Genomic DNA, 49376 nt, shown 5'->3' with positions numbered 1-49376 from the left:
CAACACCAGAACCAACACCAGAACCAACACCAGAACCAACACCAGAACCAACACCAGAACCAACACCAGAACCAACACCAGAACCAACACCAGAACCAACACCAGAACCAACACCAGAACCAACACCAGAACCAACACCAGAACCAACACCAGAACCAACACCTTCCTCTGCAATAGTGTCAATCCCTGCAGGATCTGCTGTTCCTGGATGTGAAGAAACAAACGAATGTTATTTGCCTTATGAGGTTACCATAACTACAGGTTCTACTGTATCTTGGATTAATGATGATTCTGCAGCACACACAGTAACTAGTGGCACTGTAACTGCAGGAGTGACTGGTGTATTTGATTCTAGTTTATTTATGTCCGGTGATGTTTACGAATTTACATTTGATGAAGCAGGAACTTATGATTATTTTTGCATGGTCCATCCTTGGATGACTGGTATTGTAATTGTAAACTAGAGTGTAGTTACTTTACTTCCTTGCTCTGATGATTCAAACTTGTAAATTTGTTCAACCGTGGAATCCTCAAATATCTCTGCATCATGCGTAATTATGAGAAATTGCATTGGTTTTTCAGAATTTGAAATATTTGATAGTTGAGATAATACTCCTACCAGTGATTTCTTTCTTTCAGCATCCAGATGTGTAGTTGGTTCGTCTAGTATCATCAAATTCAGATTTGATGCTCCTAAAAGACTTGCCATGCCTAATCTCAAAGATAATGCCACACTGACTTTTTCTCCTCCGCTAAGTGACTCTAAATCCAATTCTTCTGTTTTTGAATTACAAATTATTGAAATATCTCTGGCTTTTTCTGTAAGTTGAATTCTCTGAATTTTTGTATTGAGTAGCGCTAAATATTCTGATGCTTTGGCTGAAATTGCATTAAGAGCCCATGATCTCAAGCTTGTAGCTACAGGTCCGTCTCTACTAAAAACATTATTTTGAATCTCTTCAAGATTTGTAACGTACTCTTTTACTATTTTTAATTCTGTTATTGCATTTTCAATAGTCTTGATTTGCTCTCTTCCTTTGGATATTTTTTCCAAAATGGCTCCAATCTGTTGATCAATCTGTGAAAGTTCCATCTGTTTTTGATTGACGGTTTGTTTTAGATTCAAAAATTCTTGTTCATCAAATCCCTTGACTTCTAATTCCAATTCAGAAATGTTCTCAAAAATGATTTTTGCATGTGAGTCAATATGTGAAATTTCAATTAAATTTGTACTCCCAGTTGCTGGAATTTTTTGAATATTTTGTTTTTTTGTTTTTACTTCTTCTTGAATTTTATCTAATTCTTCTTTGGAATTAATTGAATGTGCTTTGAGTGTTGCTTCAGCATCTCTTGCAGATTGTAATTTCTCTAAGAATTCTTTTCTTTTTTGATTATACATTTGATGTTCTTTTTCTTTGGAAATAATTTGCTCTTGTAGGGATTCTAATTCTTGGTGCAGGTGTTCTTCTTGAAAAAGTGGGTTTAGTTTTTCTACCTTTGAATCACAAACTGGGCATTTATGATCTTTTAATTGTAATTTTGATGCAAGTAATTGTTTTTCTTTAAGAGATGCTGTTTGGTTTTTCATATTTTGAATTTTATTTAATGTGTCTTCTAATGCCTGTTCCACTTTTTCAATTTTAGATTCAAAATCTTCTTTTAGTTTTGCAGGCTCAAAACATCCTTCACAATCGCGTATTTTACGCTCATTTTCGTTAATTTCTTGCTGAATTTCATGAATTGCATCTTTTGCATATTCTATGAGTTCTTTTTTTCTGGATTCTAGTTGGTTAATTTTTTCAGTTTTTGGAGCTTCTTCTTCTACTTTTTTTCTTAAATCTTCAACTTCTTCTTGCAATTTTCTTTGTTGTTCTTGCAATTGATTTTTCTTTGGTGTTGCATCTTCAATTTCTTTATGATGTTTTTCTAAATCTCTTGATAAAATATCTATATGTGTATCATCATATCCTACTTTTTCTTTGACATTTTGACGAAATTCTTTATTTACAGTTTTCATAGATTCTGAAGCTACATCAAGCTTGTCGATTCCTATTATTGCATTAAGTAATTCTTTGAATTCTTTAGGTTTTGCATTAATAATTGCATTCAATTCGCCCTGTTGCACAATTGATGCCACTTTTAATTTCTCAAAGTCAAGACCAATAGCTTTTTCAACTTCTTGCGTCATTGATTCCCCAAATTGCTTTCTTTCCCCTGCTGCTATCTCAATTCTTTCATCTCCTGCAATTTCAGTAAATTTTGCTGAAAGAGTTCCTTTGCTATCTATTTTTCTGACTGCCTCGTAGTTTTTTCCATTAATTGAAAAACTGACTTGTGCAAATCCTTGATTGGAACCTCTCTTGATAAGGCCTTTGTTAGATTTTCTTGTATGTTGTCCAAATAATGCAAATGTAATTGCATCAATGATGCTTGATTTTCCTGCACCATTCTGTCCTACAAAAACTGTTACTCCATTATCAAAATCTAAATTTGTATTAGAATGTGCAAGAAAATCTCCTAACTCAATTGATGTGATCATTTCTTTTTCTCCTTTTTGAATTTTTGAAAATTTTCTATGATGATTTCTGAGGCTTCTTTAATTTCTCCTGATGATAAAACTGGAAGAAGTTCTTTAATTGCAAAACTAGCTGCTTGTTCTGAACCCAAGGCATCCACTGACAATCTATACATTTCTTCATCGATGATATTTGGTCTGTCAAGAAATACAGAAGAATCTGACCCTTGTCTTGTATTGATTCTCCAAAAACATCTCAAAGCAATGGAGTTTAATCTCGAGATTTGTGCCTGAATATTGTCTGTTTCAATATTTTCACCATTGATTTTTATCTCCACAATGGGTTTTTTTGTTAAACCTGTAATCTTTTCAGAAATTTCATCAATGGTTTTTGTTAGTTCTTGATATTCTGTTTTAAATGAAAACTGTGGTCTTGTATCTAACTCAATCCAATTTGGTGTTGCCTCTTTTTCTGAAATGTCTACTTCAAAGAATCCCTTCTTTGTTTCTTTAATCCCCTCACTGGTTGTCAGCTCAATAGATCCTGGATATGCAATTGGTCCGTTTAAGTGATTAAATTGTTTGATGTCTGTATCATGAAGATGTCCCATTGCATAATATGTGAAATTTTTTGGTAAATCGGTTGATTGCAATTCTCCTGCAAATTTGTTAAATTCTGTTATGCCTTGATGCAAAACTAGTATTTTGTGTCCTGAATGTTCCTTTGCAATCTTATCTATTGTTGCAAATTTTTCTTCGTATTGTGAAATTTCTGTTTTTCTTATCTTATCAAACCCTGCTAATAAAATATTCTTATACTCTACTGGCTTTCCTTGGCCTATGTATTTTGAAAATTCTAAATTATGATAAACATATGGGATTGGGGTTGTTCTGATTCTACTAATATCATGTTCACCCAAAATAAAAAATGAATCAATATTGTTTTGTTTTAATCTCTTTAACCCATTGGCCATTTGTATAATTGCGGTTCCGTTAGGATTTGGAACATGAAAAATATCTCCTGCAAAAATTACAAAATCTACATGATCATTAATCGATGTATCTATTGCTTGATTAAACACATTGTATACATCCTGTTCCCGTTCTTCGGAACCGTATTGTACCAGCCCCAAATGTGTGTCTGAAATATGTGAAAATAACATTAGTCTAATAACAAATCTTTTTGTACTAATCCTTGAGTTGATTCAACTGCTACTTCTTTCATTTTATCTGCTTTTGCCCAGGCATTTACCGCACTTTGATCTGCTCCCATAATCTTCTCTTTAACCTCTTCAACATGAACTAGGGATGGAAGGTTAGTCCATTGCCCTACTAACACTGCATCTCCTACGTTTAATGATGTCAATTGAGCGATTAATTCACGACTAGTAGATTCTGTGGCTGAGGCTATTTGTCTTTGATCATCTTCTTGAATAATTTTCATAATTGCAAATGACCCCATCTGACTCAACACATTAAGATCTACGCTTCGTGGTCTCTGTGAAACAACTCCTAGTCCTAAACCAAACTTTCGTCCTTCTCTGGCTATTTTAGCAGCCCAGTATTTTGCACTAGTGTCATGATCTTTTGGAATAAAGACATGAGCTTCTTCAATTATGACAAAAATTGGTGAATTGAATCTGAAGTTTCTCTCTCTCTTTGTTCTTCCATGTCGTGCAATACTTGCATCTTTTCTATCTTTAAGTAATTGTTGAAGATAAAATGCAACTGCAACATTTGCTTGTTTTTCTGATAATTCTGAAATATTTAGAATATTTGTTCTACCTTCTTTGATAAAACTAATTGGATCTCCCATGTCTGGATCTAAAATATCTTCATATCTTCTTTGTGCTTCCTCAATTATGTCTTGAACTCTATATGCTGATGTTCTAATTTCTTTTAATTTTTTATCTTCCGAATTTACAATAAAATCTACTTCGTTTTCTAATTTAGTCCAAAATTCTTTTGATTCTTTAACATGTTTTGTAAACGCCATTCTTAAGACTCTTTGTTGAACATTTGCTCCATCTCTAATCTCAAGTACTTCTGATAGTTGATCTGCATCTAATAGTCTAGGATTAATTTTTGCATCAATGACGTTAATGCGTGGAATGTTTAGACTTGTATAATCATTATGATAATCAAATATTATTACAGTTCCTTTTAGTTTTGAAATTTGTTTTGTAACTAGTGAGACCAAGTTACTTTTACCCATCCCTGTCATTGCCAAAATTCCCAAGTGTCTTGAAACTATTTTGTCCAAATTCACTTTGGCATCAATTGATTTGTTTCGCAAAAGATTTCCTATGCTTACCCATCCTTCTTTTTTGGGACTGAATATTTCTTCAAGATCTTGTTTGCTTGGTAATGCAATTTCTGTGCCTGGAATTGGTGGTATTGCAGGTATTATTGACTGTCCTTTTCTTAGATTTTCCAAAAATCCCAAAATTCCAATATTTGCAGTAAATGTTTTGTCTCTTTTATTCAACTCTGCAATTTCTGTACTCTCTGATGCTTCATCAAAATTTTTGACATCTGTGAATGCTGCACTTGATACTGCTGATCTTTCAACTAATCCTAAAATTTCCCCTTCATCTGAACTGATTTTGATATATTCTCCAACTGATAATGCTCTAGAGGTTATTGCTGTAACAAATGTTGGTTTTGATTCTCCTATGACAAATCCTAAACTCATCCTAGAACCTCCCGTGAACCTATTTCATTACTTAATCCTAACAAACTTACCATCTTTCCAAGCTCTTTATCAGATATTTTACAGTTGTTGTGTGCAAGCTTTAGAGCATATGGGTATCCACCAATACTCGTTTTGTATAATTTATTCATAATTGTTTTAATCTCTGATTCATCGTGTTGTTCTCCCAAAAATTCTAATTTTATTATTGGAGTTGAGTTACTTAATCTAACAAATGTAGATGAGATAATTTTGTCTGAACCATATTTTTTTTCTACAAAAATTTTACTAAATCCTGGATTATTTGTAACATGATTGTAATAGAAAATATCCCCTGCAAGAGATCCAAAATTTTCAAATTGTTTTTTTGTATTTGATGTCTTTGCAATAAAAATTACATTGTTTTTCTTTTTCATTATTCTTACAATTGTTGAACCTAGATTTGCTTGTCTTGTCATTAATTGAGAATGTAATGACCCATCCATTAGTACCATGTCTACCTGGTCTACTGTTTTTTCACATGCTTCTATCTCCATTTTACTGGCAATACTTGAAATATCTTCTGCAGAACCTAATCCTGATTTGTGTAAATCAACTAAGATCTCTCCATCTGATTTTATTGAAACCGCAGTTGTAGCCCAAAGCTCAATTCCTTGAAATTTTGTATTGTTGAAACTACTATCAATTCCTGCAGTTACCACTTCTTCTTTTGTAGGCGTGAATTCAACCCAATTATCACGTGCTTTTTGTAAAATCTGGTCGAATTTTGGCCCTTTTAGGATTGAGAGCATTTTTTCTCTATTGATTATTGCATCTTTGTATACTGTATTGAGCACAACAATACTTTGTAGGTTTGAATAAAATCTTTAGGTTATGTTGAACTTTGACAAAACTGATCCAAAAAATCTTCTATCCGATTCTACCTTTCAAAATAATTTTCTCATTAGTTCCAGATGGTGTACTGGTATCGACGTATCTAATTTCATACGCATCTCCTATGTGGATTGTTTTTCCGTCTAATTGCCTTGGAATTTTAATTTGAACTTCAAACACGTTGGTATTGGGCCCTGTTTCTATTAGAAATGCAGAGTTTGCATCAAATTTTGGGTTGGCCAAAGTGGTTCTTATTCCTCCATCTCCACGATATTCAAATGAACTAAGTGGAATCTTATCTTCGTCTTTAGAATCTCTATTTGCATCAGGTTCATAAATTCTCAAAGTAAATTCATGACCGATTCGAGATCCTCCTCCTGATGATTCAACTTTAGCAAAAGTCTTTGTTAGTGGAACTGATTTTGTAAGAATTCTTTTATCTCCTGAACTATCTGATTCATCCAAATATTTGATTACGACAATATCTTGTTGGCTGAGTGGTTTTCCATCTATTGTTTCAGGTAATTCTAGTTTTACGTAAAATTCTCCTGTGTTTGGACCTGTTTCAATCATTTTTTCAGGTGCATTAATTGAAATGCCATTAATAGTAATTTCAAACAATCCTTGAGTTGATATCACTTCAACACCATTGTGTGCTGTGTTCAAATCTTGATCTGTGATATAGAAATTCACAATTGACATGGATGATGCTGGAACTGTTGTAATTTCTTTATCTGATGCTGGAACAGATTTTAACTCTTTTACTAAATCTGTAAATTTTATTGCAGGTAACAATACGCCTATTTTTTCCATTTTTTCTGCAGTTTCTGGTTTTACACAGGCAGCATTTCCGTTAATTCTGATAACCAATTCTAAACCTGTTTTACATATTACATCTTGAGGCAGAATGCCTTTCTCCATTTGCTTTCTAGGTGAATCTACTTCTGCATTTACTGGAAAGCCCACTGTAAAAACTAAAATTGAAAAAAATAAAACAAAAATCACTTTCTTTTGATTATGATTCACTGATATAGTTTGAATTTTTTTCTTAAAAGTATTAGGGATGAATTAATAGCAAAAATTGATGTGTACATAGTCATGATTGAGAATTTGCATTTTAATTATATTTGAGAAAGCTTACTGTTTGCTTGTGATTAAAACATTATCTGTTTTCTTTATTCTTTTGATTATTCCTATGTCTACTCTTGCTTTTGCTGAACATGTCTTTAATCCTGAAGCACATGCACAATATCTTGATATTTCTCAACTAGAGGCTGAAAAAGCTGAATTTGAATTTGATGATGTTACTTATTCTATTTACTATGGTTATCATGGAAGTATGGATGATTCAATGAGTGATATTTTAGCAGATCCAACAGTTAAAGAACTGACTATCAATCAAGAAAGAAAGTCAATTGAAGTTGTTTTTGAAGATATTCCTAAAAAAACTGATTTTTGGTTAAGGATTCCTTTTGAAGTTCTAGCTGCTGATAAAGAACAATACCAACTTTTCATTGATGGTGTAGATACTGGATATGACTTGATGAAAATGCCTGATGGATATGTAATTGGAATGATTATTTCTGAAGATACAAAGCACATAGAAATTATGGGCACTAATGTTATCCCAGAATTTGGAACATATCCTGTTTTAATTTTAGGACTTTCTATACTTGGTTTGGTCTATTTTATGCGTAAATCTTCATTTGGCGTTAACTGGACTAGAATTAATTAAGTGATATTTCCTATAGTATTTACTTGAAACGGATTGGTTTGTTAGGTTGTGGTGCTATGGGTACTCAAATTGCTCTTGCCATCGATTCAGGAAAAATTCCTGCAATTCTAACACATGTTTTTGATGAATCAAAAGAAAAATCTACATTGTTGGTTGAAAAACTCACCAACAAACCTGAAATTGTTGAGAATTCTCATCTGCTCTCTTCAAATCCTCTAGATATTGTTGTCGAAGCTGCATCCCAAGATGCTGTTAGAGATGTCTCTTTGAGTATTTTACAAAATAAAAAAGATCTAATGATTATGAGTGTGGGTGCATTACTGGATGAATCCATATATGATATCTTGTCTGATGCATGCAAGGATTTTAAAAAAACAATTTATCTTCCATCTGGTGCAATTGCTGGACTTGATGGAATTAAATCAATCAAAGATGAATTGGAATCTTTGTCAATTACAACAACCAAACACCCTCGTTCATTAAAAGGCGCAAAGTTTTTTGAAACATCCAAACAAAACTTAGATGATATCAGTTTGCCTACAGAAATTTTTCAAGGAACTGCAAAAGAAGCTGTATCTCTATTTCCTGCAAATATCAATGTCGCTGCTTTGTTGTCTTTATCTGGAATTGGAAGTGAAAAAACACAAGTAAAAATTATCGCTGATCCTCAAACTGAAAAAAATACTCATCATATTGAAGCAAAAGGAAAATTTGGCAAGATGACTTTTACTATTGAAAATTTCCCTGATCCTGATAATCCAAAAACTAGTCGATTGGCAATTTTATCTGCAATTGAAACCTTGAAAAAATATTGTTCTGATTCTATTCAGATTGGCACCTAATGTGGCAATTATTGCCACATTTGCTAGACTTTTAGAGAATTATAGACCATTTCCCATTCTTTAAATCCCCACTCTATCAATTTTCTATAGTTTATGCTCGTACAACAATCCTCAGAACTCAAAGAAGAGATTTTGAAACTCAAAAAAGAAAAAGATGTGGTAATTTTAGCACATAATTATCAAATTCCTGAGGTTCAAGATGTAGCAGATTTTACTGGAGATTCATTAGGTTTATCCAGACAGGCAGCAACCGTTCCCCAAAAAACAATTCTCTTTTGTGGTGTAAACTTTATGGCTGAAACTGCTGCAATAATTAGTCCTCAAAAAAAAGTACTTTTACCCGATTTGGAAGCTGGATGCTCATTATCTGATTCAATAACTGTAGATGAATTAAAAAATTGGAAAAAACAACACCCAGGTGCCATCGCAGTAGGATATGTTAACACAACTGCTGAAATCAAAGCAGAATTAGATTATTGTTGTACTTCTTCTAATGCTGTTAATGTTGTAAAAGCAATTCCTGAAGACAAAGAAATTCTATTTCTACCTGATATGTTTCTTGGATCCTATGTTGCAAAAATGACTGGAAGAAAAAATATGCATATTTGGGCAGGTGAATGTCATGTACATGCAGGAATCACTCCTGAAGATGTTACACAAAAATTACAATCTATGAAAGATGCTGAATTTGTAATTCATCCTGAATGTAGTTGTACTACTCCTATGATGTATGATGTTGCTGATGGAAGTTATGATGATCAAAAAGTATCTATTCTCTCAACTGAGGGAATGCTAAATCATGTCAACAAATCCAAAGCAAAGAATTTTGTGGTTGCAACGGAAACTGGAATTCTCTATAGGATGAGACAACAAAACCCTGAAAAAACTTTCATTCCAGCTTCGGAAAAAGCAGAATGTCAGTACATGAAAATGATTACTTTGGAGAAAGTTTATGATGCATTGATTAATGAAAAAAATGTTGTTACTGTTCCTAAAGAAATTGCAGATAAAGCTCGTCTGGCAATTGATAGGATGCTTGCAATCAGTTAATCTGTACTAGTATGACTGGGCTATTTTCTAGAGGGCCAAAAGATCCTCAAAAGAAAAAAAATGTTCAAAAATTAAAAGAAATAAAAAAACTAGTTAAAGAAAAAAAATATGCTCAAGCCCTAAAATTAGGCACAGAATATTTACAAAAAGTCCCCAACAATCATGATGTGTTGTTTACTGTAGGAGGAATTTATTATCTCAAAAATAAATACAAAACCGCGATTTCTTATTTTGATAAGGCCCTTGAAATCGGAACTTATGATATTGATGTATTGTTGTTAAAGGCATACTCTCATCAAAAATTAGGAGAAACTAAAAGAGTAATTCAATGCTGTGATAAAATTAAAGAAATTGATCCTAAAAACAAATCTGTATCTAATTTGTTGGAAGAACTAAATCTCTAAACTTACATCAATTCCTTTTACGGAATTTGTTATACTTCCAACAGAAATAATGTCTACTCCTGTTTTGCCGTATTTTGAGATATTTTTAGAATTTATTCCTCCAGATGCTTCTAACAATACTTTGTCTCTCAATTTACTATTTTTCAAAATGTTAATTGTTTTTTTAATCTGAGCAGGTGTAAAGTTGTCTAACATGATTATTGTTGCACCTTCTGTTGCTGCTAGTATTGCATCTTGCGTATTTTCAACTTCTACCTCAAATTTTTTGTATTTCTTCTTTGTTTTTTTAATCAAAGACATGAGGGAGCCTTCAATTGCAATATGATTATCTTTAATCATCACCATTTCATCTAAGGTGAGTCTGTGTTTTTTACCTCCTCCAATTTCTACTGCTTCTTTATCAAAATATCTTAAACCTGGAACTGTTTTTCTTGTAGCATACAATTTTGTGTTTTTTGGAATTTTCTTTACGAGTGAATTTGTCTGAGTAGCAATTCCACTCATTCTTGTTAAAAGATTTAATGCTGTTCTTTCACATGTCAGAATATTTCCTGCATTTCCCGTGATTATCATAATTGCTTGGTTTGGTTTAATTTTTGACCCATCTTTTTTCAATATTCTGGTGTGACATCCTTTAATTTTGAAAATTTCTTTTGCATATTTTGTTCCTGCAACAATGGCATTTTCTCTAGATATGATCTTTGCAACAATTTTTTTCTTTGTTAATAGATTGCTTGTGATGTCTCCTTTACCAATGTCTTCTGCAAGAAACTGTCTTAACTGATTCTTTGAATTAAATGTCAATATAATGATGAAATGTTAATATGATTTTAAAGATTTTATGTTACTTTAATTGCATATTTTCCTTTTTGAGTAATTCCAAGTGTCTTTGAAATTTCTGAATTGGTTGGGTCAACTACCAAAACAATTCCACTCCAGTCTGGTGTCAAGTCTGATGATTTACAAGCTGAACAAACTTTTCCTGTTGTAACAAATTTACACTTACGGCATGCCATTTCACGTGCCATCTTAACTTGCCTCTACTTTAGCTTCTTTTGCAGGTTCTTCAGAACTGCCACCGGCTTTTTTAATTTCTTCTGCAATCCATTCATCTGCCCCAAGGAATGGTTGTCTACATGTAATTCCAATTTTACCCATTGCAGCAGCTTTTCCTAATGACACTGCAGTAATTCTTGCACGAAGTGTAGAACCAACTTTTAGTGTTCTACCACTTTGATTTGCTAATATCATTCCGGATTTAACATCACTCTTTAGATAATCATCCATAACTTGTGACAAGTGAAGTAAAGCATCAGTTGGACCAATTCTTACAAATGCTCCAAAGTCTGTAATGTCTACAATTTCTCCTTGAACAATTTCTTGTAATTTTGGATAAAATGTTAATGCCTCAAATTCAACTTTGTGAAACGTTCCACCGTCTCCGGCAATCATTTTTCCCATCTCGTCTACTTTGGCATCTAAAATCATAATGATATATCCCAAGTCTGCATTAATCATGCTCTCGTACTTTTCTTTGAGGATGTTTACTGCTGCCTTTTTGAGTGTGGTTCCAAACAAGCTTGGAGGAATCCTAACAACATCGACTAGGGTAGATATAGAAAACAAATGTACAGTTTTTTTCGAATTTCAATTTATGAATGTTTAGGTGATTTTAGGCTTGAAAACAGAAAGTTTTTACAAATTTTTCAAATTACTGCCAATTTCTATATCTGTCTAACTTATGTTTAAATAATGTAAAGTGACTTTTTGACGCAATGGTTGGAATCGATCAAGTTCTTGAAAAACTTAGCACTGTAATTGATCCTGATCTAAAAAAAGACATTGTATCTATGGGTATGATTAAAGATTTAGAACTTAATGATGGCAATCTTAAATTTACTTTAGAATTAACCACTCCTGCATGTCCTTTCAATGTAGAAATTGAAGACGATGTAAGAAAAGCAATTGCTGAATTATCTGACTTGAAAAATTTTGATATGAATGTGACTGCAAAAGTCATGGAAGGGCGTTCACTTGATGATGATACTGGAATGGCAACTGTCAAAAATATTATTGGTGTTGCAAGTGGGAAAGGCGGTGTAGGAAAATCTACTGTTTCACTAAATCTAGCTCTTGCATTATCTCAATCTGGAGCTAAAGTTGGTTTGTTGGATGCCGATATCTATGGACCAAGTATTCCTTTGATGCTCGGAATGAAAGATGGTTTCATGGAAGTTGAAGATAACAAACTACAACCTGCAGATTCAAATGGATTAAAAGTTGTATCCTTTGGTTTCTTTGCTGATCAATCCAATCAGGCTGCAATTTACCGTGGCCCAATTATTTCTGGAATTTTAAAACAATTTCTAGTTGATACAAACTGGTCTGAATTAGATTACTTGATTGTAGATCTTCCTCCTGGTACTGGTGATATACCATTAACTCTTGCACAAACAATTCCTATTACGGGTATTCTTGTAGTTACCACCCCTCAAGACGTTGCAAGTGATGTTGCAGTCAAAGCTGTTTCAATGTTTGAAAAACTAAATGTTCCAATTATCGGCGTTGTTGAAAACATGAGTCATTTTGTATGTCCTAACTGTGATGACAAACATTACATCTTTGGTGAAGGTGGTGCAAAGAAAATTAGTGAACGATTCAATATGCCTTTCTTGGGTGAAATTCCATTGAATTCTGGAATAATGGCTGGCTCTGATTTAGGAAAACCAATTATGATAACAAATCCCGATTCTCCAAGTGCAGAAGCATTTAGAGTAAGCGCAAAAAATATTGCAGCACAATGTAGTATTCTTGCGGCAAAGCTTCAAGAGGAAATGGAATCTGAAAGTTCAAACGAAGAACCAACTCCTGAAGCAAGTACAAATTAATTTCGATTCCTGTGAAATTACCTGAATCCCTTAGAGACCAAATGAAAGTTCCTTTAGGTATACTTGTACCTGAAAATCAAACACAAAAAAATCAAATCCAAAAACATTTGTCAGAAAACCAATATCTAATCACAGTTGGTGATAGGACCACTGAGAAAATGATTGATTTTGAATTGATTCCTTCATTGCAAATTGTCGATGGACAAGAAAAACGTAAAAAACGAATCCCTCCAAAATTAGAAAATGCTACTGAATTAACTGTAGACAATCCTCCTGCAGAAATAACTCCTCAGAGCATTGAACTCATCAAAAAAGCATTTACTCTTAATTCGCCTGTACGTATTTTGGTAAATGGTGAGGAAGATCTTTTAGTACTTCCGGTATGTGTGTATGCTCCAGAAAATTCTGTTGTAATGTATGGTCAACCTCACGAGGGATTAGTTATTGTAAATATTACTCCCGAAATTAGAAATAAAGCACAAACACTACTTGATTTAATGGAATAATTGGGGTGTGATGAGACGGTGGCTGTATGATTGATGATTACTCCACTATAACCTCTGACCCTATTAATTCATCATTTACAGAATCAAAATACACCAAATTTCATACAACAATTGACATTTCAAGATAAACATCGATTTCAACACTAAACATTGTGAAATTAGATCCTGATCTTACATTGCAGATATTAGAAAAAGTTGGAATATACTCAAATCGATTCTCAATTTCAGAACCTCAAATTCTTTTGACTTCCAAAGAGGTATTGGATGCGCCAAAAGAAATGACTGAGGGACGGCGAACTTCTGCTTACAAGTATTATGGTGTATCGTATCTTCAACACAATCTTGTTTTCATTAATGTTAGAAAGATTCCTGATGAAAAGACTTTGGAAAATACTATAGTTCACGAATTGATCCATATGAGATTCCCTTACCTTGCTCATGGCAAAAGATTCAACAAGTTGGTAAGGCAAGGACTAAAAGGAAAAACGTTTCCTCCATATAGAAAAAGAAGCAAGATCTCTGCTATTTGATTTATATTTACTATTCTTTGGCAAGCTGAGTATAACATGGAAATAGCTGAAATTCTGCCGTTTATCGCAGGTATTGCATCATTTTTGGTTGCAGGTGGCTTGGTCGCATGGATTACCAAACAACCCTCTGGAACAAAAGAGATGATGGATATTTCCAACGCCGTCAAAGAAGGGGCTTCTGCATTTCTAAAAAGAGAAATGAAAATTATTGTTCCCGTTGCTATCGCATTATCTTTGATTATTGGTATTTTCTTAACTCCATCAAACGGACTTGCATTTGCAGTAGGTGCAGCACTATCTGCCGTAGCAGGAATTATTTCATTAAAAATTACAGTAAAAGCAGCAGTCAGAGCTGCTAATCTTAGTAGTTCTGGTCTTGGACAGACCTTTGCTATGGCCTTTAGAGGTGGCGCAACAGTTGGTTTAGCAGTTCCTGCAATGGCATTGTTGGCAATTACAGGACTTTATTTGATTTATCCAGATCCAATCACTATTGCAGGTGTGGGAATCGGTGCTAGTCTTATTGCATTATTCATAAGAATTGGCGGTGGTATTTTTACAAAGGCTGCAGATATGGGTGCTGATTTAGTAGGAAAAGTTGAAGCAAACATCCCTGAAGATGATCCTAGAAACCCTGCAACTATTGCAGATAATGTAGGAGATAATGTTGGTGATGCAGCAGGTATGGGTTCAGATGTTTACGAATCATACATTGTAACTATTCTTGCAGCTTTGTTAATTGCAGCATTAATTGGTGCACCTAACTTTTTCCTTTATCCAATTTTAATTGGTTCATCTGGAATGATTGCATCTATTATCGGTGTTGTTATTGTTGGCTCTAAAAATATTACAGATGTAATGAAACCCCTTAACCGTTCATTCTATGTTTCTGCTGCAATTGCAATTGGTCTAAACTATGTATTCATTACACAATTTATTGGTGAATCTACTGCAGCATATGCTTTGTTTGGTTCTACTGTGATTGGTGTAATTTTGGTTCCAGTAATTCAAAAAATTACTGATACATACACAAGTTACAAAAAAGGTCCAGTTCAAGAAATTGCAGACTCTGCAAAATGGGGTTATGCATCATTAACATTAATGGGAATTATCAAAGGAATGCAATCTACAGGACCATTTATGATTGCATTAGTTGTCGCTATTATCATTTCATATAGTATTGCATCTGCAGCAGCACCTGAAGGTGCTGACCCTGTTCTCTATGGAATCTTTGGAACTGCTTTGACTGCCATGGCAATGTTGAGTTTAGCAGGAATTGTTCTTAGTATAGATGCATTTGGTCCAATTGCAGATAATGCAGGTGGTATTGTAGAAATGACTGGAATGGGTGAAGAAAATCGTAAAGTCACTGATGAAATTGATGCAGTTGGAAATACAACAAAAGCAGTTACGAAAGGCTTTGCAATTGCAAGTGCCGCATTAGCAGCTTTGGCAATGATTCAAGCCTTCCAATTTGAAGCAGCACATGTCTTTGAAGGTGTCTTAGAATTAGATTATAGTTTAACCAATCCTGCAATTATTGTTGGATTACTAATTGGTGGATTAATTCCATTTATCATAACTGGCCAACTTATCAATGGTGTATCTCGTGCAGCAGGTAAAATGGTTGATGAAGTAAGACGTCAATTCAAAGCAGATGAAGGAATTCTTACTGGAAAATCAAAACCTGACTATGCAAAATGTGTAGATATTGCTACTGTTGCATCAATTAAGGAATTATACAAACCAGCTTTGGTTGCTATCATTGCTCCAATCATTTTGGGAATTTTGTTAGGTCCTACTGCTGTAGCTGGATTATTGATGGGATCAGTTGTAACTGGAATTTTACTTGCATACCACTTGGCTAATACTGGCGGTGCATGGGACAATGCAAAGAAACTAGTTGAAATGAAAGGTGAAAAAGGTTCTGATGTTCACAAAGTTGCAGTAGTTGGTGATATTATTGGTGACCCTTACAAAGATACTGCAGGACCAGCACTTAACACTGTAATCAAACTGTTAAACACAATTGCAATTGTATTCGTATCTGCATTTGTTGCTATCATTGCAATCTAGTCTGTTAAATTTTAATTTCATTATAACCCCCGTCTTTTAGTCTCAAAATTCCTTAGATGTTACTGTCAGAATTTAGGTGTTGAATTGAGAAAGATAGAGATTGATATTAAAGACAAAGACTATCTTGATTTTCTATCTACATGTGTAGATGAGGATCTGTCTGTAGAAGAAAAATTGAAGAATGCTATTCGTTATCATGTGATTATCTACAGAAATAAGAAAAAGGTTCATAATCAAAAATTATTCTAATCTTCAACAATTAACGTCATATCTAACTCGTCAATTTGAGCTTGAATGGCTTTTTGTAATGTTGTATTGTGTGTATCACAGAATTTGAAATAATCGTCGGCTGTTTGGAAACATCCACAAATCCATTTTGTTTTCTTGTCTCCTTCTACTGTCCACTTTGAATATTTGTTTTCAGACATACTATGAATATACAAGTCAATCTAAAAAATATGTTTTTGAATAAAAAGGAAAAATGATTAAGGACAGCCTTCCATCTTTTGGATAAAGTAGCCTTTTTCCTTAATTGCCTGTTCTACAGGCTCTGGTGCTCCTTGTGAATGGCAGAATTGACATTCATTTGTAGTCATCTCTGCTTCTCCTTCACCGACAGATTGTAACCATTCTTTACCATATGTGATGGCTTTATCATGATCTTTTTCACCAGTGATTACATCAAAGTGCATGGTATGACCATCTTTAGCTTTGACATAAGTGTCGTATACGTGAATTTCCATAGTTGTAATTAAAAAAAGGGATATTTAATTCAAAGATCATGATAAATCATGAAATATTCTGTAATTGTGGAAATTCCAAACTCTTCAAATATACAATTAGAATTAGATGATGCTAATTCTCCAAAAACTGTTCATGAATTAATTGAAAAATTACCATTTACTGTTGATCTTAATGTTTGGGGCGATGAGATTTACACTTCAAAATCTCCTGTTTCTCAACCTGAAGAAAATGCAAAGTCTCCTGTAGAGCTAAATGATGTGGCGTATTGGCCTACTGGCAAAGCAATATGTCTGTTTTATGGACCAACACCAATTGGAAAATCTGGAGAAATTACTCCTGCATCTCCAGTAAATATTATTGGGAAGATCATTTCACCTGATAAATCAATTCTTGAAAATGTTCATAGCGAACAAGCAACATTTAGCTTGATATCTTAATCATTTTCAATGGGAATCTCTATGATGTCTGATTCAAGAAAAAATGCTCTAAAGTTTTTGTTGATTCCAGAATAAATTATCCAAACTACCGGATTACTTTGCATGAATTTTTTATCTGTATTTGATGGATATGCTTCTGAATCAGGATGTGAATGAAATATGCCTATTACATCCATTTTTTTCTCTTCTGCAAGATCATACCCTTCAATTAACTGACTGTTTGAAATTGTAAAGTTTACAGGAGATTTTTCTATATTTTCTGCCAAAAAAAGATCCATGATTGTATCTCCTTTACCAAATAACAAAGCACATGCTTCGTTAGGTTTCTGATTTTCTGAATATTCTGAAAGAATTTTTTTATTTGATTCTGAAATCTTGATTTTCTGCAACTCTATTCTACGTTAACAGTTCCTACCATCCATGGATGCAAAATACAATAGTAGTCATAAGTTCCCGCATCTGCAAACGTAAATTCGTATGTGTCTCCTGCAGATAAAATATCTGAATCAAAGACTCCGTCAGCTCCACTGTTTGGTGTACCTGATGTTGCAGTATGCATTGTATTGTCTACATTTTCCCATAGTACTGTAGTTCCAGATGTAATGTCTAGAACAGTTGGGTCATAGTATAGTTGGTCATCTGCTGGAACTGCTGCACCTGCTGGAATTGAAACTTTTGTTGGTTCTGCTGGTGCTTCAATAATTATAGTGGCAATCATCCAAGGATGTACCATACACAAGTATTCGTATTCCCCTGCTTCTAAATCATTTGTATCTAAAGTGAAAACTTCTCCTGCACCAATCATACCGGAATCAAATGTGTCTCCGACATCTGCTGAACTTGTTACAGTGTGTGGAAGTGTATCCGCATTCGTCCATTCTATTATGTGTCCTTGCGGCACTATTGCAACATCTGGTTCATAATCTGGATTTCCTTCTGTGGCTGAACCTTCTAGAATTTCAATTGCAAATATTGGTCCTGAAGGTGTAAGATCTTCAGATGGTTCTTCAACTCCTACTTGTTGTGGAATCATGTATGTGTCTGGAGATGAGAAAATTCCAAACGATACCCACATGATAATACCTGTAGCTGCTGCCATTGAAACAATTGCTCCTACGGGTTTAACTATAGTAGGATGCTTCATAGAAAGATACGCGATTATAATTGCAGGGAATGCAATTGCCATTAAAATTCCTGCAATGGTGATAGTATAGTTTGATGTGTTTAATACCATAGCATACATTCCAAATCCTAAGGCTATGGATAAAATTACCAAAGTCGTAGCTTTGGCTCTATTGCTGGTTGATACTCCTCCGTCTAAGATTCCTGCTGCTAGGAAAATCAACCCTACAAACATGGTAAGACCTGTTAAAGCATGCATACCATCAATGAATGTGTGGGCAATGCCTGCATATGATAATGTAAGACCAGCTAATCCTATAGCTGTAAGTCCCATTCCTGGCATCATGAGGTCCCAATTACTCATTTAAGATAGCTGATAGGACTGAGATACTTATTCCTTGCGAAATCCCTGAGATCACCCAGACGAAGAAATTAAATGGCTTTGGAATAGGATAGAGTGAATTGGGATTTAATGAAATATTGGAGATATCCAAACCCCGTATAGTCGTTCTATTAGTGATTACTGCAGTTACATCGATGTATGCTGCAAGTAAGCTAGTTCCTGGAGCTCCTGAATTAGATTATTGGTTCTATTTGCATATAATTATCGCTGGTGCCTTAGCATCTGCTGGCTCTAGTGCATTAAATCATTATTATGATAAAGATATTGATCCTAAAATGACTAGAACTAGCTCTAGACCAATTCCTTCTGGAAGGATGGCTGCATCTAATGTGTTGATTTATGGGTTGGTAGTTAGTTGTATTTCCGTAATCTATGGATATTTTGCATTAAATGCAGTATCTGCATTCTTTATCGCAGTTGGAATTTTTTCATATGTGATAATTTACACAGTTTGGCTCAAAAGAAAAAACACTTCAAACATTGTAATTGGTGGCATTGCTGGTAGTGCAGCTGCTTGGGCTGGATGGGCAGCAGCAACTGGTAGTATGGATTTACTGGGATTCTTAGTTGGATTCTTAGTGTTTGTGTGGACTCCATCTCACTTTTGGTGTCTTGCAATGAAAATTAAAGATGAATATGCACAAGCTGAAGTTCCTATGCTGCCTGTTGTAATTGGAATGCAAAAAACATCAAAATTCATTTTGGGCAATACGTTGATTTTGATTCCATACTCTTTGATACTTTCATTTATCCCTGATGGAATGGGAGTTGTTTATACTGTAATTGCAATTGTATCTGGAGGTTTGATGCTTGTTTATCACTACAAATTAACAAAGAATCCTACATCTGAATTTGCTTGGAAGGCATACAAAGTAACTGCTCCTTATCTTACAATAATTTTTGTTGCAGTCGCACTAGATGCTGCATTTCATATTCCTTTATTCTAGGAACTATTTGTCAACACCAGGGAAACTAGCTTCATAATCACTTTCCATAGTTTCCTTTACTTGTTCTTTGATTTTATCTACTGGTTTTTCTGCAATGACTATTTCTATTCGTCTTTCATCTTTAGTAATCCATGATACTGTAATCAGTCCTAGAATTTCTAAATCCAAAAGAATTTTGTTGAATCTGTCTTCTGCAAGAGCATGTCCGTCTTTTACTAGACTTTTAAAAAGTTCAACATCTGTTAGTCTTTTTGCGTCTTTAATCTTGTCAAATACTGTATTTCTAATTGGTATGGTCATTTTTATCCGTAGAATGTTTTATCTCCTGACTTTGGCACCACGTTAGATATACTTTCCTTTACTGTGTTATACCACTGATCCACTTCTTTTGTGATAGATGGCCTAACTTGTTTCAAACTATTTGCAAAATCATGACTAGAAATTTTTGTAGAATTATTTCTCATTGCTTCAACTGCTGCTTCTCTACATAATGCTGCTAAATCTGCTCCTGTATAATTTTGAGTAGCTACTGCAATTTCTTGTAACTTTACATCGTTGGCTAGTGGCATCTTTCTGGTAAGAATTTTAATAATTTCTAATCTTCCTTTTTCATCTGGCGGTGCTACATACAATACTAAATCTAATCTTCCGGTTCTTAGTAATGAATTATCTAAAACATCTGGTCTATTTGTAATTCCGATAACTACAACTCGTGATGAAATACCTTCTTCTATCTCTGTTAGTAATTGACTAAGGATTGTTTCACTTGTTCCTCCTTCTCCTGACTTGTATCGTGCAATGGAATCTAATTCATCAAAGATTACTACACATGGAGATGATGATTTTGCTTTTCTGAATATTTCTCTTACAGCTTTTTCTGATTCTCCTAACCATTTTGAAAGTATTTCTGGACCTCTAACCAAAATCATATTTGCACCTGTCTCAGTAGCTAAAGCTCGTCCAAGCAGTGTTTTACCACATCCTGGTGGACCATAAATCAAAGCTCCTTTTGGTGGTTTTATTCCCATTTTTGTAAATTTGCTTGGTTCTTTCATTGCCATGATTAAATTGTCTGATAATGATTTTTTGATATCATCTAATCCGCCAACATCTTGCCACCATACTTTTGGTCTTTCAACATAAAATTCTCTCATCGCCGTAGGAACTACTTCATGCATCGCATCGTAAAAGTCAATTAATTTAATCTGCATTGATTGTAATACTTCTGAAGGAATCTTTTCTGTTTCTAAATCAATTTCTGGCAAATATCTTCTAATTGATTTTAAAGCAGCTTCTCTACAAAGTGATTTGATATCTGCACCAGTATAACCATGCAATTCTGATGATAAATCTTTCAAATCAATATCTTCACTTATCGGCATTCCTCTTGTATGGATTTCCAGAATCTCAAACCTTCCATCTTCATTTGGTACTGAAATCTCAAATTCTCTATCGAATCTTCCTGGTCTTCTGAGTGCAGGATCTACACTATCTGGTCTATTTGTAGCACCAAGAACAATTACGTTTCCTCTATCATTTAGGCCATCCATTAAAGCTAACAACTGTGCTACTACTCTTTTTTCCACATCTCCATAAGCTTCTTCTCTCTTTGGAGCAATCGCATCAATTTCATCTATGAAAATTATGCTAGGGGAATTGTCTTTTGCTTCTTTGAAAATATCTCTTAGTTTTGCTTCTGTTTCGCCATAGTACTTGTTCATAATTTCTGGACCGTTAATTGAAAACATGTTTGCTTCTGATTCACTTGCCATAACTTTTGCAAGTAATGTTTTACCACATCCCGGTGGACCATAAAGTAAAATTCCACTATGTGGTTCAATTCCAAGTCTTGCAAATAGTTCAGGATGTTTTAATGGTAGTTCAACAATTTCTCTCATTGCTTTTACTTCTTGTCTCAATCCTCCTACTTCTTCATAGGTAACTCGAACTTTTCTGTCCACTGATGTTTCTGTTGAAATACTGAGATTTGTTGTCCTGTCTATCTTTACGACTCCTTTGGGGCTAGTTTTTGTTATCTTAAAGTCCATAGAATTTCCTAAAATCATTACTGAAATTTCATCTCCGTGAGTAATTGGCAATCCTTTCAATCTATTTTTAACAAAATCTGTAAATTCCTTATCTACAGTTACTGAATCATTTACTGGAGTTAAAGAAACTGTTTTTGCAAACTTTGATGTTACTTTTCGAATTTTTACAAAATCATTTAGTGACGCACCTACATTCTTTCTTGTTTGTCCATCAACTCTGATAATATCTGGCAATTTTTCATCTTCATCTACAGGCCAAACAACTGCACAACTTGATCTTGAACCCATTACTTCAATAATGTCTCCTGGTGTTACTTTGAGAAAGTCCATTGCTTCTGGCCCAATTCGAGCACGTTTCTTACCTACGTCTCTTTGTTTTGCTTCTCCGATCCTCATCTGCAAAGGTTCTTCTTTGCGCGCCAAAAAATCACCTATTTCATGTCAACTGACATTCTACTCATATTGAGAACTTCAAATTCACTTACTCCATCAGCTCCTCTGATGGCGTTCTCTAGAGCATCACTTTGACCTTCTTTATCTTCTATAACAAATTCAGCTTTGATACACTCTAAACCAAATGCTAGTGGCTCTTTTGCATGTCTTTTCATTGACATTCCTTCTGGTAATGCTGTCTTAATTGTCTCAGCTAATTTGTCTAAATCTACTTCCATACCTTCAGGAAGAATTTTTGTAACAAATAGTAATTGAGTCATTTCTAAGGTCCTGTAAAGTTACATGAAGAACAAGTATAGTTTCTTGCTGCTTCTCTGCAACTTTGACATCTCCAAATTAAGTCTGCACCACAACTAGGGCAATTGAATTTTACACATTTATCATTAGGCATAATATGTCTTTGACAGCAACTGCATGTCGGTAGTGAAATAGTAGAAGACATACCCCGATTTTCTGTAAACATCATTTATACCTTCCTTAGAAATTAAGCCCATTCTAAGTGAGTAATTTTTTGATTTCTCCTCCGATTAGAGTTTGAGCTGTTTTAATCGAACCCTTCAATCCTAATAACTTTACAATAGATCCTGTGTGAAAATCAAAGTCATCTTTTTCTGAAATTTCATTGATGATTTCTGGAGTGATTGTTTCAAATAATTTGTTGATTGTATTGTTGTCAATTCTTTCCAAAATTTTTCTTGCTAACATTTGTTTTTCAAATTCTTTTCCAAATCGTTCACTCCATCTTTTTTGATATTCCTCTAGAGCATTTTTGTCATTTGTTTTCAAAAACTTTGAAATCGCTTGTCCTGCATACACTCCTCCCATTCCGCTAGTGAAGATTCCTCCTGCAGTAGTTGGTTTTGCTTGTCCTGCAGCATCTCCAACAATTACTGTTTTGCCTTCAACAAATTTTTTGATAGGACCTTTAATCCAAATTGGCGCAAAAATTTTTCTAATGATTGAAAATTCTCCTTTTTCTTTTAGGATCCTATCTAACATGTCTGCAACATTGATTCCTTTACCTGCAATTCCTACTTTGCCTTTTCCTTCTCCTGATGGAATTATCCATGCAAAGAATCCAGGATATTTTTCCTGATCAAACATTACTTCTACTTTGCCTTTCTTTATCCAATCTGCATAGATTTCATATTGAGCCGATGACAAAATCCCTGTTCTATCTTTATGAATTAATGATGACACTCCTCTAGCGTCTACAAATATCTTACAATCAATCCTTTCTTCGTTGGTTCTAATTCCAGTATCTGTCAATTCTTGGAAACTAGTCCGAACTTTAATCACTGCTCCGCTTTTTTGAGCTTGAAATGCAATTTGTTTGTCTAGCTCTCTTCTACTGATTTCAACCACTTTTTGTTTTTTTGAATTAATGGTAAAATTATTTCCATTTGGAGCAATGATGTCTGCAGATTCTATCAAATGATCAAACGTTTTTCTAAATGGGATTACTCCAAGTTCTTCTAACCCTGCTAAACTTACTAATCCTCCACAGTGTTCTGGAGTTCCAATTTCATAATCTTCTTCAATGACAAGAACTGTTCCTCCTCTTACTGCAATTTCTCTAGCACAAAGTAATCCTGCTATACTTCCTCCTGCAATTACTACATCAAAGCTCACAGATTTTGTTTCTTTGTCAATTATTTAATTCAAAAGTTTTTCATTAAGCCTATTTTTGATTATGTTATGGGATATATCAAACAGGTGATAGTAGTTAGAACTGATCTTGATATGGGTAAAGGCAAGATAGCTGCACAAGTAGGGCATGCTTGCGTTCTAGGAGCAGAACATGTGAGAAAATCTCATCCTGAATGGTATAGTGAATGGTGGGCAGGTCAAGAAAAAGTTGTTGTCAAAGTGTCTGGAATAAAAGAATTACAAGATGTAAAGAGACATGCAATTGATTTGAATTTACCTTGGTCTGAAGTTTCTGATGCTGGTCATACTCAATTAGCACCTGGAACTACAACATGTATCTCAATAGGACCTGCTCCTGAAAACTTGATTGATAAAATAACTGGAGATCTCAAATTACTGTAATCTTAATCCTTGTTGGAATAAGATATTAACAGCACTTGGTGAGAAATTTTGTGAAAAAACAAACCAAAGGAATTTTGGCATTTATTTTCTTGGGTGGAATAATGGTCACTTCAGGAGTTGTTATTGCATTTCCTGGTGTTGATCCCGGCACAGATACTCCCGAAGTTACAATTACTGGGACTCCTGCTGATAATTTTCCAGATGAACAACGAGCTCAGTTTTGTGGTTCAAGTAATGCTAAATCTACTGAGTTTGTAAAAGAATTCTCAATTCCTACATTATGTACAAATCCTTTGGCCATTGTAACTGATTATGATGGATATGTTTGGTTTGCACAAACTAATACTGGTAAAATAGCAAAATTTGATCCTAATACCGAAACATTTACTGAATATGAAAATTCACTATGGCCTCCAGGTGGTCGTTCAATGATGTGGGGAATTGATTATGCTCCTGATGGTTCGATTTGGTATACTGATGAATCATATGATTCTGTTTGGAAATTTTCTACTATTGATGAAAAATATGATAGATTGTCTTATCCTTCAGAAGGTAATTCGCTACCCCAAAAACTTAGAGTTGATGGTTCACAAATCATAATTAATGATTTTACTGGAAACAAACTCACTTTCTTAGATCCTACTCAATCAAACGAGGAAGTAAATTATCTTAGTCTTCCTTCTCCTATAGATGATTCAGTTACAGCAGACTTTGCCGTAGATGAAGATGATAATGTATGGTTTACAAACTGGTTATTCCAACAAGGTGGAGTTTTAGTAAAGTTTGATCAAAATGGATATCTGAACTCTGTTGCAAATTCTGATGAACAATTCCTTCCATTGCTTGACTTTGTTGATATCTATGAATTACCTGTATCTCTTCTTACGCCCAACGGAATAGTTGTAACTGATGATGGTTCAATTTGGTTGGCAGATACGACTTCTTCTTCATTCTTTAATTTTGATCCTGATACTGAAAAATTTGTTCAATATGTGACATCTGATCCTTTATTGAGTACCTATGGAAATCAAACTGGTGTTGTTAAAACCCCTATTTCTAGACCTTATTGGATTGAATCTGATGATCAAGGAAGAATTATTTTCAATGAACAGACTGCAAATAACATTTCAATTATGGATCCTGTCTCACAATCTCTTGTAGAATATCATGTTCCTTCAAAGAATCCTTACTGGGGTGACTGTGATCCTGGAACAGGAATGATGTTAGATGATTGTGGTGTTGCACAAATCTTTGATTTTACAGTTGATGGTAACAAAATTTGGTTTACTGAATGGGTTGAAAATAACATCGGTGTTGTTGATACATCCATTCCATTGCCTTTAGAGATTCAATTGGGTGATAGTTCTCCAATTCTTAATACAGCAACTTCAGAAGAATTTGATTTTGTTATTTCATCATTATCTCAAAAAGACTTGATGAATGTTTCATTGATTTTATCTTCAACGCATGACTTTTTGACCGTTAAGACTGTGGACAATTATCCTAAAACATTCCAGCTGGATTCTGATGCTCCAAGACCTATTTCTCTTTTAATTTCTGCTTCTGAAGATGCAATTCCTGGTACATACAAAGTTCTACTTGGAGCACAATTACCAGATGTTGCAATCAGCAAATTTGTCACCGTGACAATAGAGTGATTCCAAAAATTGACTCTGAGATTGGCATAACTGTATACAGCACAAAATTTGATGGCATTGGAGGTAAGATTAGATCTAAACCGGAAGATTTCCAAGTTTCAGAATTTCTTTCTGAAAAAATAAAAAATTCCATCAAAGATCAAGATGGATATGCAGTATACAAATTAAAAAAGAAAAAAATTGATACCAATCATGCTTTGTCTGGGATTTTTAGAAAAACTGGAGTCCGTCTCAAGTCTTTGGGATTAAAAGATGCATCTGCTATAACCGAACAATTCGTTTGCTCTGGAAACAAAGGAGTCTCTTTGGAAAATTTTTCCAGTGACAAGTATTCTCTTGAAAAATTAGGATTTGTAAAAAAACCTCTCTCAAAAAAAGATATGATTGGCAATCATTTTGTTCTAAAAATTTCTGAATGCCAAAATCGTCTGGAATCCTTTGAAGAATATGATAAAATTCTTAATTTTTATGGCTACCAAAGATTTGGTTCCCAAAGACCTGTTACACATCTAATTGGAAAAGCAATTTTACATAGAGATTTTCAAAAAGCCGTTGATCTAATTTTGTCATTTACTTCCTCATATGACTCTAAAGAAAATAATGAAATTCGTGAAAAACTATCTGATAAGGTAAACTATGTTCAGTATTTTGATCAAGTTCCTACTCAAATGGATATTGAAAGAATTGTACTAAAAGAAATGATTGAACGTGATGATCCGATTCGTGCAATTAGAGCAATACCTGTTTCATTACGACGATTTTACATTCAGGCATATCAGTCATTCATTTTCAATATGTCCTTGAGTTCTGCATTTTTAGATGGTGAAAATTTGTTTGTTGCTGAATCTGGTGATATTTGTTATGATGATCATGGAATTATAGGCAAGTATGTAAAAGGAATGGATCAAAGGTTAGCGTTACCTTTTGTTGGTTATTCATATTACAAAAAAACAAGGTTTGACTATCAAATTTCTAAAATACTTGAACAAGAAGAAATATCTCCAAAAGATTTCTTCATTAAAGAAATGCAAGAAGTAAGCAGTGAGGGAGGATTTCGACAAGCTTCTATTCATTGCACTGATTACTCTGCTCATGATGATGTGGTTGAATTTTCTTTGTCTAGAGGATCTTTTGCAACTATTTTGTTAAGGGAAATTATAAAACCCAAAGATCCAATTCTGGCAGGTTTCTAGATCTATAGAATAGATTAATTCTTAGATGTCTTTAAGTTGATGTGTTTTTAAGAAAATATGATTTAGTTGGAAAAAGCATTCATGTTAATCAGCTGTGAAATTGGAGAAGAACAATCCCTTTTTTCACAATTAAAAGAAATTCCTGAAGTCAAAAACTGTTTGATTACTTTTGGCAGTTATGATGTTGTAGCAGAATTTGTTACTGATTCTCCTTCAAAAATTAATGAAATTATTACCTCCAAAATTAGAAAACTAAAGAATATTCGAAGCACGATAACTTTACGTGTGACAAACTAGACTTTTTTAAATAAACTCAACCCTGCTCCAAAAATTATCATTCCTACTGTTGCGATTAGGATTCCATATGTGATCCAATTAGGATTTGAATACATAAATGATGATTCTGGACCTACTATTGATTGTCCTTGCAAGTGAAAAATAAATCCAAAAACCCCTACAATGACTCCAATAATCATTAATGCTTTGCCTCCTTTCATCATACTTGTATCTGCATTGTACTAAAAAAGGGTAAACAGAATTGATAATTAGACCAAATGATTTTCGGATTTGGTTTTTAATTATTTTCTTTTGAGACTATAAAATGTACAACTGGAATGATTATAGGGAATCTACATCTCGTAATCATATAGGCTTAATCTTATTTGGTACTTCTGCTTCACTTGCAATAATTTTATTTTTAATTTTTCATCCTCAAATTGAAACAATAAACAAGGAATCTCCTATTCTAATCAATATTATGTTTGCACCTGCAATGGCTGTAGGTTTTCTCTACGGTGTTCGAATAACTGAAAGAGCTGTTAAACCAACAGAGATTCGCAGTCCTATCAAAAGATCAATTGTAAAAATCTTCTTATTCTTTTTTGTTATGGGTGGGATGTTTAGCTCTGTAAATTTTGCAATCAATGGGGGAAGCATAATGCCTGAAGTGACCATTTTGGAAGATGGGTTATTATCTTGGGTTAACAGCTTCATTACCGCAAATGGAGGTGCAACATTTCTTATCGTAACTAGCATTGGTTTGATGGCTGGTGCAACAAAAAGAATTGTTGGAATGAATTCTGGTATAATTAACAGAATGGTTACCTTTGTTGGAACTTTTGTCTTCTTTACAATGCTTGTGCTAAGTTTTACAAAATCTGACCCTACATCTTCTGGAGTTTTCTTGTACACTTTTTATCAAGCAGGGATTGTTGGTGGTGCATTTTTTGCCATGAATCGACTCACAAAAAATCAAAACATGTTAGAAGATTTTAGTAATGGGTTCTAACTCATTCTGGAAGATCTACAAAAATACCTGAAGCCTTGTTGTTTATTCTGTCCCAATATTTCTCACAACCATCTGCTCTGAAATCGCTTTCTTTACATTCGTTGAAATGAGCCGTTTTATCTCTTGCAAGATTATCTGATAATAATACGTCGTCTGCGGTAAACAGTGCAATAATGCCTATGGCTGCTAAGCTTCCTGCAACAGCAATCATGGAATATCCTACTTTGGCATAATTGTGAGGGTCTTTCATTTACGTGAAATCCATAACTCTCGAATTTAATCTTTTCAAGTTGTACCTTTGCGATCAAATTTGTGGCACTAGTAATTTTTTTGGGAAAAGATGAAAAGAAAGTACTCAAAAATACATGCATTGAGCATTCAAATTTTACAATATGAGTTTCTTGGACCTATTCCTCTTGAAGAATGGGGTCCTCCTATGGAAAAACTTGTATATTTAATTCTCTCACGCGACAAAGATAAATTCAATATTGTCTATCTGGGCAATTGCCAAAAAACCAATGATAAAGCATTTTTTGTTCAACATCCTCAATACAAATGCTGGATTGAAAAATCAGGCTCAGAAAAATCCCTCTATCTGGCAATTTTACCCTTGTTTGAATCAAGTGATGATCATAGAGAAAATGTATACAAGAAAATCTTAACTCATTACAAACCCGTTTGTAATTCTTCTGAGATTGTTGAAAAAAAGCCTGATTATGTTGTCAGAAAATCTGAAAACACTATTCCAGATCCAGAACAAATCTCATGTCCTTGTTGTGGGGCAAAAATGATTCCTGAAAAAGTATTGGAAAAGTCTACTTTGTTTAGATGTACAGGTTGCAGTTTAAGTGACACAAAGCTTAACTCTTGACTTTATTTTGAACATCAAATAATTGCAATGTCAACAAATCTAATGCTTTTTTCAAATGTTGAAATTCATTGATTGCATGAATTTGTCCTTCTATTAGAGCTCTTTGAATTTTAATTGAATTCTTTTGAAATTCATCTGATGCTACAATTTCCATAGCATTAAGTTTTGATAACAAATTATCTAAATCCTTAATCATCTCATCTGATGGTTTGTGTTTGTCCATGTATGTTTGAAATTATTTTGATATATGAACTGTTACAAAAGTTCTTCATCGATTTCTTGAATGGGATCCACATATTGTCTACATGTACAAGTTGGAATTTGACATTCTCCTGCCTTAATCAACGAATCGCTGTGCTCATTTTTACTGTGAGCTTCATCCGTATGATGACATCTCTTACAATTCATACAACAAACCTATTGTTCTGATATTTAAGCCAAGAATTAAGGTATGAGAACAGCTCTAGCTTCAATCTCTGAATCTTTTAATTTCTTTAGTGCTTCATTTGCTTTTTCCAATGGGAATGTTTGGGTGATAACTTCGATGTCTTTTTCATCACATATCTTGATTACTTGCTCCATGTCTTTAGTTGAGCCAATTAGCGTTCCTCTTATCGTCTTCTCTTCAAATGCCATAAAAGCTGGATTTTCACCCACGGTTGCTATGACGATTAATCCTCCTTTCTTCACTGATTTGATAGCTGTATCTGTTACAATATCTGCTGGTGCAAAAACTATTGCTGCATCTAGTAAGCCGTGTTTTTCTTTAAGCGTGTTAAGAAAGTCTTGCTGTTTTTCGGAGAAAATAACTGCGTCATTTGCACCTAATCTTTTTGCAACATCTAGATGTTTTTGAGATCTAGAAAACGCAATCACATCACAATTCTCTACTTTGGCAAATTGTATTGCCATGTGACCTACTCCTCCAATACCATAAATTCCGATTTTTTTATTTGGTTTAGGTTCTGATGCCTTAACAGCCTTGTATGCTGTGATTCCTGCACAAAATAATGGTGCAGCATATTCTGCTTTCATTTTTTCTGGAACTTTTGTTGCAAAGTCTTCAACAACAGTAATGTATTCAGTGTATCCTCCTTTGAAAGATTCTCCTGTGATGACTGATGATTCGCAAAGGTATTCTTTACCTTCTTTACAATATTGGCATTCTTTGCATGCTTCTAACAATGGCGTAATTCCTGCTCTATCTCCTACTTTGAATTTAGTAACTTTGTCTCCAATTTGTACTACTTTTCCTACTACTTCATGTCCTGGAACTGTTGGCAATGCTGGCGGAATGCCGATATCTTGCCAATCTCCTTCAATCCCATGTAATTGTGAATGACATACCCCGCATGCCTCGATTTTTAATAAAATTTCATTAGATCTTTTGATTTCATGTTTGTCTATCTCTGTTAGTTTTAATGGCTCTGTTTCAATTTTGGCACATTTTGATAATACCATCGCTCGCATTTTTTCCATATTCTCACTAGTTTATCATGAAATTTTAATATTCGTAAATTAATTTTTAGATTTTATTTGACTTTGCTATTACACTAAGATTTATTTGCAAAATTGGTGATATCAAAAATATGGCTGAAATTACTGATGAGGATCGTGAAAGGGTAAAATTATTGCATCTAGTCACCAGTTCAAAACATGAATTCAAAAAACTTACTTTGGAACAATTAAAACGGTTACAAGAATTAGTTGAAAAAAAAGATTACAGTCATGACAAAAAAGCTCATAAATCAAAAGTAAAATTATTGGGAAAAATCAATGTTAGAATCTATGAACTTACAGAAGGTAAAGGAATTTGGAGTTAATTTGTAGATTAAGTACAAATATTAAAACAAATCTGACTAACTGTGGTTGAAAATAATCTCATAAACGAAAGTAGTCCATATTTACTTCAACATGCTAATAATCCTGTAAATTGGTATGGCTGGAATGATGAATCATTAAAAAAAGCAAAAGATGAAAACAAACCCATCTTTCTAAGTATTGGATACAGCTCATGTCATTGGTGTCATGTCATGGCCCATGAATCATTTGAAAATGAAGATGTTGCCAAATTTATGAATGAGAATTTTATTAACATCAAAGTTGACCGAGAAGAACGTCCTGACATTGATGATATTTATCAAAAAGTCTGTCAGATAGCTACTGGTCAGGGCGGATGGCCATTGAGTATCTTTCTTACCCCTGATCAAAAACCATTCTATGCAGGAACTTATTTTCCTGTTTTAGATTCTTATGGACGTCCGGGATTTGGAAATATTTGCAGACAATTAGCACAAGCTTGGAAAGAAAAACCTGGGGATATAGAAAAATCTGCTGAAAGATTTCTTGGAGCATTAACAAAAGCAGACTCTCTTCAGGTTCCTTCAAAATTAGAAAAAACAATTCTTGATGAGGCTGCAATGAATCTGTTTCAATTGGGAGATGCAACATATGGTGGATTTGGCTCTGCTCCAAAATTTCCAAACGCTGCAAACATCTCATTTCTATTTAGATATGCAAAGTTTACAGGTCTGAATAAATTCAATGAATTTGCGCTTAAAACTTTGAAAAAAATGGCAAATGGAGGCATTTTTGATCAAATAGGAGGCGGTTTTTCTAGATACTCAACTGATGCAAAATGGCTAGTACCTCACTTTGAAAAAATGCTATATGACAATGCGTTAATTCCAGTAAACTATGTAGAGGCATACCAAATCACGAAAGATCCATTTTATCTCGAAGTCTTACAAAAAACTCTTGATTTTGTACTTAGTGAAATGACTTCTCCTGAAGGCGGTTTCTATTCAGCATATGATGCTGATTCTGAAGGAGTCGAGGGAAAATATTACGTTTGGAAAAAAAGTGAAATTAAAGAAATTCTAGGAAAAGATGCTGATTTGTTTTGCTTATACTATGATGTAACTGATGGTGGAAACTGGGAAGGAAATAATATTTTGTGCAATAACCTGAATATCTCTACTGTTGCTTTTAATTTTGGCATCTCTGAATCTGAAGTTAAAAAAACAATTAATCTATGTGCAGAAAAATTACTAAAAGTTCGTTCTTCAAGAATTCCTCCTGGATTGGATGATAAAATTTTGGTTTCTTGGAATTCTTTAATGATTACTGCTTTTGCAAAAGGCTATCGTGTAACTGGAGATGTTAGATATCTTAATGCTGCTAAAGATTGCATTTCATTTATTGAAAAAAATCTATTAGTCGATGAAAAATTATTACGAACTTACAAAAATGGCGTTGCAAAGATTGATGGCTATCTAGAAGATTATGCTTATTTTACTAATGCTTTACTGGATGTATTTGAAATTGAACCTGATGAGAAATATCTTAGTTTGTCCATGCGTTTGGGGAATTATTTGGTGAAGCATTTTTGGGATTCGGTAAACAATAGTTTCTTTATGACTTCTGATGAGCATGAAAAACTGATAATTCGACCCAAGAGCAATTATGATCTATCTTTACCTTCAGGAAATTCTGTATCTGCATTTGTAATGTTGAGATTGTTTCATTTGTCTCAAAAACAAACTTTTCTTGAAATTGCCACAAAAATCATGGAATCTCAGGCACAAATGGCTGCTGAGAATCCTTTCGGTTTTGGATATTTGCTAAATACCATTTCTATGTATGTTCAAAAACCTGTTGAAATCACAGTAATCAATACTGAAAATTCCGATATTTGCAAATCTTTGTTTTTAGATTATCTCCCAAATTCAATATTGATTACAATCAAAAATGCCTCTCAACTGGAGAGTCTTTCCAAATATCCTTTCTTTGAAGGAAAATCCTTTGAAGAAAAAACTTCAGTTTTTATTTGCAAGAATTTTACTTGTTCTTTGCCATTGCATACAATTGATGAAATAAACTCAAATCTCTAGACTTTTTTTAAATCTACTTGAATGATACTTCCAACTTGTGGTCTTCCCATGTTGTCATATCTGCCTTTTGGCATTCCTATAGTAATCTGAGTTTGTTGATATGTTTTCACATTTACTGTTGGTTGTGCTTGTAAAATTGCTTCTAACAATGGCATCACTTGTTCTTTAGTTTCAGAATCTAGCTTATTTGAAACATTTTCTATAATCATCTGTTTTTGTGAAATAGGTTCAGTTGAAATATTTTCAATTAAAGACAATTGTACTATTTGACCATTGTCTACTATCTGAGTAATTTTGAATTCATTTGTATCTGACATGATGGTATGATGTATTGTTGTGATTTATCTTTAACGTATTGAAAAATACAATGCTACCCCTGCAGTTACAACTGCTGCGGCTACGCCTAATCCAAAAATTATTTTACTTCCATCTATACTCATACCTGATATTCCAATAAGTTGGAATTAAACTATCTGATTTTCTATTTTTTTTTACTGATAATTTCTACGTAAGTGTTTTAATAGAAAATCACTCATGTTAGTTATCGCATACTAACTGTATTCATACACCTGCGATAGTACGACCAGTCCAACAGGAGTCATAATGGGTGCCCATTTGGGCACTCTTTTTAATCAAAATTCTTTTCTAAATCTGTCTCTTCTAATTTTTCTTCAGATTCTTGTTTCACAGGTTCAGCTTTGGGTGGATCAAGAATTGCTTTTTTGATTAAAGCAGCTCTGTCTTTGATAATTTGATTGAATTCTTTCATATCTTCTAAACTAGGTGTTTGTTGTTGATTCTGATATGCTTGCAAAAACCCTGAATACACACATCCTGTGATAATTCCAAATGCTGTATCTGGTACAGATTCTATTTCTGGAACAAAGTTTTCTGCAATTTGTGTATATGATTCTGATTCACTAATGTAATAATCAATCAAACTATCAATGAAATCCTTGTTCTCTTTAGAAATGGTCATCTGTTCTTTCTTAATTTCCTAGTTTATTTAATTGTCTTTGATTAATCGTTTATTTATTCATGAATGATTTTCAAATTATTGTGGAAATTAGAATCTGATGAAGATTTTTTTCGAATCTATGATTCGGAAAAACTTGTTGCAGGATATTTTGATCCTGATTATGGAGAAATTTTTCCTAAAGATAATACTGAAGAAATTATTGCTTCTATGCTAAAAAATCATGAAAAAATTTCAGGTGGCATTGTGATGGTGCCTCTTGTAAAATTCAAATTATTTGATCGAGAATTAGATACTTCATTGACAAATGTAGAGGAACAAGTAAAACGAGTAAACGAACACTTGCAAAAATGGAAAAATTTCTTATCTTCTACTAATCGAGAATCACATTCTATTAGAATCTCTCACACTGATCAAGATATGTTGACCATTACTTTTCCAGTCTATTTTTCACAACCTACGCCGCTTGAAAAAAACTCTTTGATGGAAGAACTAGTTGATATTTTAGAAAAATTGAAGAATTCTGATTTACTCTAATCTTGTTTCATGCTAAGGTAAATGGTCTTTTTTCCATTTTTCAGCCTCGTTAATACAATTAAACCATGATATTTCTATCTCGTTTGAATCAAATTCACCTTTATCATTTTTAAATTCTGAATCGCACTTGGCTTTCATATTTTCTGAAATTTGAAGAACTTTTTGTTTTAGTACTTTATCTGGTGGCGAAAATTTATCTGCTTCATTAAATTCTTTGATGCCTGCTTTAGCTAACTGGAATTCTACTAATCCTAAATTTTCATACTCATATGCCTCTTGAATTTGTGTATCTGATCTAATTTTAGCTGATTCGTCTCCTGTAGATATCCATTTTATGTATTCTATATCGCTCAGTAGCTGTGTTTCTGATGAAATTTTGAATAACTCTACTGAACTTTGAAATAATTCTGGTGGCGATAATTTGTCATATCTTGAAATAATCTTTTCAAATTCTCTTACATGCTCTTCATAATAATTTAATAATTCTTCTTTTGTAATGTCTCCTTCATCCCATTTTATTTTTTCAGAATAAAATTTTGTTTGTAGTTCTGTGACGTCTTGTTGAATTTGTGAAAGTTCATTTCCAAATTGGAATCCTTTCTGTTTGGTTTGATCTACCGAATAATTGTATCCTATTATGCCTACTATTATGACGATACCGATTATTGCAATTGAAATATTTTGTATTTTATTTTTCTTCAAAGATAATCTATGTAATTTCCATTCTCATCTAATTTTAACTCAATAGTAAATTCTGTACCGCTGATAAATGAATCATTTCGTATAGTTCTAACTCTTCCTATTACAAGCTCATATGGCCAAATTTCTACTACTATTGCACCTACTTTTGCAGTTGGCGTCTCTGTAATTTCCATATCTTCACGCTTAACTCCGTGCCTTTCAAGCATGTGGATGGCATGTTCTAAAAGAGGCTCTGGATTATTGTAATTTAGTACCCATACTGGTGCTTCATAATCAATTTTCTGCAATTTGAAAAATCCTAAATTTACTCATATAACAATTATTCGGGAACTATTACATTTAGAGTCATGGTGCTTACAACTCTGGATAGTTTGCGAATAGTTGCAATTACTTTTTCAAATTCATCTTGATTTTCTGATTGAATTTCTGCAATTACATCATATGCCCCAAAAGTAAGATATGCATTTGTAATGTCTTGCATTTGTTTTAATTCATCTACAATATACTCTTCGGCTCCTAGATCACAATTTAATAAAATGAATCCTTTGTGCATTAGTTTATCTTAAATTGATTACGTACTTGGAGTCTTTAAGTTTTACAGTTTTACCATCTGCTACGTCCGCCGTAGCTATTTCTGTTACCATCTCTGTCTCCATATCTTTTTCTTCCCCCTCTATCGTCTCTAGGGTTTCTTCCTCTATCTGATCTTCCATATCCTCCAGAACGTCCCCCTCTTGAGTAATTGGATCTAGACTGACCACCGTATCTTCTTGATGGTGTTTGTCTTTTTAGAGGATCTGGAATTGAAATTTGAATTCCCATCTCCTGATTCAAATCTTTGAGTGGAACTTTGATTTGACGTTTGATTAGATTCCAATCTCCTACTGATGAATATGAGACAAATGTAACTGCCTTACCTTTTGCTCCTGCTCTTGCTGTTCTTCCAATTCTATGAAAATATGCCATTTCTTGATTTGGAACATCATAATTTACAACTAATTCTACTCTTGGAACATCGATTCCTCTTGATGCTACATCTGTTGCAACGAGAATATCTGCTTTTCCACTTCTGAATTTGCCCATTGACTGCTCTCTTCTATGCTGTGACATATCTCCTTCAATAGCTACTGCATTGAATTTTTCTTGATGCAGGAATTTTGCAACATCTCTAGTCCTATATTTTGTTGAACAAAATACAATGCTTTGTCCTTTTGTAGGTTTTATGAAATCAATTAGATACTTGAATTTGTCTCTGTCTTTAATTACCAAGTATGATTGATCAATTCCTTCTCCACTAAGATCATCTGCATCCAGTAAGAACTGCTTTGGGTTATTCAAATAATCTTCTGATAATCTTAAAATTTCAGTTGGCATTGTTGCTGAAAACAATGACATGACTCTGTTTTCTGGGGCTAGATCTAAAATAAACTGAATATCATCTACGAATCCCATATCTAGCATCGTGTCTGCTTCATCAAGAACAATGTGAGATACATCTCTGAGTTCAATTGAACCTCTCTTGAGATGATCTATCAATCTACCTGGTGTAGCTACAACAATTTCTACTCCTCTGTGAAGCGCATCTAATTGAATTCCCATTCCTTGTCCTCCATACACTGTTGCAATTTTAATTCCTGTGTATTTTCCAAATTTTTTAATCTCATCACTGATTTGCATTGCTAACTCTCTTGTTGGCGCCATGATCAATCCTTGAATTCCTTGTTTAGGTTGAATCTCTTGCAACATTGATAATGCAAATGCCGCAGTTTTTCCAGAACCTGTATGAGCTTGTCCTACTACGTCTCTTCCTGATAATAATACTGGAATTACTGCTTCTTGAATTGGAAATGCTTCTTCAAATCCCTGCTCAGAAATTCCTTTTAGCACTTCGTCGTTTAATCCTAAATCTTGAAATTTTGTCATTTTATTTTTTTCTCTTTGGCAATGACGAAAAAGCTCATTGCCCACTCGTCATTATTCTGATGCTTAATCGCGTTTGTGCCCTAATAAACGCTTGTTATTCTTTATGCATCTAGTTGAGCTTCAATAATTTTTTTGAAACTTTCAAACGGTTGAGCTCCTTTCAATTCTACAAATCCGATTTGATCATTTCCTACAAAAAAACCTGGTGTTCCTGATACTCCGTAATTTCTACCATCATCTAGATCTTTTTTAATTTCTTCAATGTGTTTTCCGCTAGTTAGGCATGAATCAAATGTTTCTTCATCTAGTTGTAAACTAGTTGAATATTGACTAAACATGTTTAACGCCTGTGTAGTTTCAAGATTATTCCATTCGTTTTGTTTTTCAAACAATATGTCATGCATTTCTCTAAACTTTCCTTGTTCATTTGCACATTCAGCTGCTACTGATGCAGGTAATGCATTTGGATGAATACTTTGAATAGGAAAGTCTCTGAAAACCAATTTCACTTTGCCTTGATCAATATATTCTTCAAGAATAGTTGGTAATGTTTGAGTATGGAATCTTGCACAAAATGGACATTGAAAATCTGAGAATTCAATAATGGTGATAGGCGCATTTGGATCTCCTATTATCGGATCATTATCTGCTGAAATTTTTACAGGAGCAGCTTCTTGCTTTGTAGGTAATTGATTTTGTAATAATTTTAACTCTAATTTTGATAATGCTTTTTCCAAGTCTTCGTCTGAAATCTGTTCTGAATTCAAATTTGTTGTAAATGAACCTGCAAAGAAAGATGCAATTCCGACTAACACAATTATTCCTATAATTAATCCGTTAAACGTTGATTTTTTTACTGTGACTTTTTCATTATTTTCAATCTCGGAACTCATTTTCATTTACTCAAAATCCAGTATACTTATTCGTATTGCCAAATCTTGAATCTTTTACATTATAGAAAATTAAGAGCCAATGACGGGATCCGAACCCACGACCTGCTGATTACAAATCAGCCGCTCTAACCAGGCTGAGCTACATTGGCACGATGTACAATGAAATTTTTGAAGGTTTAAAGTGTTACCTGTAAATAATTTTTAAAATATATTTTGAAAAATCTGTCAAATTTACCGTCAGTTTATAATAATGACCACTTTTGATATCTGATATGAGGTACATCGAACCTACTAGAGTCAAGGTTTTGATGATGATGTTTTTTGCAACTGGTGTTATGGGGTTGGTTATTGGATTGGCAATTGCTCCTCCTTCCATGACAATGATGATCACTTTCATGGGTGTGATAAATATTGGATTGGGCGCATTTTTCACTTTCATCTTTTTGACCCAAATTCAAAAAGAGCCTGATAAACGAAAAAAGAAGAAAAAACGAGATTAGACATATGTGATAATATTTTCAGCTTGTGTTCTCTTTCAATTAAAGTATAAATAATAACTCTCTTTCAACAATTCAGAAATGTTAGATTTAGTTGCAAAGAATTTGTTTCTTACAAAAGGTAAAGGTGTTCATGAAGATAGATTAACTAGTTTTGAATATGCTCTAAGGGATGCTGGTATTGCTGGTACTAATCTTGTTTTGATTTCAAGTATATTTCCGCCTAAAGCAAAACTAATTTCTAGAAAAGAAGGTTTGAAAAAAATTTCTCCAGGACAAATTCTCTTTACTATTTATTCGAAAAATCAAACTAATGAACCTCACAGAGTTTGCTCTGCATCTGTGGGTATTGCTCAACCAAAGGATACTAGCAGATATGGGTATCTTTCCGAATATGAGGCATTTGGACAAAATGAAGTTCAAGCTGGTGACTATGCAGAAGATATTGCTGCACAAATGCTTGCTTCTTCTTTAGGAATTCCTTTTGATGCTGACAAGGCATGGAATGAAAAAAGACAACAATGGTCTATTTCTGGAGAAATATACAATACTCATAACATTACACAAGCAACAAAAGGTGACAAGGACGGTAAATGGACTACTGTTTTTGCTGCAGCTGTTTTGTTGTTGTGATTATTTTCTATATCCTTTAAGATAGAATATTGCAGCTGCAATAGCTACTATTGTTATTATTCCTACTACTATAACTGATTCATCTGTTTCTGGTTTTTCTGTTTTAATTTTCTCCCCTGCTAAAGAAAAAACCAATTCATTTTTGTCAATTGATGACTCTTTTCCAAAAATATATTTTCCTTGAATTCTTTTCCCTGCATCTGGATCAAAAATCCATCCATTATCTGTAATATCTATGGGAATTTTTTCTTCATCAATAATTTGTGTTGGAATAATTTTCCCATTTACATTTGACACATTAATGTCGTCATCTGATAAAATCACTACCTGAATAATAGAATTAAGTGGATAAAATCCTCCTGAAAAATAATCTGATCTCTTGATGCTGTTGACATTGAAAATTTCTAATGGATTAATTTCTGAAATTGTAGAAGCTTTTCCTGGAAAATCTGCTGCTAGTTTCAATTGAAATAATGATTTTGTTTCAAATGGGATCAAAGAAAATGTCATCTTTGCATTTTTATCATTTGATAATTCTTTAGCTATTTCATAAAATCCCTCAGAATCACGAATAGTTTTAGGTATCAAAATAGCTGATATTTTTTCATACATTGAACTGGTGTCTTCTTTAGGCATTGTGTAAACTGCTGAGATTGTTCCTCTTCCTGAAATTATTCCTGATGTTTCTAGTGCTTTGTTTGAGATGTCATCATTATGTATGAATACTGAATGAAATTTTGCATCCGTATCAAAAACTTGATTTATTTCATCAATATATGATTCTGAAACTTTTTTTGCATTATCTTGTAGTCCAAAGATTCCTCTGTCATCATCATCTACTACAACATTTATCATGATACATGATTCATTCACAACTCCTAGAACACATCGTTCTTCATTTGTTACAATTATGGCAGTAACCTGTTTATTTTCTCTAATCTTTTTTTCTAGTTCTGCTGGTATTTGAATTTCTTGAAGGCTTGTACTCTGTAGAGTAATGGATGCTGTAACATTCTGTGATATGCTTTTATCGATAATTATTTGGGCTGTTTCCTGAAAAGTTGCCAGGCCCATTTCTTGTGAAAATGCATAATTTGTAGAAATCCCTATCATGATGACCAAAATCAATGGCAAAAGAATTCTTTGCATTGGGTGCTCTTCATAAAATGAAATTATTAAATTTACTCTTATTTTGTTCTTTTTTCATTTTCTAGGATGATTTTTTTTCATTTATGATCAAAATTTCTTATCTTGTAACTAATATCAGGTCTTTTGTCTCTTCAGTTGATATGGCTTTGATTCCTTTTCTTGTTGATCTATACCTCCATCCAATTATTCAACTAATTGCTGTTTTGAGTGCTTTAGGTATTGGATTATTTCAAGGCATTATTCTAGGAAGGGCTATTCTTGTTAGATTCCCCCGTTTACAAAATCATGTTAAAACTGTATCAGTTTCAATGTTTGTTTTGTTTTTAGCTAATGCCATTCTTAGTGTGCCAAGATTTGCATCTCCTGAAAAAATCACTCTTGCAAACCTTTCAGCTAACAGTCCTGGGGAAGTTGCATCATCACTTTTCCTAATTTTTGGCATGAATACTGGTTTTCTGACTGTTTTGGCATTATCTGTAACTGTGATGAGTTTTGTATTGTTAAAATTTACAAATCTTAATGGCCTTGCTAAAGGCTTTGTTTTCTTTTTTAGTGCCCTCATATTGATATTAACTGCAGTGAGTAGGTTCACTGATTTTACCCCTAGCACTTTTGAAGTTTTGCTATATTTCCTATATCAATTGGGTATTACGATTGGAATTTTGATAGGTTCCATAAGAAAAATCAAACCTAAAAAATTAGATTTGAAATAATTTCAAAGGTTTAAATCAGATTATCTTTGTCTTGGTATTGACATCGAATTCAAACCGTTCGGGGAACAAGCTGGCAGTCCATGCGTTGGACTGTCAGCCCCATTTATTCTAAAAATTAATTCAGTTTTGATAATGTGCTAACTTGTTCTTTAACATAATCAAATCCTTCTTGCCAAAATTTGGGACTAGATATGTCAAATCCATATTCAGAAAGTAATTTCTCTGGTTTTTTGGATCCTCCTGCAGCTAAAATCTTGATATATGCTGGAACAAAGTCTTTGCCTTCTTTTTTGTATCTTTGAAATAATGACAATGCTAACAAATTTCCAAATGAATATGCATAACAGTAAAACGGAGTGTGATAAAAATGAGGAATACAACTCCATTCTATTTCAAAATCTTCAGTTAAACTCACAGAATTTCCAAATTGTGTTTTAAGATTTTTCAAATATGTTTTTGATATTTCATCTATAGTTGTTCCATTACCAATTTGTTCATGAGCATCAACTTCGAAAATTGTGAAAAATGATTGTCTTAGTATCGTTGCATAAAGATCATCTATTTTTTCTGAAAGCATAATTTTTTTCTCATCATCAGAAATTTTATCTGACAAATTATCGTACAATAATAACTCTGAGAATGTTGATGCAGTTTCTGCAAGTGGCAATGGCGCATCTTGAACAAGAATTGATCTATCTTGTGCAGCTTGACTATGTACGGCATGACCTAGTTCATGAGCTAAAGTAAACACGTCTCTTGATTTCCCAGTGAAATTTACTAATACATACGGCGTAATTTTTGGCGTCAGAGTACTACAAAATGCTCCGTCTCTTTTACCTTGTCTTATCTCTGAATCAATATGTTTTTCATTGAATACTTTTTTTGCATATTCTTCTAAAGTCCCACTAAACTTGCCAAGTGACTCAAAAACCAATTTTACTGATTTGTCATACGAATAGTTTTTTTCTTTAATGTTGGATGTGGCAGGAGCATACAAATCATATCTTCGCAATTTTTTCATTTTTAGCATTTTTGCTTTTTGTACAAAAAATTTCTGAAAAACTGGAGAATTTTTTTTGCATACTGTTAACAAAGAATCTATAGTTTTGTCATCTACATCATTACCGATGTTTCTCATTGATATTGGAGATTTGTAACCTCTGATTTCTATCCCTTCGTCTTTCCAATTGAGAACAATGTTTTGATAAATCTCTCCAATGACTCCTTTATTTTCTGAATATTTTGAAAGAATGGTTTTGTATGCTGTTTCTCGAATTTTTGGATTTGTACTTCTCACATAATTTGTAAGTTCTTCTCTAGTCATTGTTTTGGATTTGTTTCCAATTTTCATTTTATATTCAAATGAATTTGTTATCTTGTCATACAATTTTACAAGTGCAGAAATCCCTGTAACATCTAGTGTGTTGATGATTCTCTCTTCTGGTTCACTTAAAGCATATTTTGCAAACAGTCTTTTATGTGAGAGATATTCTGTTATTTCTCCAGCATCACTCATGAGTCTTTTTGCATTTTTATCATCTACTTGAGTTTTCCACCACAAATCAAAAAATAAAATCTTATTTGAAATCTCAGAACCAAGTTTTGACATTTTAGTCATCAACGATGTTGCTTCATCTGATTGTGTGTCTGAAGAATAAGATAATGATGCATATCCACCAATCTTACTCATCTTTTCAGAAATTTCTTCTACTTGATCTAAGATATGCATAAATTGTTTTGAAGACATTTTTGGATTAAGTTTAGATTTGATTTTTTCAAACTTTTTTGCAAGTTGCTCTAATTCTTGAATTTGTTTTTGAAATGCAGGGCTTTTTGGATTTTTAGATAATTCTGATAGATCCCATTTTCCTAGCTGATACGATGACATCTCAATTTGCTGATTTACAACTATTAAAAAATGAATATGATGTTGATTTTTCATATGTGATTGCGACTGCTAAAATCTGTTTTTCTGATCTTTGTTTTTGTGCCTAGGATCTTGTTACTGTGGAAATTCTCCTTTTATTTCCAGGCTCGTTATTTTCTTCAAAAATGGCAGAATAAATCGGTTCATATAGGAAATCAACTGTGCAATATTGGAATTACCTTTGGTTTTAGAAATTATTAATGCAGATTCGACATGTGGTCGTTGTGGCAAAAATGCCATGTTGACTGATAATGATACCGGCGAAAGATTTTGTGGAAAATGTGGTTATGTGATTACAGAGACATTGCAAGATTCTGGCCCTGAATGGAGATCATTTTCCAAAGAAGGTGGCGCAGATCCAACTAGAACAGGAGCGCCTACATCTCTTGCAATGCATGACAGAGGTCTTGCAACAATCATCAGTCCTATGAACAAAGACTCTTCTGGAAAACCTCTAACATCTACAATGAAAAGTACTATCGAAAGACTACGAACATGGGATAGTAGAAGTAAAGTAAATGCTTCTTCAGACAAAAACCTTCGACAAGCACTAAGTGAATTATCTACATTAAAAGACAAACTTTCATTATCTGATGCAGTTATTGAAAAGGCATCATACATCTACAGAAAAGCATTAGAAAAAGGACTGGTGAAAGGTCGTTCTATTTCTGCATTAATTGCAGCATCTCTTTATGCTGCATGTAGGGACACTGAAACTCCTAGAACTCTAAAAGATGTTTCTGATGCAGGTAATATCAAGAAAAAAGATATTTCGAGATGCTATAGAATTTTACACCAAGAATTAGAATTGAAAATGCCTGTGGTAGACCCAGTTCAATGTGTTGCAAGAATTGCAAGTTCTATTGGAATCACTGAAAAAACAAAACGCTATGCAGTTAAAGTTCTCAAAGATGCTCAAGCTCATGAAGAATCTGCAGGGAAAGATCCAATGGGATTAGCAGCTGCAGCACTATACCTATCTTGTGTGAAAAACGGTGAAGATAAAACTCAACGTGATATTGCAGAAGCTGCAAACGTTACAGAAGTAACAATTAGAAATAGATACAAAGGCTTGAGATTGGATCAAAATATGGATGTAATGGGAGGTAAGTGAAAAAATGACTCAAACTAAACCTGTAATTGCAATTGTAAATGTTGTAGCATCTGCTACCATTGAACAAAAATTAGACTTGGTGGATATCACTAAAAAATTCCCTGCAGTAGAATATCATCCAGAACAATTCCCTGGAGCCGTATTTAGACTCAAAAACCCAAAGACTGCCACGCTCCTCTTTGGTTCTGGAAAGATGGTATGTACCGGTGCCAAATCCCAAGAATTAGCTGAAACTGCTGTCTTTGAAGTGGTGAAAATTCTAAGGAAAGGAAAAATCAAAATTAAAAATGATCCTTTGGTTTCTATTCAAAATATAGTATCTTCTATCAATCTTGGCGGTAAGGTAAACTTGGAACAAGCTGCAAGAACTCTCCCAAGAAGTATGTATGAACCAGAACAATTCCCTGGACTTATTCATAGAATGCTAGACCCAAAAACTGTGATCTTGATTTTTGCATCTGGTAAGTTGGTATGTGTTGGGGCCAAACTTGAAAAAGATGTTCATCGTTCTGTCAACCAAATTCATGCATTGCTTGAAGAAAAAGGGTTAATGGTTTACGATTAGAATATTATGGAAAAATAATTTATTCTATCAATAATATTCTTCATGAATGTAGCACCACTTCCAAATCTTTTCTGGTACTGCTTGCATAACTGGATGCCCTGTTTCTTCAAAATGTTTAGTTGCGTGTTTTCCAATAGATGAATCACAACAACCTACATGTCCACATGTTAAACACATTCGAAGTGCAACTACTGGAAGATGTTCTTTTTCACACTCTTCACAATTTTTTGTATTTTGAGATACTTTGTTTTCTTGAATGAAATGTTCACACTCTTTTGTCATGTTAATATTTTTTCAACGTGTCTTTGTATCTTTTTATAGATTCTATAATTACCACTTTGGCTTCTTTAGCTGATTTCCATCCCATGATCTCTACTTTTTTGCCTTCCAAATCTTTGTAAACTTGGAAAAAGTGGGCGATTTCTGAACGATAGTGATCTTCAATATCTGAAATATCTGCTGTGTGCAAATATCTTGGATCATTTGTTGCAACACAAATAATCTTGTCATCTAATTTCCCGTCATCTTTCATTTGGAGTAATCCAATGGGCCTTGCCTCGATTAGAATTCCAGGATAAGTTGGGTTTGTAACTAATACTAGTGCATCCAGCGGGTCGCCGTCTTCAGATAACGTTTGTGGAATTAACCCATAATCTCCAGGATAATGAAATGGTGAGAACAAAACTCTGTCTAATTTTATCATATTGTGTTTCTTATCGTATTCGTACTTGTTCATAGAACCCTTTGGAATTTCTACAATCGCATTAATTATTTCAGGAACATCTGTACCTGATTCGATATCGTGCCAAAAATTCTTGCTCATTTTCTAGCTCTTCGTTTGGATATTCAGTATATGAATTCTATGAAATATTGTTGATTATGCTAAATCATTAGTATTTGGAATTACCTTGTAAATTTTTACAGTGTAATCTCCTTGAAAGATATTTACAAACTCTCCTGTGTTAGAATCTACACTTCTTACTCTGAATTTGTATTCATATGAACCGTCACCTTTAGCATCAACTTGTGCAAAATGAACCGGATCTTCTCCTTTATACATTTGAATAATTATTGGATATCTTTCTGCTACTTCTGATGCTTCGCCTCTTACAATCCCCCATGGGAGTTTGTTATCTTCAGGGACTGTCATCGTGGTAGTGGTTTTCTCCAAACTTACATCTGCATTAATTGGAGTCACAGTTACATGATTTGATTCAGCTGAAATATTTGCTGGAATCATTATCACTCCAAAAATAACCATAATTGACGCAATAAGGACGATATTTGATTTTGTGCCCATTATAATCTCAAAAATACAAAGTCATTTAAAAAATTTATTACTAATTTGTCTATGGCAACTCTTCTTCTAGATCACAACATGCTTTGTGAACCCATTGATCCTTTGAATTCTTCAGAATCTCTTTACCTGTTTTTATTACGTCTCCACATTCTACACATTTTCCATTAAATCTTGCTTTCACAACATCCTGCAAACTTTGTTCCCTTTAAAACTAGCCTCAAAATGTCTGAATCACACAAAAAATATCAAGATTTTATCAAAAATAATATGTCTATCCACTTTAGAGTCAGTTGTTAAGAGAAATGGTGATTGTGATTGCTTAGTGAAGAAGATCTTATTTCACGTATTTTGAAGGTAAAAAACCTTAAAGAAAATTGTTTCAAATACTTGGAAGATGTTTCAAAAGAATTGCTTACTCAGAAAATTCTGTTTGCAATAGCTGAATTAACTGCTGAGAAAATGGGCCCAGTAAAGCTTTCTGAAATTGCCAAAAAGACAACTGGAGAACATGATAAATCAAAACAAGATCTTGTGAGATTAACCATAGAAAAATCTCTTCTAAAATGTGGTCTTGCTGAGAAACTAAAATATGCATCAAATGATGTACGGTATATTTTGACTGCATATAGATTCCAAAAAATCAAAGAGATTGATAGCTTTAGGGGTGAAAGCACACAACCAATTGGAGATGTATTTGAATTGCCAAAAAATACGTGGCCAATTTCAGATGAATTTTATTTGTTACTTGCAAAAAAACATGGTTACGAGCAGTCTCTAAAGAAATTGCATTCTGATTTTGACTCTGATGTTATTCCACGTGGAAAATACGAAACATTAAACAGCGATTACAAAAAATCCCTTGATAAAATTAACGAAAAACTGGATTCAAAATATTCTGGTTTGGAAACATTGGTGGTATCAGAATCATGAAGTTTTTGATAATATTTGGATTGATTTTATGTGGTTCTATTTTTGTAGCACATTCTGACAACACTGTTGATGCACAATTCTCAAACCAAAATATGATTAGTGTTAGTTTTGAAAATAATGTTTTGCCCTCATATGAGATCCCTTTAATTCCTGGACAAACATTTACTCTTACTCAGAATCATTCTTGGGTCAATGATGAAACAAGCAGGTTTAATCTGGAGTCCTATACGCTTGATGGTGAAAAAGTAAAAATTTCTAGAACTGCTCGAGGTGATTTTACTCTAAACATTCCAACTGATTCTTCTCATGATATTATGTTTGGAGCTGCGCAGCAATATGCTCTAAGCGTAGAGGGAACCAATGATTTCTCATATCTTCCATCATCTCCAACCAATGATAATTGGTTTGATGCAGGTACTGCTGTATCCGTAAACGTGCAAAAAACTACTGAAATTGAGCAAAACAAAGTAAGGCAAGAAGTTACTGGTTGGTCTTTGGACAAATCTGAATTTTGGAACATTGAGGATGATGGTTCTACCTCCTTTACGACACCTCCAATTACTATGAATGAATACCATCAGGTGGATTTCTTTACTACTTTTCAATACAAACTCAATGTAATTTCTGACTTTGGCGAAACCACTGGAAGTGGTTGGTATGAACAGGGTGTTACTGTTCCCATTGGAATAAATTCTGGAGGTGATGGATTGGTTCTTAATTCATTGTCTGGATGGGATGGTGCTGAAGTAGAATACGATGGTAATGTTGCTCAGGTATTCATTGATGGTCCAGTAACTGTTTCAGCCAAAGTAGAAAAAAACTATTCTCTTGTAATTGCCGTTATTGTTATTCCAATATTGATTGTAGGTGTGATTGGAATAAAGAAATTCAAGAATCATACTCCTCAAGTTGCTGTAGAGGAAAAACCTGCTGAAAGAATTGTGGAAAAAGTTATTGAAAAAGTTGTAGATGTTCCTGAAAAAAAATATGAAGATGGCTATGATCAAAAATTATCTGATTATCTTAAAGAACAAATCGAATCAGAACTTGATACAATGCATTCTTTGAACATTATTTCTGATTCAAAATATTCGAGAATCAAAGATATGTTGTGATTCAGAGTTTTCTCTAAGGATCAACTGTAAATGACACCGTATCTACTTCATAGTATCCTAATGTGTTTGTGTAAGTTAATGTTAACACATAATCTCCTGCTCTAGTTGGATCTAGTGTTGGGTTTTGTAGACTTGAATCATCCAATGATGGTGGTCCTCCTCCGCCAGTTGGCTGAGTTGTTATGGCCCATGACCATGATAATGTTGTGCCACAATCAGCAGTACATGAACCAGTTAGTGGTATGGCTACATTTTGAGTAAATGGACCTGCACCAGCAGATGCAGATGCATCTGGACCTCCCGTCACAGACACTGTTCTGGTATGAGTATATCCGCCAGATGAAGTAACATCAATATCCCAATCACCATTTGTATCTGGAGTGAAACTATATGGTTGTGTCACTGATGGATTTCCACTAATCTTTGTACCGTTTGGAGCCATTACATCTAGTCTAATACTTGATGTAATGTCTACTAGGACATTTGATAATGCTGTAAATCCTTTTGCAGTGTATGATGTTCCTACAGTACCTGATGTGTTTCCTGATTCTCCATCAGTAATACCTGCTGATGCACATACTCCTTGAGTATCTCCGTGATTAAGGTGAGCATTAACAGCTTTTGCATTGACATATAGTGTAAATCCATTGTGACAAATTGCATTGTCACTTGCACCCTTTCCATTATCTTCTTGTCCGCCTTTCTTGATTTGGCCTGGTGGTGCTCCGAACTTTCCACCAAATGAACCCAATGTACCTTTGCCTTCACCATTGCCTTTGTTACTTCCATCGAAGTTTGTTTCAAAGACATCATCTATTGATGCTTCAAAGTGATTCTCAAAGTAATCATCAGGATTTTGTGCATAACTTGATGAATAATCATCAAACTTTTTTGCTAATCCTGGTGGGGTGTCTTCAAATCCAACTAGACCGTTACCATTTGTATTTCCAGTATTTGATGTACTGTCAAATTCTGATGTATCTTCATTACTAGTATCCTCTTCATTACCAAACAATTTTGCTAATCCTGGTGGAATCTTTCCAATTCCTAATCCGTTACCATTTGTTATCCCGTTCTCAGATGGATTGTCTCCAGATGCTTCAAATCCTGGTGGCAAATCTGTTTCGTCACCACTATTTCCTGGTGCACTCTCTTGGTTCTGTCCTGGAGCTTCACCACTAT

The 49376-nt window shown here is 33.8% G+C and carries 64 protein-coding genes and 1 tRNA gene; 27 read left to right on the top strand and 38 right to left on the bottom strand.

Translation table 11 applies throughout. From position 1 onward, the window contains the following. Positions 1–464: plastocyanin/azurin family copper-binding protein (locus K5781_RS08625; protein WP_297442929.1), on the top strand; the 464-nt coding region annotated here is incomplete at its 5' end. Here K5781_RS08625 and K5781_RS08620 read toward each other — a convergent pair. From K5781_RS08620 to K5781_RS08600, 5 genes are all read right to left on the bottom strand, one after another. Beyond that, positions 461–2539 carry an SMC family ATPase gene (locus tag K5781_RS08620; RefSeq protein WP_297442926.1) on the bottom strand — a complete coding sequence of 693 codons (2079 nt, stop codon included), beginning with the start codon at positions 2537–2539 and terminating at the stop codon, positions 461–463. The genes K5781_RS08625 and K5781_RS08620 overlap by 4 nt on opposite strands. Continuing rightward, complete coding sequence (locus tag K5781_RS08615) at positions 2536–3678, bottom strand: DNA repair exonuclease (protein ID WP_297442923.1); 1143 nt, start codon at positions 3676–3678, stop codon at positions 2536–2538. The genes K5781_RS08620 and K5781_RS08615 overlap by 4 nt, the downstream gene beginning before the upstream one ends. After that, positions 3678–5210 (bottom strand): ATP-binding protein, encoded by a 1533-nt coding sequence (locus tag K5781_RS08610; RefSeq protein WP_297442920.1) that lies wholly within the window; start codon positions 5208–5210, stop codon positions 3678–3680. The genes K5781_RS08615 and K5781_RS08610 overlap by 1 nt, the downstream gene beginning before the upstream one ends. Beyond that, on the bottom strand, positions 5207–5998 hold the full coding sequence (locus tag K5781_RS08605) for a DNA double-strand break repair nuclease NurA (RefSeq protein WP_366848183.1): 792 nt from the start codon (positions 5996–5998) through the stop codon (positions 5207–5209). Before K5781_RS08605 ends, K5781_RS08610 begins: the two co-directional genes overlap by 4 nt. A 118-nt stretch (positions 5999–6116) precedes the next feature. Next, positions 6117–7046, bottom strand: a complete 930-nt coding sequence (locus K5781_RS08600; RefSeq protein ID WP_297442914.1) for a hypothetical protein — start codon at positions 7044–7046, stop codon at positions 6117–6119. 184 nt (positions 7047–7230) lie between these two features. Between K5781_RS08600 and K5781_RS08595 the strand changes: the two genes are divergently transcribed. From K5781_RS08595 to K5781_RS08580, 4 genes are all read left to right on the top strand, one after another. Next, on the top strand, positions 7231–7815 hold the full coding sequence (locus K5781_RS08595) for a PEFG-CTERM sorting domain-containing protein (protein WP_297442935.1): 585 nt from the start codon (positions 7231–7233) through the stop codon (positions 7813–7815). 23 nt (positions 7816–7838) lie between these two features. Then, positions 7839–8657 carry an aspartate dehydrogenase gene (locus K5781_RS08590; RefSeq protein ID WP_297442911.1) on the top strand — a complete coding sequence of 273 codons (819 nt, stop codon included), beginning with the start codon at positions 7839–7841 and terminating at the stop codon, positions 8655–8657. Positions 8658–8750: 93 nt separating this feature from the next. Beyond that, positions 8751–9707: a quinolinate synthase NadA gene (gene nadA / locus K5781_RS08585; protein ID WP_297442908.1), complete on the top strand. Its 957-nt coding sequence runs from the start codon at positions 8751–8753 to the stop codon at positions 9705–9707. Between the two features lie 11 nt (positions 9708–9718). Further along, positions 9719–10111, top strand: a complete 393-nt coding sequence (locus K5781_RS08580; protein ID WP_297442905.1) for a CDC27 family protein — start codon at positions 9719–9721, stop codon at positions 10109–10111. Here K5781_RS08580 and nadC read toward each other — a convergent pair. Genes nadC through K5781_RS08565 form a run of 3 tightly spaced genes read right to left on the bottom strand, consistent with a single transcriptional unit; the run spans position 10100 to position 11737 of the window. Next, the gene (nadC, locus tag K5781_RS08575) at positions 10100–10918 is read right to left on the bottom strand and encodes a carboxylating nicotinate-nucleotide diphosphorylase (protein WP_297442932.1); all 819 of its coding nucleotides are present in this window, start codon (positions 10916–10918) and stop codon (positions 10100–10102) included. The two genes, K5781_RS08580 and nadC, sit on opposite strands and share 12 nt — an antisense overlap. Positions 10919–10950: 32 nt before the next feature. Further along, complete coding sequence (gene spt4 / locus K5781_RS08570; protein ID WP_297442902.1) at positions 10951–11127, bottom strand: transcription elongation factor subunit Spt4; 177 nt, start codon at positions 11125–11127, stop codon at positions 10951–10953. Between the two features lie 13 nt (positions 11128–11140). Continuing rightward, complete coding sequence (locus tag K5781_RS08565) at positions 11141–11737, bottom strand: DNA-directed RNA polymerase (RefSeq protein WP_297442899.1); 597 nt, start codon at positions 11735–11737, stop codon at positions 11141–11143. A 149-nt stretch (positions 11738–11886) separates the two neighbouring features. On the opposite strand from K5781_RS08565, the gene K5781_RS08560 reads away from it, so the two are divergent. The 5 genes from K5781_RS08560 (at position 11887) to K5781_RS08540 (ending at position 16360) form a co-directional block, all read left to right on the top strand. Continuing rightward, on the top strand, positions 11887–12999 hold the full coding sequence (locus K5781_RS08560) for an Mrp/NBP35 family ATP-binding protein (RefSeq protein ID WP_297442896.1): 1113 nt from the start codon (positions 11887–11889) through the stop codon (positions 12997–12999). 41 nt (positions 13000–13040) lie between these two features. Continuing rightward, on the top strand, positions 13041–13505 hold the full coding sequence (locus K5781_RS08555; protein ID WP_297442891.1) for a GTP-dependent dephospho-CoA kinase family protein: 465 nt from the start codon (positions 13041–13043) through the stop codon (positions 13503–13505). Positions 13506–13657: 152 nt separating this feature from the next. After that, positions 13658–14035: a hypothetical protein gene (locus K5781_RS08550; RefSeq protein ID WP_297442888.1), complete on the top strand. Its 378-nt coding sequence runs from the start codon at positions 13658–13660 to the stop codon at positions 14033–14035. Between the two features lie 36 nt (positions 14036–14071). Then, entirely contained in the window at positions 14072–16111 is a 2040-nt protein-coding gene (locus tag K5781_RS08545) for a sodium-translocating pyrophosphatase (RefSeq protein ID WP_297442885.1), read from the top strand. 84 nt (positions 16112–16195) lie between these two features. Continuing rightward, positions 16196–16360, top strand: coding sequence for a hypothetical protein (locus K5781_RS08540; protein WP_297442881.1), 165 nt, complete (start codon positions 16196–16198; stop codon positions 16358–16360). Here the strand turns inward: K5781_RS08540 and K5781_RS08535 are convergent. After that, complete coding sequence (locus tag K5781_RS08535; RefSeq protein WP_297442879.1) at positions 16357–16539, bottom strand: hypothetical protein; 183 nt, start codon at positions 16537–16539, stop codon at positions 16357–16359. The genes K5781_RS08540 and K5781_RS08535 overlap by 4 nt on opposite strands. A gap of 57 nt (positions 16540–16596) precedes the next feature. Then, on the bottom strand, positions 16597–16854 hold the full coding sequence (locus tag K5781_RS08530) for a DUF2024 family protein (protein WP_297442876.1): 258 nt from the start codon (positions 16852–16854) through the stop codon (positions 16597–16599). 48 nt (positions 16855–16902) lie between these two features. On the opposite strand from K5781_RS08530, the gene K5781_RS08525 reads away from it, so the two are divergent. After that, positions 16903–17292: a cyclophilin-like fold protein gene (locus K5781_RS08525; RefSeq protein WP_297442874.1), complete on the top strand. Its 390-nt coding sequence runs from the start codon at positions 16903–16905 to the stop codon at positions 17290–17292. Here K5781_RS08525 and K5781_RS08520 read toward each other — a convergent pair. Together K5781_RS08520 and K5781_RS08515 are read right to left on the bottom strand one after the other, a co-directional pair. After that, a complete protein-coding gene (locus K5781_RS08520) occupies positions 17289–17681 on the bottom strand; it encodes a M67 family metallopeptidase (protein WP_297442870.1) in 393 nt (130 codons plus the stop codon). The two genes, K5781_RS08525 and K5781_RS08520, sit on opposite strands and share 4 nt — an antisense overlap. Positions 17682–17683: 2 nt before the next feature. After that, entirely contained in the window at positions 17684–18778 is a 1095-nt protein-coding gene (locus K5781_RS08515) for a plastocyanin/azurin family copper-binding protein (protein WP_297442868.1), read from the bottom strand. Positions 18779–18876: 98 nt separating this feature from the next. Between K5781_RS08515 and K5781_RS08510 the strand changes: the two genes are divergently transcribed. Then, positions 18877–19764 carry a heme o synthase gene (locus K5781_RS08510; RefSeq protein WP_297442866.1) on the top strand — a complete coding sequence of 296 codons (888 nt, stop codon included), beginning with the start codon at positions 18877–18879 and terminating at the stop codon, positions 19762–19764. Positions 19765–19767: 3 nt separating this feature from the next. Here the strand turns inward: K5781_RS08510 and K5781_RS08505 are convergent, their stop codons facing one another. The 5 genes from K5781_RS08505 to K5781_RS08485 are packed head-to-tail and all read right to left on the bottom strand — an operon-like array spanning position 19768 to position 23897. Beyond that, positions 19768–20064 carry a hypothetical protein gene (locus K5781_RS08505; protein WP_297442864.1) on the bottom strand — a complete coding sequence of 99 codons (297 nt, stop codon included), beginning with the start codon at positions 20062–20064 and terminating at the stop codon, positions 19768–19770. 2 nt (positions 20065–20066) lie between these two features. Continuing rightward, complete coding sequence (locus tag K5781_RS08500; RefSeq protein ID WP_297442862.1) at positions 20067–22235, bottom strand: CDC48 family AAA ATPase; 2169 nt, start codon at positions 22233–22235, stop codon at positions 20067–20069. 8 nt (positions 22236–22243) lie between these two features. Then, the gene (locus K5781_RS08495) at positions 22244–22525 is read right to left on the bottom strand and encodes an elongation factor 1-beta (protein WP_297442859.1); all 282 of its coding nucleotides are present in this window, start codon (positions 22523–22525) and stop codon (positions 22244–22246) included. Positions 22526–22527: 2 nt separating this feature from the next. After that, positions 22528–22707, bottom strand: a complete 180-nt coding sequence (locus K5781_RS08490) for a zinc finger domain-containing protein (RefSeq protein WP_297442856.1) — start codon at positions 22705–22707, stop codon at positions 22528–22530. 53 nt (positions 22708–22760) lie between these two features. After that, positions 22761–23897 carry an NAD(P)/FAD-dependent oxidoreductase gene (locus tag K5781_RS08485; protein WP_297442853.1) on the bottom strand — a complete coding sequence of 379 codons (1137 nt, stop codon included), beginning with the start codon at positions 23895–23897 and terminating at the stop codon, positions 22761–22763. A gap of 66 nt (positions 23898–23963) precedes the next feature. On the opposite strand from K5781_RS08485, the gene pth2 reads away from it, so the two are divergent. The 4 genes from pth2 to K5781_RS08465 all read left to right on the top strand — a co-directional run bounded on the left by pth2 (position 23964) and on the right by K5781_RS08465 (position 27465). Beyond that, entirely contained in the window at positions 23964–24317 is a 354-nt protein-coding gene (gene pth2 / locus K5781_RS08480; RefSeq protein ID WP_297442850.1) for a peptidyl-tRNA hydrolase Pth2, read from the top strand. 50 nt (positions 24318–24367) lie between these two features. Continuing rightward, complete coding sequence (locus K5781_RS08475; RefSeq protein WP_297442847.1) at positions 24368–25975, top strand: lyase; 1608 nt, start codon at positions 24368–24370, stop codon at positions 25973–25975. Continuing rightward, positions 25972–27168 (top strand): tRNA pseudouridine(13) synthase TruD, encoded by a 1197-nt coding sequence (gene truD, locus K5781_RS08470; RefSeq protein WP_297442845.1) that lies wholly within the window; start codon positions 25972–25974, stop codon positions 27166–27168. Before K5781_RS08475 ends, truD begins: the two co-directional genes overlap by 4 nt. 66 nt (positions 27169–27234) lie before the next feature. Beyond that, the gene (locus tag K5781_RS08465) at positions 27235–27465 is read left to right on the top strand and encodes an Lrp/AsnC ligand binding domain-containing protein (RefSeq protein ID WP_297442842.1); all 231 of its coding nucleotides are present in this window, start codon (positions 27235–27237) and stop codon (positions 27463–27465) included. Here K5781_RS08465 and K5781_RS08460 read toward each other — a convergent pair. Next, complete coding sequence (locus tag K5781_RS08460) at positions 27462–27668, bottom strand: hypothetical protein (protein ID WP_297442840.1); 207 nt, start codon at positions 27666–27668, stop codon at positions 27462–27464. The two genes, K5781_RS08465 and K5781_RS08460, sit on opposite strands and share 4 nt — an antisense overlap. Positions 27669–27769: 101 nt before the next feature. On the opposite strand from K5781_RS08460, the gene K5781_RS08455 reads away from it, so the two are divergent. Continuing rightward, the gene (locus tag K5781_RS08455; RefSeq protein ID WP_297442836.1) at positions 27770–28456 is read left to right on the top strand and encodes a hypothetical protein; all 687 of its coding nucleotides are present in this window, start codon (positions 27770–27772) and stop codon (positions 28454–28456) included. Position 28457: 1 nt separating this feature from the next. Here the strand turns inward: K5781_RS08455 and K5781_RS08450 are convergent, their stop codons facing one another. After that, positions 28458–28706 (bottom strand): hypothetical protein, encoded by a 249-nt coding sequence (locus tag K5781_RS08450; RefSeq protein ID WP_297442833.1) that lies wholly within the window; start codon positions 28704–28706, stop codon positions 28458–28460. 90 nt (positions 28707–28796) lie between these two features. On the opposite strand from K5781_RS08450, the gene K5781_RS08445 reads away from it, so the two are divergent. Continuing rightward, positions 28797–29327 (top strand): hypothetical protein, encoded by a 531-nt coding sequence (locus tag K5781_RS08445; protein ID WP_297442830.1) that lies wholly within the window; start codon positions 28797–28799, stop codon positions 29325–29327. Here K5781_RS08445 and K5781_RS08440 read toward each other — a convergent pair. From K5781_RS08440 to K5781_RS08430, 3 genes are read right to left on the bottom strand one after another with little or no spacing between them, the layout of a single operon-like run. Beyond that, positions 29317–29550 (bottom strand): hypothetical protein, encoded by a 234-nt coding sequence (locus K5781_RS08440; protein WP_297442827.1) that lies wholly within the window; start codon positions 29548–29550, stop codon positions 29317–29319. The genes K5781_RS08445 and K5781_RS08440 overlap by 11 nt on opposite strands. Positions 29551–29582: 32 nt before the next feature. Then, positions 29583–29735, bottom strand: a complete 153-nt coding sequence (locus tag K5781_RS08435) for a hypothetical protein (RefSeq protein WP_297442824.1) — start codon at positions 29733–29735, stop codon at positions 29583–29585. A 36-nt stretch (positions 29736–29771) separates the two neighbouring features. Further along, a complete protein-coding gene (locus tag K5781_RS08430; RefSeq protein ID WP_297442821.1) occupies positions 29772–30806 on the bottom strand; it encodes an alcohol dehydrogenase catalytic domain-containing protein in 1035 nt (344 codons plus the stop codon). A gap of 110 nt (positions 30807–30916) precedes the next feature. Here K5781_RS08430 and K5781_RS08425 point away from each other — a divergent pair, with 110 nt between their 5' ends. Next, positions 30917–31150 carry a hypothetical protein gene (locus K5781_RS08425; protein ID WP_297442818.1) on the top strand — a complete coding sequence of 78 codons (234 nt, stop codon included), beginning with the start codon at positions 30917–30919 and terminating at the stop codon, positions 31148–31150. A 42-nt stretch (positions 31151–31192) separates the two neighbouring features. Beyond that, positions 31193–33220, top strand: coding sequence for a thioredoxin domain-containing protein (locus tag K5781_RS08420; protein ID WP_297442816.1), 2028 nt, complete (start codon positions 31193–31195; stop codon positions 33218–33220). On the opposite strand, the gene K5781_RS08415 is transcribed toward K5781_RS08420, so the two are convergent. Next, positions 33217–33537 carry a hypothetical protein gene (locus K5781_RS08415; protein ID WP_297442813.1) on the bottom strand — a complete coding sequence of 107 codons (321 nt, stop codon included), beginning with the start codon at positions 33535–33537 and terminating at the stop codon, positions 33217–33219. The genes K5781_RS08420 and K5781_RS08415 overlap by 4 nt on opposite strands. A 311-nt stretch (positions 33538–33848) precedes the next feature. Further along, positions 33849–34199: a hypothetical protein gene (locus tag K5781_RS08410; RefSeq protein ID WP_297442810.1), complete on the bottom strand. Its 351-nt coding sequence runs from the start codon at positions 34197–34199 to the stop codon at positions 33849–33851. 78 nt (positions 34200–34277) lie between these two features. On the opposite strand from K5781_RS08410, the gene K5781_RS08405 reads away from it, so the two are divergent. Further along, the gene (locus K5781_RS08405) at positions 34278–34733 is read left to right on the top strand and encodes a hypothetical protein (RefSeq protein ID WP_297442807.1); all 456 of its coding nucleotides are present in this window, start codon (positions 34278–34280) and stop codon (positions 34731–34733) included. A gap of 12 nt (positions 34734–34745) precedes the next feature. On the opposite strand, the gene K5781_RS08400 is transcribed toward K5781_RS08405, so the two are convergent. From K5781_RS08400 to K5781_RS08375, 6 genes are all read right to left on the bottom strand, one after another. Further along, a complete protein-coding gene (locus K5781_RS08400; protein ID WP_297442804.1) occupies positions 34746–35435 on the bottom strand; it encodes a hypothetical protein in 690 nt (229 codons plus the stop codon). Continuing rightward, entirely contained in the window at positions 35432–35722 is a 291-nt protein-coding gene (locus K5781_RS08395; RefSeq protein WP_297442800.1) for a hypothetical protein, read from the bottom strand. Before K5781_RS08395 ends, K5781_RS08400 begins: the two co-directional genes overlap by 4 nt. 32 nt (positions 35723–35754) lie before the next feature. Next, on the bottom strand, positions 35755–35988 hold the full coding sequence (locus tag K5781_RS08390) for an Lrp/AsnC ligand binding domain-containing protein (RefSeq protein WP_297442798.1): 234 nt from the start codon (positions 35986–35988) through the stop codon (positions 35755–35757). Positions 35989–36038: 50 nt separating this feature from the next. Beyond that, positions 36039–37358: a DEAD/DEAH box helicase gene (locus K5781_RS08385; protein ID WP_297442796.1), complete on the bottom strand. Its 1320-nt coding sequence runs from the start codon at positions 37356–37358 to the stop codon at positions 36039–36041. Positions 37359–37459: 101 nt separating this feature from the next. Next, on the bottom strand, positions 37460–38251 hold the full coding sequence (locus tag K5781_RS08380) for a DsbA family protein (RefSeq protein ID WP_297442793.1): 792 nt from the start codon (positions 38249–38251) through the stop codon (positions 37460–37462). Positions 38252–38325: 74 nt separating this feature from the next. After that, positions 38326–38400, bottom strand: a tRNA-Thr gene (locus K5781_RS08375). 123 nt (positions 38401–38523) lie between these two features. Here K5781_RS08375 and K5781_RS08370 point away from each other — a divergent pair. Further along, positions 38524–38751 carry a hypothetical protein gene (locus K5781_RS08370; RefSeq protein WP_297442790.1) on the top strand — a complete coding sequence of 76 codons (228 nt, stop codon included), beginning with the start codon at positions 38524–38526 and terminating at the stop codon, positions 38749–38751. Positions 38752–38829: 78 nt separating this feature from the next. Next, the gene (locus K5781_RS08365) at positions 38830–39381 is read left to right on the top strand and encodes an arginine decarboxylase, pyruvoyl-dependent (protein WP_297442787.1); all 552 of its coding nucleotides are present in this window, start codon (positions 38830–38832) and stop codon (positions 39379–39381) included. Here the strand turns inward: K5781_RS08365 and K5781_RS08360 are convergent, their stop codons facing one another. The 3 genes from K5781_RS08360 to K5781_RS08350 all read right to left on the bottom strand — a co-directional run bounded on the left by K5781_RS08360 (position 39382) and on the right by K5781_RS08350 (position 43131). After that, positions 39382–40530 (bottom strand): hypothetical protein, encoded by a 1149-nt coding sequence (locus K5781_RS08360; protein ID WP_297442784.1) that lies wholly within the window; start codon positions 40528–40530, stop codon positions 39382–39384. A 283-nt stretch (positions 40531–40813) separates the two neighbouring features. After that, on the bottom strand, positions 40814–41092 hold the full coding sequence (locus K5781_RS08355) for a hypothetical protein (protein WP_297442781.1): 279 nt from the start codon (positions 41090–41092) through the stop codon (positions 40814–40816). A gap of 266 nt (positions 41093–41358) precedes the next feature. Continuing rightward, on the bottom strand, positions 41359–43131 hold the full coding sequence (locus K5781_RS08350) for a M3 family oligoendopeptidase (RefSeq protein ID WP_297442779.1): 1773 nt from the start codon (positions 43129–43131) through the stop codon (positions 41359–41361). Positions 43132–43351: 220 nt separating this feature from the next. Here K5781_RS08350 and K5781_RS08345 point away from each other — a divergent pair, with 220 nt between their 5' ends. Together K5781_RS08345 and K5781_RS08340 are read left to right on the top strand one after the other, a co-directional pair. Next, a complete protein-coding gene (locus K5781_RS08345) occupies positions 43352–44284 on the top strand; it encodes a TFIIB-type zinc ribbon-containing protein (RefSeq protein ID WP_297442777.1) in 933 nt (310 codons plus the stop codon). Between the two features lie 4 nt (positions 44285–44288). After that, the gene (locus tag K5781_RS08340) at positions 44289–44849 is read left to right on the top strand and encodes a TATA-box-binding protein (RefSeq protein WP_297442774.1); all 561 of its coding nucleotides are present in this window, start codon (positions 44289–44291) and stop codon (positions 44847–44849) included. Positions 44850–44876: 27 nt separating this feature from the next. Here K5781_RS08340 and K5781_RS08335 read toward each other — a convergent pair whose 3' ends face one another. The 4 genes from K5781_RS08335 to K5781_RS08320 are packed head-to-tail and all read right to left on the bottom strand — an operon-like array spanning position 44877 to position 46330. Continuing rightward, positions 44877–45131: a UBP-type zinc finger domain-containing protein gene (locus K5781_RS08335; protein ID WP_297442773.1), complete on the bottom strand. Its 255-nt coding sequence runs from the start codon at positions 45129–45131 to the stop codon at positions 44877–44879. Between the two features lies 1 nt (position 45132). Beyond that, a complete protein-coding gene (locus tag K5781_RS08330) occupies positions 45133–45672 on the bottom strand; it encodes an inorganic diphosphatase (RefSeq protein ID WP_297442770.1) in 540 nt (179 codons plus the stop codon). A 54-nt stretch (positions 45673–45726) separates the two neighbouring features. Next, positions 45727–46149, bottom strand: a complete 423-nt coding sequence (locus K5781_RS08325; RefSeq protein ID WP_297442767.1) for a hypothetical protein — start codon at positions 46147–46149, stop codon at positions 45727–45729. A 49-nt stretch (positions 46150–46198) separates the two neighbouring features. After that, positions 46199–46330, bottom strand: a complete 132-nt coding sequence (locus tag K5781_RS08320; protein ID WP_014965479.1) for a hypothetical protein — start codon at positions 46328–46330, stop codon at positions 46199–46201. Between the two features lie 134 nt (positions 46331–46464). Between K5781_RS08320 and K5781_RS08315 the strand changes: the two genes are divergently transcribed. Together K5781_RS08315 and K5781_RS08310 are read left to right on the top strand one after the other, a co-directional pair. Beyond that, the gene (locus tag K5781_RS08315) at positions 46465–47079 is read left to right on the top strand and encodes a hypothetical protein (protein ID WP_297442762.1); all 615 of its coding nucleotides are present in this window, start codon (positions 46465–46467) and stop codon (positions 47077–47079) included. Continuing rightward, on the top strand, positions 47076–48194 hold the full coding sequence (locus tag K5781_RS08310) for a hypothetical protein (protein WP_297442759.1): 1119 nt from the start codon (positions 47076–47078) through the stop codon (positions 48192–48194). Before K5781_RS08315 ends, K5781_RS08310 begins: the two co-directional genes overlap by 4 nt. A 13-nt stretch (positions 48195–48207) precedes the next feature. Here the strand turns inward: K5781_RS08310 and K5781_RS08305 are convergent. Further along, positions 48208–49376: hypothetical protein (locus K5781_RS08305; protein ID WP_297442756.1), on the bottom strand; the 1169-nt coding region annotated here is incomplete at its 5' end.

The sequence above is a fragment of the Nitrosopumilus sp. genome (genome assembly GCF_025699255.1).
GTDB lineage: Archaea > Thermoproteota > Nitrososphaeria > Nitrososphaerales > Nitrosopumilaceae > Nitrosopumilus.
Note: the sequence above shows the minus strand (reverse complement) of the source record. Positions and strands in the feature narration are given on the sequence as shown.

Excerpts from the sequence above, each read along its gene's own strand:
- K5781_RS08430 (WP_297442821.1), bottom strand. The coding sequence starts at position 30,806 with ATGGAAAAAATGCGAGCGATGGTATTATCAAAATGTGCCAAAATTGAA.
- K5781_RS08515 (WP_297442868.1), bottom strand. The coding sequence starts at position 18,778 with ATGAGTAATTGGGACCTCATGATGCCAGGAATGGGACTTACAGCTATA.
- K5781_RS08385 (WP_297442796.1), bottom strand. The coding sequence starts at position 37,358 with ATGACAAAATTTCAAGATTTAGGATTAAACGACGAAGTGCTAAAAGGA.
- K5781_RS08340 (WP_297442774.1), top strand. The coding sequence starts at position 44,289 with ATGACTCAAACTAAACCTGTAATTGCAATTGTAAATGTTGTAGCATCT.
- K5781_RS08310 (WP_297442759.1), top strand. The coding sequence starts at position 47,076 with ATGAAGTTTTTGATAATATTTGGATTGATTTTATGTGGTTCTATTTTT.
- K5781_RS08555 (WP_297442891.1), top strand. The coding sequence starts at position 13,041 with ATGAAAGTTCCTTTAGGTATACTTGTACCTGAAAATCAAACACAAAAA.
- K5781_RS08380 (WP_297442793.1), bottom strand. The coding sequence starts at position 38,251 with ATGAGTTCCGAGATTGAAAATAATGAAAAAGTCACAGTAAAAAAATCA.
- K5781_RS08335 (WP_297442773.1), bottom strand. The coding sequence starts at position 45,131 with ATGACAAAAGAGTGTGAACATTTCATTCAAGAAAACAAAGTATCTCAA.
- K5781_RS08580 (WP_297442905.1), top strand. The coding sequence starts at position 9,719 with ATGACTGGGCTATTTTCTAGAGGGCCAAAAGATCCTCAAAAGAAAAAA.
- K5781_RS08545 (WP_297442885.1), top strand. The coding sequence starts at position 14,072 with ATGGAAATAGCTGAAATTCTGCCGTTTATCGCAGGTATTGCATCATTT.
- K5781_RS08450 (WP_297442833.1), bottom strand. The coding sequence starts at position 28,706 with ATGAAAGACCCTCACAATTATGCCAAAGTAGGATATTCCATGATTGCT.
- K5781_RS08325 (WP_297442767.1), bottom strand. The coding sequence starts at position 46,149 with ATGGGCACAAAATCAAATATCGTCCTTATTGCGTCAATTATGGTTATT.
- K5781_RS08610 (WP_297442920.1), bottom strand. The coding sequence starts at position 5,210 with ATGAGTTTAGGATTTGTCATAGGAGAATCAAAACCAACATTTGTTACA.
- K5781_RS08505 (WP_297442864.1), bottom strand. The coding sequence starts at position 20,064 with ATGACCATACCAATTAGAAATACAGTATTTGACAAGATTAAAGACGCA.
- K5781_RS08525 (WP_297442874.1), top strand. The coding sequence starts at position 16,903 with ATGAAATATTCTGTAATTGTGGAAATTCCAAACTCTTCAAATATACAA.
- K5781_RS08535 (WP_297442879.1), bottom strand. The coding sequence starts at position 16,539 with ATGTCTGAAAACAAATATTCAAAGTGGACAGTAGAAGGAGACAAGAAA.
- nadA (WP_297442908.1), top strand. The coding sequence starts at position 8,751 with ATGCTCGTACAACAATCCTCAGAACTCAAAGAAGAGATTTTGAAACTC.
- K5781_RS08490 (WP_297442856.1), bottom strand. The coding sequence starts at position 22,707 with ATGTCTTCTACTATTTCACTACCGACATGCAGTTGCTGTCAAAGACAT.
- K5781_RS08460 (WP_297442840.1), bottom strand. The coding sequence starts at position 27,668 with ATGATGAAAGGAGGCAAAGCATTAATGATTATTGGAGTCATTGTAGGG.
- K5781_RS08410 (WP_297442810.1), bottom strand. The coding sequence starts at position 34,199 with ATGACCATTTCTAAAGAGAACAAGGATTTCATTGATAGTTTGATTGAT.
- K5781_RS08495 (WP_297442859.1), bottom strand. The coding sequence starts at position 22,525 with ATGACTCAATTACTATTTGTTACAAAAATTCTTCCTGAAGGTATGGAA.
- K5781_RS08605 (WP_366848183.1), bottom strand. The coding sequence starts at position 5,998 with ATGCTCTCAATCCTAAAAGGGCCAAAATTCGACCAGATTTTACAAAAA.
- K5781_RS08530 (WP_297442876.1), bottom strand. The coding sequence starts at position 16,854 with ATGGAAATTCACGTATACGACACTTATGTCAAAGCTAAAGATGGTCAT.
- K5781_RS08360 (WP_297442784.1), bottom strand. The coding sequence starts at position 40,530 with ATGCAAAGAATTCTTTTGCCATTGATTTTGGTCATCATGATAGGGATT.
- K5781_RS08365 (WP_297442787.1), top strand. The coding sequence starts at position 38,830 with ATGTTAGATTTAGTTGCAAAGAATTTGTTTCTTACAAAAGGTAAAGGT.
- K5781_RS08355 (WP_297442781.1), bottom strand. The coding sequence starts at position 41,092 with ATGAGGGCACTAAAAAAGAAAACAAAGCCTTTAGCAAGGCCATTAAGA.
- spt4 (WP_297442902.1), bottom strand. The coding sequence starts at position 11,127 with ATGGCATGCCGTAAGTGTAAATTTGTTACAACAGGAAAAGTTTGTTCA.
- K5781_RS08615 (WP_297442923.1), bottom strand. The coding sequence starts at position 3,678 with ATGTTATTTTCACATATTTCAGACACACATTTGGGGCTGGTACAATAC.
- K5781_RS08455 (WP_297442836.1), top strand. The coding sequence starts at position 27,770 with ATGTACAACTGGAATGATTATAGGGAATCTACATCTCGTAATCATATA.
- K5781_RS08440 (WP_297442827.1), bottom strand. The coding sequence starts at position 29,550 with ATGGACAAACACAAACCATCAGATGAGATGATTAAGGATTTAGATAAT.
- K5781_RS08435 (WP_297442824.1), bottom strand. The coding sequence starts at position 29,735 with ATGAATTGTAAGAGATGTCATCATACGGATGAAGCTCACAGTAAAAAT.
- K5781_RS08560 (WP_297442896.1), top strand. The coding sequence starts at position 11,887 with ATGGTTGGAATCGATCAAGTTCTTGAAAAACTTAGCACTGTAATTGAT.
- K5781_RS08425 (WP_297442818.1), top strand. The coding sequence starts at position 30,917 with ATGGCTGAAATTACTGATGAGGATCGTGAAAGGGTAAAATTATTGCAT.
- K5781_RS08330 (WP_297442770.1), bottom strand. The coding sequence starts at position 45,672 with ATGAGCAAGAATTTTTGGCACGATATCGAATCAGGTACAGATGTTCCT.
- K5781_RS08415 (WP_297442813.1), bottom strand. The coding sequence starts at position 33,537 with ATGTCAGATACAAATGAATTCAAAATTACTCAGATAGTAGACAATGGT.
- K5781_RS08390 (WP_297442798.1), bottom strand. The coding sequence starts at position 35,988 with ATGCACAAAGGATTCATTTTATTAAATTGTGATCTAGGAGCCGAAGAG.
- K5781_RS08350 (WP_297442779.1), bottom strand. The coding sequence starts at position 43,131 with ATGTCATCGTATCAGCTAGGAAAATGGGATCTATCAGAATTATCTAAA.
- pth2 (WP_297442850.1), top strand. The coding sequence starts at position 23,964 with ATGGGATATATCAAACAGGTGATAGTAGTTAGAACTGATCTTGATATG.
- K5781_RS08445 (WP_297442830.1), top strand. The coding sequence starts at position 28,797 with ATGAAAAGAAAGTACTCAAAAATACATGCATTGAGCATTCAAATTTTA.
- K5781_RS08370 (WP_297442790.1), top strand. The coding sequence starts at position 38,524 with ATGAGGTACATCGAACCTACTAGAGTCAAGGTTTTGATGATGATGTTT.
- K5781_RS08620 (WP_297442926.1), bottom strand. The coding sequence starts at position 2,539 with ATGATCACATCAATTGAGTTAGGAGATTTTCTTGCACATTCTAATACA.